The following is a 56727-nucleotide window of genomic DNA, read 5'->3' as shown; positions in this document are numbered from 1 at the left end:
AGACGCTGTTGAGGTTCTGCAGATGGTCCGCGACCAGCAGACCCGTGCACAGGCCGAAGAACATGGCGATGCCACCGAGCCGCGGAGTCGGTTCTCGGTGTACGTCGCGGGCACGGATCTCCGGCATCGCCCCGGTCGCGATGGCGAACTTCCGCACCGGACCGGTCAGCAGATAGGTCACCGCGGCCGTGACACAGAGCGTCAGCAGGTAATCACGCACGGGCTGCCCCACAGGAATCGCTGGCCATCTCAGCCCCACACCCTAGCCGTGCTGTCCATGTGCTTGAGGACATACGGGCGCCCCGGATGGTTGCGGTCCGGATTCTTCAGGGGCCGTACGGGGGAAATCGACCGGCCAGATCACGCACTTCCACGCGTACCCGGGCGCTCTCCTCCGGGTCGTCCCGTAGCGCGATCGTGAACAGCGCGGCGATCCGGGCCATCTCCGCGGGACCCATCCCCTGGGTGGTGACGGCGGCGGTGCCGAGCCGGATCCCGCGCCCGTCCCCGTACGGCAGGGCGCAGGTGTCCAGGACCATCCCGGCCGCCGCGAGCCGGGTCCGCGCGGTGCGGCCGTCGACACCGAGCGGAGCCGGGTCGGCCGTGATCAGGTGGGTGTCGGTGCCGCCCGTGGTGATCGCGAAGCCCTCCGCGTCGAGCGCCTCGGCGAGGATCCGGGCGTGCGTGACCACCCGATGGGCGTACGAGGCGAAGTCCGGTGTCGCCGCCTCGCCGAAGGCGACGGCCTTGGCGGCGATGGTGTGCATCTGGGCGCCGCCCTGGGTGAACGGGAAGACGGCCCGGTCGACGCGGTCCGCGAGCTCGGCGCCGCACAGGATCAGCCCGCCGCGCGGGCCCCGCAGCACCTTGTGCGTGGTGGCGCAGACGACATCGGCGTACGGGACGGGGTTCGGGGCCGCTCCCCCGGCGACGAGGCCGATGGGGTGCGCGGCGTCGGCGATCAGATAGGCGCCGGCCTCGTCGGCGATGGAACGGAAGATCGCGTAGTCGAGGTGGCGCGGGTAGGAGATCGAGCCGCAGACGATCGCCTTGGGGCGGTGGTGCCGGGCGAGGGCGGCGACCTGTTCGTAGTCGACGAGCCCGGTCTCGGCGTCGACGCCGTACGGCACGAAGTCGAACCAGCGGCCGGAGAAGTTCGCGGGCGACCCGTGGGTGAGGTGGCCCCCGTGGGCGAGACCCATGGCCAGAACGGTGTCTCCGGGCCTCAGGAGCGCCGCGTACGCGGCCAGGACCGCCGAGGAGCCCGAATGGGCCTGGACGTTCGCGTGCTCGGCTCCGAAGAGCGCGGTGGCCCGCTCCACGGCGATCCGCTCGGCGGCGTCGGCGTACTCGCAGCCGCCGTGGTGGCGGGCGCCGGGGTAGCCCTCGGCGTACTTGTTGGCGAGCGGGGAGCCGAGGGCGGCCAGGACGGCGGGCGAGGTGAAGTTCTCGGCGGCGATCAGCTGCAGGCTGTCGCTCTGCCGGCGCGCCTCGCCGAGCAGCACGTCGGCGATCTGCGGGTCCTGTCGGCGCAGGACGTCGAGTTCCGATTCGGGTGGAGCGGTGACCGGCATGGTGGCTCCCGGCGCGAGGGGCGGGCCTTCAGCTCCAATGTAGGCGCGCGGGAAGCGGTTTGCCTGATGTTCACCGACACCCTGAGCCGACTGGCGGTACCCCCCGGGCCCACGGCCTCAACGCCGGGCCTGAACCCCGGTCAGTGCCGTCACCACGGGGTCGAGCGCGGTGTCGAGTCCCATTCCCCGACGCGCCCCTCGCACTGCTCGGCCCTGGGGGGCCTCCCAGGCTTCGGGCCGCTGCGCCGGCCTCCGGCCGACGGACGTGGGCAGGCCACATCGGCACGTCAACGGCGCGCCTGAACCCCGGTCAGTGCCGTCACCACCGGGTCGAGCGCGGTGTTGATCTCCTCGCCGATCGAGCGGAAGAACGTGATCGGGGCGCCGTACGGGTCGTTGACCTCGTCGGCCTCCGCGTTCGGGGCCAGGAGCCACCCGCGTAGAGCCGCCGCGGCGCGGACCAGGGCACGCGCGCGCTCGACCATGCCCTCGCCCAGCGGGTCCGGCAGCGTCGCGGGGTCTATGGCCCTCACGAGCCGGGTGAACTCCTTCAGGGTGAAGGTGCGCAGGCCCGCCGAGTGGCCCATCGAGATGACCTGCGCCCGGTGGTCGCGGGTCGCCGTCAGGACCAGGTCCGCGCGGATGACGTGCTCGTCGAGGAGCTCGCGGCCGACGAAGCCGCTGTAGTCCGCGCCGAAGTCGGCGAGGACCAGCTCCGCGTTGGCCTCCATCGGGGCGCCCTCGTGCCCCCAGGTGCCCGCGCTCTCCACGATCAGGCCGCCGCTCCGGGGGTCGCCCAGGCGGTCGCTCAGGGCATGGCGGGTCAGCCGCTCGGTGATGGGCGAGCGGCAGACGTTGCCGGTGCTGACGTGGAGGATGCGGAAGGTACTGCTCTCGTGCCCCGCTATGCCACGCCCCTCAGGGGCGGTCAATTGGCCACCTCGAGGTCGGGTACGACCTTCCGGAGCTCCTCGGCGGAGAGCGCGCCCTGGCGCAGCAGGACCGGCACCTTGCCCGTGACGTCCACGATCGAGGACGGCACGATGCCGGGGGTCGGGCCGCCGTCGAGGTACACGGAGACGGAGTCCCCGAGCATGCCCTGGGCCGCGTCGCAGTCCTCCGGCGAGGGGTGGCCGGTGAGGTTCGCGGAGGAGACCGCCATCGGGCCGACCTCGGTCAGCAGCTCGATCGCGACCGGGTGCAGCGGCATCCGGATCGCCACCGTGCCCCGGGTGTCGCCGAGGTCCCACTGGAGCGAGGGCTGGTGCTTGGCGACCAGCGTGAGCGCGCCCGGCCAGAACGCGTCGACGAGCTCCCAGGCCTGCTCGGAGAAGTCCGTGACGAGCCCGTGCAGGGTGTTCGGGGAGCCGATGAGGACGGGCGTGGGCATGTTGCGGCCCCGGCCCTTGGCGTCGAGCAGGTCCGCGACCGCCTCGGAGCTGAAGGCGTCCGCACCGATGCCGTAGACGGTGTCGGTGGGCAGCACGACCAGCTCGCCGCGGCGCACGGCGGACGCGGCCTCGCGCAGACCGGTCACACGGTCGGTCGCCTCGTTGCAGTCGTATCGCCGAGCCATCAGCGGGCCTCCTCGTACACAGGGTTGGTCAGGGCAGCAGCAGCGGCGCGGATCACGGCATCGCCTTGCGGGCGGTCGCGAAGCGCGGGCGCTTGTTCAGGTCCGGGTGGTCGGCGGCGTCGGACCAGCCGGCCTCCTCGTTGAAGATCCACGGCACCTGGCCGCCCTGGGTGTCCGCGTGCTCGATCACGACGAGGCCGCCGGGGCGCAGCAGCCGGTGCGCGGTGCGCTCGATGCCGCGGATCGTGTCGAGGCCGTCCTCGCCGGAGAAGAGCGCCATCTCCGGGTCGTGGTCGCGGGCCTCGGGTGCGACGTACTCCCACTCGGTGAGCGGGATGTACGGCGGGTTGGAGATGACCAGGTCGACCTGGCCGTCGAGCTCGGGGAGCGCGGTCAGCGCATCGCCCTGGTGGACGGTGACCCGCGAGCCCTCCGCGTTCTTACGGGTCCACACCAGCGCGTCGTCGGAGAGCTCCACCGCGTGCACCCGCGAGCGCGGCACCTCCTGCGCCATGGCGAGCGCGATGGCGCCCGAGCCGGTGCACAGGTCCACGATCAGCGGCTCGACGACGTCCATGGCCCGTACCGCGTCTATGGCCCAGCCGACCACGGACTCCGTCTCGGGCCGGGGCACGAAGACGCCGGGCCCGACCTGGAGCTCCAGATAGCGGAAGAACGCCCGCCCGGTGATGTGCTGGAGCGGCTCGCGCGCCTCGCGGCGCGCGACGGCCTCCCAGTAGCGGGCGTCGAAGTCCGCGTCCTTGACGTTGTGCAGCTCCCCCCGCTTGACGCCGTGCACGAACGCGGCGAGCTCCTCCGCGTCGAAACGCGGCGAGGGAACGCCGGCGTCGGCCAGCCGCTGGGTGGCCTGGGCCACCTCGGCAAGCAGCAGGTTCACGCTGGTCCTCCGTGGTACGGGGTGGGGCTACGGGGAACTTACGCCGCGGCGAGCTTGGCGGCCGAGTCGGCGTCGACGCAGGCCTGGATCATGGTGTCCAGGTCGCCGTCGAGCACCTGGTCCAAGTTGTACGCCTTGAAGCCGACGCGGTGGTCCGAGATCCGGTTTTCCGGGAAGTTGTACGTCCGGATCTTCTCGGACCGGTCGACGGTGCGGACCTGGCTGCGACGGGCGTCGGCGGCCTTGGACTCGGCCTCCTCCTGGGCGGCGGCGAGCAGCCGGGACCGCAGGATGCGCATGGCCTGCTCCTTGTTCTGGAGCTGGCTCTTCTCGTTCTGGCAGGAGGCGACGATGCCGGTCGGCAGGTGCGTGATGCGGACCGCGGAGTCGGTCGTGTTGACGGACTGGCCGCCGGGCCCGGAGGAGCGGTACACGTCGATGCGCAGGTCGTTGGCGTGGATCTCGACGTCGATCTCCTCGGCCTCGGGGGTCACGAGGACACCGGCCGCGGAGGTGTGGATCCGGCCGGCCGACTCGGTGGCGGGCACGCGCTGCACGCGGTGCACCCCGCCCTCGTACTTCAGCCGTGCCCAGACGCCCTGACCGGGCTCGGTCGCGCCCTGGCCGCCCTTGGTCTTGACCGCGACCTGGACGTCCTTGTAGCCGCCGAGCTCGGACTCGGTGGAGTCGATGATCTCGGTCTTCCAGCCGACGCGCTCGGCGTAGCGCAGGTACATGCGGAGCAGGTCGCCGGCGAACAGGGCGGACTCGTCGCCGCCCGCGCCGGCCTTGATCTCCAGGATGACGTCCTTGTCGTCGCTGGGGTCGCGCGGGACGAGCAGCAGCCGCAGCTTGTCGGTCAGCTCCTCGCGCTGCTTCTCCAGCTCCTTGACCTCGGCCGCGAAGTCGGGGTCGTCGTGCATCAGCTCGCGGGCGGTCTCGATGTCGTCACCGTTCTGCTTCCACGAACGGTAGACGGCGACGATCGGGGTCAGCTCGGCGTAACGCTTGTTCAGCTTGCGCGCGTTGGCCTGGTCCGCGTGGACCGAAGGGTCAGCGAGCTTCTTCTCGAGATCGGCTTGCTCACCGATCAGTTCCTCGACCGCCTCGAACATCGGGGGCTCCTGGTTTTCGTACGAACGGACTGCGGGGACGGCAAAGCGCCGGTCCGGTGCTCCGTTGCGGGAGCGACCAAGGACCGGCGCAGTGACGTGCTACTTCTTGGCCGCAGCCTTGCCGAAGCGGGCCTCGAAGCGGGCGACGCGGCCGCCGGTGTCGAGGATCTTCTGCTTGCCCGTGTAGAACGGGTGGCACTCGGAGCAGACCTCGGCACGGATGGTGCCCTCGGTCAGGGTGCTACGGGTGGTGAACGACGCGCCACAGGTGCAGCTGACCTGGGTCTCGACGTACTCGGGGTGGATCTCGCGCTTCAAGGTGTCTCCTAGTTTCGGGAGGGCTCCGGGTCGCCGTGCGGATTGCACCTGCGTGAACCGGGGCCGACGTACCAGTCTGCCAGGACCGGCCGTATCTCCCAAAACCGGGTCCCCGCTGAAACTATTCCGGGCTGCCCGACGGGCTACCTGACAAGGCCCTCGGCCTTGCCGGTGGCGGTGTCCTTCGTCGCCGACGCGGGGATCGGCTTGTCGCTCTTGAGCGCCTGCCAGACCTGCCGGGCCTGGGCTTCCAGCGGGACGACGCGGTTCGGGTCGGCGGGGTCGTACTCGACCGGCATGGTGACCATGTGGACGTCGTCGGCGCCGAGCCCGGCGAGCCCCTGGGCGAAGCCCATCAGCTCGTTGACCGAGTCGAGCTCGGAGTCGGGGGTGATGGCCTTGGTGGCGGTGTCGGCGATGTCGAGGAGCTTCTTCGGGTTCGACAGGACGCCGACGTCCTTGACCTGGTCGATGAAGGCCTTCATGAAGGCCTGCTGGAGCTGGATGCGGCCGAGGTCGCTGCCGTCGCCGACGCTCTTGCGGGTACGGACGAGGCCCAGGGACTGCTCGCCGTTCAGGGTGTGCGTGCCCGGGGCGAGGTCCAGATGGCTCTTGGTGTCCTTGATGGCCTCGGTGGTGGTGATCTCCACGCCGCCGAGCTTGTCGATGAGCTTCTTGAAGCCGGTGAAGTCGACCTCGATGTAGTGGTCCATGCGGATGCCGGACATCGACTCGACGGTCTTCACGGCGCAGGCCGGTCCGCCGACCTCGTAGGCGGTGTTGAACATGGCCCGCTCGGCGGCGGGGACGCGGGTGCCCCGCTCGTCGACGCACGCGGGGCGGTCGATCAGGGTGTCGCGGGGGATGGAGACGACGCTGGCCTTCTTGTGGCCCTCGTAGACGTGGACGACCATCGCGGTGTCGGAGCGGGCGCCGCCCTCGTCCTTGCCGTAGGCGCCGTTGTCGCCGGAGCGGGAGTCGGAGCCGAGGACCAGGATGTCCATCGAGCCGTTGTCGACGTTCTTGGGGCGGTCGGTGCCGAGCTGGGCGTTGATGTCGACGCCCTGGAGGTTGCCGTCGAGCTTGAAGTAGACGTAGCCGAGTCCGGAGCCGCAGACCACGACGAGCGCGGCGGCGGTCCACGCGGCGACGGTCACCACCCGGCGGCCCTTGGCGGGCTGCTTGCGGCGGCGGCCATTGCCCCGTATTCGGCCACTCTTGCTCTGCTCGGTCATTTCCTACCCCAGGTCCTAGTTTCACCTTCTGTGACGGAGATGCACCCGAAAGGGTTGCACCCGAACCTGTGAGGTTTCGCAGAGCGACGGGCCGCAACGCACCGCGCCCACCGTGCGAGGCACGGTGGGCGCGGTGTTCGTGCAGGTCACGGAGAGGTTACGGCCGCGGGGCCGGCCCTCTCCGTGTGACGGAGGTCATGCCTCAGTCGTTGTTGCCGGCTCCAGGGGTCGTCTTCTGGATCTGGAGCAGGAACTCGGCGTTCGACTTCGTCTGCTTGAGCTTGTCGAGCAGCAGCTCGATCGCCTGCTGCTGGTCGAGCGCGTGCAGCACGCGACGCAGCTTCCAGGTGATCGCGAGCTCGTCGCTGCCGAGGAGGATCTCCTCCTTGCGCGTACCCGAGGCGTCGACGTCGACGGCCGGGAAGATGCGCTTGTCGGCGAGCTTCCGGTCGAGCTTGAGCTCCATGTTGCCGGTGCCCTTGAACTCCTCGAAGATCACCTCGTCCATGCGCGAGCCGGTGTCGACCAGCGCGGTGGCCAGGATGGTCAGCGAGCCGCCGTCCTCGATGTTGCGCGCGGCACCGAAGAAGCGCTTCGGCGGGTAGAGCGCGGTCGAGTCGACACCACCGGACAGGATACGGCCGGAGGCCGGGGCGGCGAGGTTGTACGCGCGGCCCAGGCGGGTGATCGAGTCGAGCAGGACGACCACGTCGTGACCCAGCTCCACGAGACGCTTGGCGCGCTCGATGGCCAGCTCGGCGACCGTGGTGTGGTCCTCGGCCGGGCGGTCGAAGGTCGAGGAGATGACCTCGCCCTTGACCGACCGCTGCATGTCGGTGACCTCTTCCGGACGCTCGTCGACCAGGACGACCATCAGGTGGCACTCGGGGTTGTTGTGGGTGATCGCGTTGGCGATCGCCTGCATGATCATGGTCTTGCCGGTCTTCGGCGGGGCCACGATCAGGCCTCGCTGGCCCTTGCCGATCGGCGACACCAGGTCGATGATCCGCGTGGTCAGCACGCCCGGGTCGGTCTCCAGACGGAGCCGGTCCTGCGGGTAGAGCGGGGTCAGCTTGTTGAACTCGGGGCGGCCACGACCGGAGTCGGCGGCCATGCCGTTCGAGGAGTCCAGGCGCACCAGCGCGTTGAACTTCTCGCGGCGCTCGCCCTCCTTCGGCTGACGCACGGCGCCGGTGACGTGGTCACCCTTGCGCAGGCCGTTCTTGCGGACCTGGGCGAGGGAGACGTACACGTCGTTCGGGCCGGGCAGGTAGCCGGAGGTCCGGATGAACGCGTAGTTGTCGAGGATGTCCAGGATGCCCGCGACGGGGATCAGGACGTCGTCGTCGGAGACCTGCGGCTCACCGGTCGCGAACTCGTCACGGCCACGACGGCCACGACGGTCGCGGTAGCGGCCGCGACGGCCACGGCGGCCGCCCTCGTCGTCGAAGTCGTCCTGCGGGCCGCCCTGCTGACCCTGCTGGCCGCCCTGACGCTGCTGGCGCTGGCCGCCCTGGCCACCGCCCTGCTGGTCCTCGCCCTTGCCGCGGTCACGGCGGTCGCGCTGACGGTCGCCGCGCTCACGGCGGTCGCCGCGCTCGCCACGCTCGCCGCGGTCACGGCGGCCGCGGCCCTCCGCGGTGTCGACGGCGGACTCGGCCTTGGCCTCGGCGGACGCGTCCGTACGGGACTCGGTTCGGGAGTCCGTCCGGGTGTCGGCCTTGGTCTCGGTCTTGACGGCCTGCGCCGACTCGGCCCTGGCCTCGCCCTCCGGGCTGCCGGCGGGCGCGGTGGCCCGACGGCGGCGGCGCTCGCCGGCCGGCTGGTCGTCGGAGGCGGGCTGGCCCGGGATGTCGATCTGCTGCTGGGCGACGGCCTGCTCGGCCTTCTCGGCCTTGGGCGCGGCGGTCTCGGCGGCGGCCGTGTCGGCCGTACGGGCCCTGGAGGTGGCGCGGCGCTTCGGCTTGGTCTCGGCCGTGTCGGCGGCGGCCTTGGCGGGGGCGGAGGAACCGCCACCGGCCTGCGCCTCCTTGATGACCTCGATCAGCTGGCTCTTGCGCATCCGCGCGGTGCCCCTGATGCCGAGGCCGGACGCGACCTGCTGCAGCTCGGCCAGGACCATGCCCTCAAGGCCGGTGCCGGAGCGGCGGCGCCGTGCGGTGGTGCCAGAGGTGGCAGCACCTGCGGCGGGCGCGGAAGTGTCGACCGTGTTGTCGGCAGTCACGCCCATCAGATCGGTGGTGTCGCTCACGAAGGGTCCTTCCCTGGAGCGGACGTCGGCCATCTGGCTCGGCGACCGGTTGTGCTGTCCGACAACGGTCCTGGCTTGTGGACCGTGTCGGGGCGGTGGTCCCGCCGGGATACGGCGGAAGAGAAAAAACGTGCTGGGTCCGGCCCGAGGTCCCCTAGCTCGGCCCTCACACGGGAAGAGCGAGGGGTGTCGTGCCGGTTCCGGAGCGTGCTCGAAACTGCTCAGGCAGGCTGCTCAGGCAGTTGGGGAGGCTCCCGGAAGAATCGGTGGTCCCTGATGGGGACACTCAGCACCGCGCCACAAAGGCGCCGGGTGCTGACTTGAGGTTAACACTACCGGCTCCAACAAACATTCCCCCTCTCCCTCACCGGCAATCACGTGTCCCTAGGGCGCGAGCGGCAGAACACTCGCTCCGGACACATCGAGGTCGAGCCGGTTCGCGGCCCATCCCTCGCCCGCCAGTCGGGCGACCTTGTCGGCCGTCCCGTGTTCGGCCAGCGCGAGCACCGTGGGGCCCGCGCCGGAGATGACCGCGGGGACGCCGTCCGCCCGCAGCCGGTTCACAAGGGCGATGCTCTCCGGCATCGCGGGGGCCCGGTACTCCTGGTGCAGCCGGTCCTCGGTGGCCGAGAGCAGCAGCTCGGGGCGGCGGGTGAGCGCCTCGACGAGGAGCGCCGCACGGCCGGCGTTGGCCGCGGCGTCGACGTGCGGGACGGTGCGCGGCAGCAGACCGCGGGCGGTCTCGGTCAGTACGGGCTTCCCGGGGACGAAAACCACCGGAACGATGGAATCGGCGGGGTCCATCCTGATCGCCCGCGCGGCACCGGACTCGGTCCAGGCGAGCGTGAAGCCGCCGAGCAGACAGGCGGCGACGTTGTCGGGGTGCCCCTCGATCTCGGTGGCGAGTTCGAGCAGGGCCGCCTCGTCGAGGCGGCTGTCGCCGCCTATGGTCACGGCGCGGGCGGCGACGATGCCGGCGCAGATGGCGGCGGAGGAGGAGCCGAGGCCGCGGCCGTGCGGGATGCGGTTGGCGCAGACGACCTCGAGGCCGCGCGGCTGCCCGCCGAGCAGGTCGAAGGCGGTACGCAGGGAGCGTACGAGCAGGTGGCTCTCGTCGCGCGGGAGCGTGTCGGCGCCCTCACCGGCGATGTCGATGTGCAGTCCGGAGTCGGCGACCCGGACGACGACGTCGTCGTAGAGCCCCAGCGACAGGCCGAAGGCGTCGAAGCCCGGGCCGAGGTTGGCGCTGGTGGCGGGAACGCGCACCCGTACGGCGGCGGCGCGGAACGCGGGACCGGCCATCGCTCGATGACTCTCCTTGACTTGCGACTACGGGATTTCAAGAGAAGTACACGGAAACCCGGGGGCCGCTTCTGCCTCGGGGGGCGACAACGGCAACGACACCGCGCATATGCAACGGGGCGGGTTCGGTACAGCCTATCGAAGGAAGGTTCTGTGGCGACATAGGGCGCACAGGAGGCGCACGATGCGTGTCGCAAGCCTTCCTGTGCGCCTATGTACGTTCCTGATCGGGTTTCACCCCGAACGGAACCCCCGGGCGAGGGGGTCGGATCAGGCCAGACCGAGGCGCTCGGCGGCCGCGGCGGCGTCGACCGGGACGGTGACCGGCTGGGGCGCGCCGGCGACGGCCCAGTCGGGGTCCTTCAGGCCGTTGCCGGTGACGGTGCAGACGATCCGCTGCCCCGGGTCGACCTTGCCCTGCTCGGCGGCCTTCAGCAGACCGGCGACGGAGGCGGCGGAGGCGGGCTCGACGAAGACGCCCTCCTGCGAGGCCAACAGCCGGTAGGCGCGCAGGATCTCACGGTCCGTCACCTCGTCGATGAAGCCGCCCGACTCGTCCCGCGCGGCGATCGCGTAGTCCCACGAGGCGGGGTTGCCGATGCGGATCGCGGTCGCGATGGTCGACGGGTCCTTGACGACCTCGCCGCGCACGAGCGGCGCGGAGCCGGAGGCCTGGAAGCCCCACATGCGCGGGGTGTGCGTCGCCAGACCGTCGGCGGCGTACTCCCGGTACCCCTTCCAGTACGCCGTGATGTTGCCGGCGTTGCCCACGGGCAGGACGTGGATGTCGGGGGCGTCGCCCAGCATGTCCACGATCTCGAACGCGGCCGTCTTCTGGCCCTCGATACGGACCGGGTTGACGGAATTGACCAGCGCGACCGGGTAGTTGTCGGAGAGCGCGCGGGCGAGGTCCAGGCAGTCGTCGAAGTTGCCGTCGACCTGGAGGATCTTCGCGCCGTGCACGAGGGCCTGGCCCATCTTGCCGAGCGCGATCTTGCCCTGCGGCACGAGGACGGCGGACACCATGCCGGCGCGTACCGCGTAAGCCGCCGCGGACGCCGAGGTGTTGCCGGTGGAGGCGCAGATGACGGCCTGCGCGCCCTCCTCCTTGGCCTTCGAGATGGCCATGGTCATGCCGCGGTCCTTGAAGGAACCGGTGGGGTTGGCGCCCTCGACCTTGAGGTGCACCTCGCAGCCCGTGCGCTCGGAGAGGACCTGAGCGGGAACGAGCGGCGTACCGCCCTCACGGAGCGTGACGACCGGCGTCGTGTCCGTGACCGGAAGGCGGTCCCGGTACTCCTCGATGATGCCGCGCCACTGGTGGGTGCCCTTGCTGGTCATGGGTCCTTACTCCCCTTCAACACGCATGATGCTGGCGACACCGCGCACGGTGTCGAGCTTGCGCAGCGCCTCGACCGTCCCGGAGAGGGCGGCGTCGGCGGCGCGGTGGGTGACGACGACGAGGGAGGCCTCGCCGTCCTTGCCCTGCTGACGGACGGTGTCGATCGACACGCCGTGCTCGGCGAAGACCGTCGCGACCTGGGCGAGGACACCCGGCTTGTCGGCCACGTCGAGGCTGATGTGGTACCGCGTCACCACGTCGCCCATGGGGCTCACGGGCAGCTGGGTGTACGCGGACTCCCCGGGGCCGGTGGCCCCGTCGAGCTTGTTGCGGCACACGGCGACCAGGTCGCCGAGGACGGCCGAGGCGGTCGGAGCGCCGCCGGCGCCGGGGCCGTAGAACATGAGCCGCCCGGCGGCCTCCGCCTCGACGAAGACCGCGTTGTAGGCCTCGCGGACGGAGGCGAGCGGGTGGCTCAGCGGGATCATCGCCGGGTGCACGCGCGCGGTGACGGACTCGCCGTCGGCGGCCCGCTCGCAGATCGCGAGCAGCTTGATGGTGCAGCCCATCTGCTTGGCGGAGGCGAAGTCGGCGGCGGTGACCTCGGTCATGCCCTCGCGGTAGACGTCGTCGAGCCGTACGCGGGTGTGGAAGGCGATTCCGGCGAGGATGGCGGCCTTGGCGGCGGCGTCGAACCCCTCGACGTCGGCGGTGGGATCGGCCTCCGCGTACCCGAGCGCGGTGGCCTCGTCGAGCGCCTCGCTGTACCCGGCGCCCGAGGTGTCCATCTTGTCGAGGATGAAGTTCGTCGTCCCGTTGACGATGCCCATGACCCGGTTGATCTTGTCGCCGGCGAGGGACTCGCGCAGCGGCCGGATCAGCGGGATGGCGCCGGCGACGGCGGCCTCGTAGTAGAGGTCCTCGCCGTGCTCCTCGGCGGAGGCGTAGAGGCTCGCGCCGTCCTGGGCGAGGAGTGCCTTGTTGGCCGAGACGACGGAGGCGCCGTGCTCGAAGGCGGTGGTGATCAGCGTGCGGGCGGGCTCGACACCGCCGATGACCTCGACGACGACGTCGATGTCGCCCCGTTTGACCAGGGCGGTGGCGTCGGTGGTGATCAGCTCGGCGGGGATGCCGGCCCGGACCTTGTCGGGGCGGCGGACCGCGACGCCGGCGAGCTCGACCGGGGCGCCGATGCGCGCGGCGAGGTCGTCGGCGTGCGTCGTCATGATGCGCGCCACCTCTGAGCCGACCACTCCACAGCCCAGCAGCGCCACCTTCAGCGGACGCGTACGCATCATCCGACCTCGTTTCCTTCGTACTGCTTCGTATCTCTACGGTTGGACCAGTCTCACTCACCGGACGAGGGTTTCTGCCCCTCGTCCGGATCCTGAGACACTTTTTGGGCGTTTGGGGGTATTCCCCAAGGAAAACAGCATCACCCGACATCGAGACGCAGGAGATCTTCCTCCGTCTCACGCCGGACGATCACGCGCGCCTCGCCGTCGCGTACGGCGACGACGGGCGGGCGGAGTGCGTGGTTGTAGTTGCTCGCCATGGACCGGCAGTAGGCCCCGGTGGCGGGCACGGCGAGGAGGTCGCCGGGCGCGACGTCGGCGGGCAGGAAGGCGTCCCGTACGACGATGTCGCCGCTCTCGCAGTGCTTGCCGACGACACGGACGAGCATGGGCTCGGCGTCGCTGGTCCGCGAGACGAGGGAGACGCTGTACTCGGCGTCGTACAGCGCGGTGCGGATGTTGTCCGACATGCCGCCGTCGACGGAGACGTACGTCCGCAGCCCCTCCAGCGGCTTCACGGTGCCGACCTCGTACAGCGTGAAGGCGGTGGGCCCGACGATGGCGCGGCCGGGCTCGACGGAGATGCGCGGAGTGGCGAGGCGGGCGGCCTCGCACTCACGGGTGACGATCTCCTTCAGCGCCTTGGCGATGTCGTGCGGCTCGCGGGGATCGTCGGCGGAGGTGTACGCGATGCCCAGGCCGCCGCCCAGGTCGATCTCGGGAAGCTCGACGCCGTGCTCGTCCCGCACCTCGGCGAGGAGCTGGACGACGCGCCGCGCGGAGACCTCGAAGCCGGCCATGTCGAAGATCTGGGACCCGATGTGGGAGTGGATCCCGATGAGCTCGAGACCGTCGAGGGAGAGCGCCCGGCGCACGGCCTCGGCGGCCTGTCCCCCGGCGAGCGCGATGCCGAACTTCTGGTCCTCGTGGGCGGTGGCGATGAACTCGTGGGTGTGCGCCTCGACGCCGACGGTCACCCGGATCTGGACGCGCTGCCGCTTGCCGAGGGACTGGGCGATGTGGGCGACGCGGACGATCTCCTGGAAGGAGTCGAGCACGATGCGCCCGACACCGACGGAGACGGCGCGACGAATCTCTTCCTCGGACTTGTTGTTCCCGTGAAAGGCGATCCGCTCGGCGGGCATCCCGGCGGAGAGCGCGGTGGACAGCTCCCCACCGGAGCACACGTCCAGATTCAGCCCCTCCTCGTGCAGCCACCGCACGACGGCGCGGGAGAGGAAGGCCTTGCCGGCGTAGAAGACGTCGGCGTCCGGCCCGAAGGCGTCGGCCCAGGCGCGGCAGCGGGCGCGGAAGTCGTCCTCGTCGAGGAAGTAGGCGGGGGTCCCGAACTCCTCGGCGAGCCGGGCGACGCCGATCCCCGCGACGGTGGCCTGCCCCTGCTCGTCACGGCGCACGGTCCGCGCCCAGACCTTGGGGTCGAGGACGTTGAGGTCGGCGGGCGGAGCGGTGTAGTGCCCCTCGGGCAGGACGTCGGCGTGGCGGGGCCCGGCGGGGTGGGCGGAACGGCTCATGTCTGCTCTTTCAGATGTGTTCGGGCGCGGAGATGCCGAGCAGGGCGAGGCCACCGGCGAGCACCGTCCCGGCGGCTTCGGCGAGCGCGCGCCGGGAGCGGTGGGCGGCCGAGGGTTTCTCGTCGCCGAGGGGCAGGACGGTGTGCTGGAAGTCGAGCAGCGCGTCGGCGACGACTTCGAGATGCCGGGCGACCCGGTCGGGGGCGCGATGGCGGGCGGCAGCCGCGAGCACGGCGGGGTGATCACCGAGGGCGCGGGTGAGGGCGGGGGCGGGGACGGTGTGGAGGGGTTCGCCGGCTTGGGTGTGGAACCCGAGCTGTGCGGCGCTCCGGGTCAGGGCGCGGGCACGGGAGTGGGCGTACCGGACGCGGAAGAGCGGGTTGTCCTCGTGCTGCCGGAGGAGGGAGGGGCCGACGGAGGCGTGATCGTGGCCGGCGGAGGCGAGGAGCCCCCAGCGGGCGGCGTCGGGCCCGAGGGTGTCGAGCAGTTCGCGGGGGGTGTGGCGTACCGGGAGGGGGGCGATGTCGGTGGGCAGGTGCCCCCGGGCCCCCTGCGCCTCGATCCGTACGTCGAGCTCGGCCCAGTCGGGGTCGGCGGCGTCCTCGCAGGCGGTGCGGACGAGGTACCCCTGGGAGACGAGGATCCGCCGCACGGCGTCGGCGGTGACGGCGGCCCGGACGTCGGCGCGGTACACGGGCTGGGCGACCTGACCGCTGGGCTCCAGGTGCCCGTACCGGAGCCCGCTCCGCAGAACGTCCCGTACGAGCCCCTGCTGGGCGGTGTCGTCGAGACGGAAGTTGAGGAAGCCGGGCCCGGTGATCTCGACGGCGGCGATCCCGGGGCTGCGGTGGAGCCGCTCGCGGAGGATGGCCGCGACGTCGAGCGGCGGGCGGCGGGCGGCGCGGGCGAGGGTGAGGGCGACGTTGCTGGCGTAGTCACCGCTGCCACCGGGCCGGGGCCGTTCGACGGCGACGCGAGAGGGGACCTCCACCTGGAGCGCACCGTCGTCGACCGCACGGCGCACGGCGTGCAGCACGGTGAGGGAGAGGTCCGCGGGGGTCACGGGACAAGCGTATGGGAGAAGGGGGGTCGGAACGCGAACCGGTTTCGCGATGCGGTCACCGGGGGTGTGGGCGGGCATGGTGACGGGGCGCCGAGACCGGCTCCGGAGAGGGGTCGCGGCACGACGAAGGGAAGGGCGAACCGCCGTCGCGGCGCGGCGATGGAAAACGGGGGGACGCACCGCCGTCGCGGCGCGCCGACCGGGCCCCTCTCCTACGGACAGCTGCTGCCGGCGCACCCGAGCCCGCGGCGCCCGGTGTCCTGCCGCTCGCCGGCGACTCGCGTCTCGGTCCGGTTGTCGCCTCGCTCGTCGACGCGGTTACCGGTCCAGTCGTCTGGCGCGTCGGTGTGAGGGTCGGTGCGATGTCCGTCGACGGACTCGGGCTGGACGTTTCTTCCGTCGACACCACGGTCCCCGCCGCGTCTTCCATCGACCCCCGACGGCCCCTCCTGTCCGCCACGCCGCTGTCCGGGCTCCCGCCGGTCACGGTGCATGAGCTTGCGTACGACGCGCACGAGCTCGGCGGGTTCGAAGGGCTTGGCGAGGAAGGCGTCGACGCCGACGGCGACACCGCTGTCCATCTCGTACTGCGTGCAGGCGCTGACGATGGCGACCGGCAGATGACTGGTACGCGGATCGGACCGCAGTCTCTCGGCGGTACGCAACCCGTCCAACCGGGGCATCACGACGTCGAGGGTGACGACATCAGGCTGCACCTGATGCACGACATCCAGACACTCGGCACCATCGGCCGCGGTCACGACCTCGAAGCCCTCAAGCTCGAGATTGACCCTGATCAACTGCCGGATCACCCGGTTGTCATCGACAACGAGCACCCGACCGGACATGCCTGACACACGACGAGAGTAGGTCGCGCAAAGAGGCTGCGTCCGGGTTTTGCCCACTTCCGACCCGTGAGGGGGAACGGGGGGTCGGTGACTCGACGGAAATACCTGTTCACAGGCACGGCTCGGATGCTGGTAGGGTTCTACCCGTCGCCGCCGAACGCGGCGGACGCCCCCGTAGCTCAGGGGATAGAGCAACGGCCTCCGGAGCCGTGTGCGCAGGTTCGAATCCTGCCGGGGGCACTTCGCAGGAAGTGCCTAAAGACCCCGCCACCAGCGCTAATGCTGAGGACGGGGTCTTCTTGCGTGTGCAGCCGTGCGCCGCTCGAAGCGGCCGTATGTCAGGGTCCGTGGACTATTTGTGGACAGGATCTTGGGGCATCGACGCAGGTCAGTCCAGGGGAACGACAGAGGCCCCCGGACAGGTCCAGGGGCCTCGGAGCGTAGCGCGTTTGACTGCTCTCACTCGTACTCGCGGAGCAGGTCCTCGATGCGCCGATTCGCCACTTCCTGACGGCCGTCGAGGCACTTGGCATACCGACTCAGCAGCACCTCCACGCTGTTGCCGGCACGCTCGGCGACCTCTGTGGCGTCGACACCCGCGTTGAGCCACGTGGAGAGCGCCGAGTGCCTGAGGTCGTACGGTCGGCGCGCGAGCGGGGAGGCGACCACTGCCGGCGGAAGTGCGAGCTCTCGGGCTTCCTGCCAGGCCCGGTAGTACGTCGACGAGGAGACCACTCCCCCGGTCTCGCTGAAGAACAGCCGCCCGTCGCCAGCGGTGTCGAAGGTCTCGATGTGCTCGCGGAAGATACTCACGAGCTGGGGAGGGATGGGGACCCGGCGGACGTCCTCGTTCGGGCGGTTCTTCAGCCCGCGGTCGTCGTGGCTCTCTCCTGAGTCGGTCCACTGCTTGCCCACACTCGGGCGGGTCCGGTGCAGGAGAGCGGAGCCCCATCCGGAGGCGGGGAGCGTGAGATCCGGCTCGGCTATGCCCACCACTTCAGCAGGTCTGAAGCCCCCGAAGTACATCCCGGCAAACAGGCCGACCAGACGCCGGCCGCGAGCTCGCCGATAGCCCCCGATGTACGAGACGGCGTGAAGGAGGGACCGGGCCTGCTCCGGGTTGGCCACGACGCGGGGGTCCACCTCGCTGGACACCTTGGGCTTCTGCCACCGGATCGAGGCAAGGGGATTCTCCGGGAACTCCCCCAGGTCCACGGCATAGTGCACGGCGTTGACGAGGGTGCGACGCTTCCGGCGTACGGTCTCAGCAGCCGCCGCGGTGCCGTCCAACTTGAGCTTGAGCGAATCAAGGACCGCACGCCCGATCACCGGGTCGGCCAGGTCGGAAAGCGGCCGAGAGGCCTTGGCGACCCAGTGCAGAACGTTGCCGATCTCTGTCGGAAGTTCGCGCTCGTCAGGCCCGGGGAGGACAAAGGCCCAGTTCCGCAGAGCCTTACGCAGAAGCCCATCCGACGGGCGTCCAGGACGCTCATCGAGAAGTGCCGTGGTGACCGATGTCAGCGATTCGTTGATGCCGTCGCGGGTGTTCGGTGCCGCATGTGGCCACTTCATGGCAAGGTACTGCAGGGCGAAGGCGTACCAGGTCAGGGCCGACTTCTTCTCCTCCATGGAGCTGGGGAGGCCGGATTCGGTGTCGAATTCCTCGCCGTCACGCGCGGCCCGCATCAGCTTGGAGCGATAGTTGTCGGCGAGCGCTTTCGTCCTGAATGACTCGGGGAAGACCCGACCGGCGACGGCCCAGCGCACGTCGTAGGACGGCTTCTTGGTGTTCCGCTTACGAACACTCCAGATCTTGACGTCGAGGGACTTCACGCGGCAGCGACCTCCAGGTTGCGGAGCCATGCGCTGAAGTCGGATCGCCACACTCGAAGCTCGCCATTGGGCAGCTTGAAGGCTGCAGGCCCCTGTCCCAGCTCCCGCCACCGATAGAAGGTCCGGCGCGAAACGCCACCCAGCTCGGCGAGAATCTGCGGCACTGTCATCAGCTCGTCTTTCATGTGAGCGCTCCTTCCAGGGCGAGTTGGTCGCGTAGTGCTTCGCGGGCGGTTTCGCGGTTGAGCTGGATGTCTCGGGCGATGGACGCGGCGAGCGCGGCTTCGCCGGGGGTGTGGCCTTGGCCGGCGTACGTCCAAGAGGTGAGGACGAGGACGGTGTCCGGCTCGATGTCGTCCAGGCCGCGGGCGGTGCGTTCTTGGGCAGCCCGGTAGTCGGCGCGGCTCTGGCGAAGGTCGCCCAGGGTGGTGGAGTACTGGCGGGACTTGGTGGAGAAGTGGCCGCGGAAGCCGAGCATGTGGGCCCAGGCAAGGAGTCGGCGGTCGGGGTAGAGGGGGTCGAGGTCGAAGCAGGCTTCGACGAGGCGCCGGGTGTGGTCAGGGACGCCGAGGAGTAAGAGTGCTTCGCGGTTGCCGATGCGTCGGTCGAGGCTGCCGGTGGTCTCGGCGGCTTTGGTGGCGTACTTGGCGATGTAGGAGGCGACAGCCTGTTCGGTGATGTCGGCGCCGTCCCCGAAGGCTTTGACGGGGCGGATGTCGAGCTGGGTGCCCCAGCGCAGGCGACGTAATGGCTGGTCGTCGACGGCAGGGACGGTGACGGTCGTGTACGAGTGGGCGGCAGCCGCCTGGATGGCATGGGTGAGGAGTTCAGTGGTGGCCCAGGCCGGCGGAGGAGCGGCGGGGCCATCAGGGCCGTCGAGCCGGATGACGGCGTGGAAGTGGACGGCGCCGCGCTTCTGGAATTCGGCGACCTTGCCGTAGGAGAGCCGGAGCACTTCCTTCAGGGCCCGTTGGGAGAGGCCGGCGTAGGCGGCGATCTCGCGGCGGAGTCGCTTGGCGAAGCGGTCCCAGAGTTGTCCGGCGTGGTTGTTGAAGAGCACGGCGCCGGCGTAGTCGTACGACTCGGGGGCGAGCGGAGTTCCCAGCTCGGGCGAGTCCTCGGGGTGGTGGGTGCCGCAGCGGCAGGGCCGTGTGCCGGGGCGGTTGTGGACGGGGCCGAAGGACGGCGCGGTGAGGGTGAGGAAGACCCGCGGGTGATCTCGAACGGCGGCGGGGATGTCGCGGCGGTCGTCCCCGGCGAGGCCGGCGCGAATGAGGTGGTAGGTGTCGCCCGCGTAGGTCCAGGCGCAGGCCGGGCAGCGGGAAGCCCGCCGGTTGCCGCAGGCGACCCGGAGCCGACCACCGGGCTCGGTCTCGGTGGAGTAGCGGTGGAGGGTCTCGCCGCTGGTCTTGTCCTGGGTGAGGGTCCAACCCTGGAGGTGGATGGGGTTGGAGCAGCCGCCGGTGCGGTGGATCTGGTCTTTCCAGCGGTCGAAGCCGGGGGACCCGGCCACCGTGAGCATGTCGCTCAGGGTGGCCGGGTCCAGGCCCGCGAAGGTCGCGGTGTTGTTCAACGTGGTCACTTCCCGGCGCGGACGAGGACGGCCGGGGCGGTGCGGGTGCCGACGCCCTTGCACACAGGGCAGGTGGCCGGGAGGGTGCGGCGGTTCCCGTCCGGGCTGATGCTTCCGGTGGTGATGTGGACGACGGGGAAGCCGTCGCAGTGGGAGCAGACGCGCGGGGTCGGGGCCTGGGGCATCATGGGTTTTCCCTTTCGGGTCCGTTGGGGTCTGGAGTGGGGTTGAGGCGCCCGGGGCGGCGGAAGTTTGGCGACCGAGGCCGCTCCGGGGGCCGCTTAGCGTGTGTTGCGCCTGCCGTGGCCCTTGGCCACATACATCGCGGCGTCAGCGGCCGAGAGAGCGTCAGTGAGCGTCGGGACCGGCAGCTGCTCTGGAGCGCAGTAGCCGACCGATGCCGAGACACGAAGGGCATCCCCGTTATGGGTGACCGGCTGGTCCAGTGCGGACCAGAGGTCGAAGAGGTTGGCGGCGCCGAGATTGGTGATGATGGCGGCGAACTCGTCTCCGCCGAGGCGGGCGGCGATGCCGTGGTGTCCGCACCAGTTGCTCAGCCGTTGGGCGGTGGCGGTGAGGACCGCGTCTCCGGCGGCGTGGCCGTGGGTGTCGTTGATGGTCTTGAAGTCGTCCAGGTCGACCAGGAGCACGAGCGCACCCGGGTGCCTGGCCATGAGGCGTTCGGCGCGGGTGGTCCATCCGGCTCGGGTGTGCAGGCCGGTCAGCGGGTCGCGGCGGGCGGTGGCCAGGCGGCGGGCGAGCAGGCCGCCGTGCAGGGCCCAGCCGAGGGCCGGTAACCCGGCGGCGATCGTGTACGTGTCCATGCCGGTCACCGGCCCTTCTGCATGTCGCGCACGAGCAGCCGCAGCACGACCGCGATCAGAGCCACGGAGACGCCGGTGATGGCGACCGCCAGGAGCATCGAGACCAGGACGGCGCCGACAACCAGGACGACCGCGCCACCGCCGGCGGCGAGGGCGACCGCACTGCCGGGGGTGAGCTGAACCGTCGTACGGGCCGGGGCGACCGGGGCCGGGGTGCGGTCGTGGTTGGCCGTCGGCTCGATGGCGGTGGTCGGGGTGGGCTGGATGGGCGGGGTGACGATGCCGGTCGGGAGCGGGTTGACCGGGACGTGCGGTCGGAGCATGGCGGTTCTCCCTACTGGTTGATCGTGGTGTCGATGAGCGGGGCGAGGACGCTGTCGGCGAGGAGGTAGCCGCCGAGGAGGATCACGGCGACGAGCCACCAGGGCGGGCGGATGAGCTTGATGCCGAGGGCGCCGACGACGATCAGGGCGAGCCAGAGCGGGACGTCCATGACGCGGTTCTCCTTCGCGGTTAGCGGGGCTTGCAGCGGTGGGTGCGTGCGGCGAGCTGGGCGGCGGACTGGTTGGAGTAGTCGGCGGACCATCCGCAGTCATCGGCGGTGCAGGCGGCGGTGTGCTTGGTGCGGCCGTGGCGGTCGCGGTGGGTGCCGATCTGCACGGGGCCGATCCGCATCACGGAGTGGAAGAAGTCGCGTGCGGCCATGGCGGTCAGCCCTCCCGGGTGAAGTCGTCGGCGTGGTCGGTGAGCCACCGACGGATCTCGGCCGACTCGAACTCGTCGGCAGCGGCGATCACCGGCTCGGCAGTGGCCATGGCGTCGACGAGGCGGTTGTTCCGGGTCAGTTCGGCGGCACGCTCCAGGGCGCGGCGGGTCGAGTCACGCATGATCGAGTTCTCCTTTGCTGGTCAGACGGCGAGTTGGGCGGCGATGGCGTCGGCCATCTGGGGCGGGACACCGAGGCGGGCGCGCAGGGTGTCGGTATCGATCGGCGAGCCGGTACGGCTGTGGTGGTCGTCGGCGACCTTCCGGGCGTGAGCAACCAGCGCCGGCGGAACAGCGACGGCCGGGGGTACGGGGCTCGGTTCGGTCGCCGGGTCGGGCTCGACGGCGGGCAGAGCCGGGACGGGAGCGGGCTCGGGTTCCAGCTCGGCGGTGTCGTCTGGCTCGACGACCGTTTCGACCGCCGGAGACTCCACGGGGTCCGCGGCAGCGGTCGTCGGCTCTGCCGTGGGGGCGGGGGTGTGGGCGAGGAGGGTGCCGCCGAGGAAGGCGAGGGCTGGCCATCCGGCGACGAGGATGCGCAGCCAGTCGGGTACGTCGCCGAGGTCGAGGAGTCCGGCGGTGGCCACGTTCGCCCCCAGTGAGGCAGCGAGCGCGACGGTGAACCAGGTCCAGGCCGAGCGGGCAGACACGCCGGCCGCCCGGAGGGTCCGGAGGCGGTGCCAGGCGGCGACGAGCAGGAGGTCGACGGAGACGGGGTAGGCCCACGCCTTCCAGCCGGTCTGTCCGGCGGCTGCGGCCAGGTCGTGGAGGTGGGCGAAGGACAGGGCCCCGGCGATCACAGCCTGTACGAGGACGGCGTCCACGCGGATGGGCGCGCGCTTCAAGGGGGTTCCTCCTTCCTGGGGTTGGGGCCGGGACAGGGGCGGGGCACTGGTTGGCCGGCCGCCCGGTCCCGACGGGTCAGGTGGTGGCGTGGCCGGTGCCGAAGCAGGACAGGCAGAGCGCTGCCTGACGGTGCTCGGTGTCACGGCGCTTGCGAGTGCCGACCTGCACGGTCTCGGTGGTCTCTCCGACGCCCTTGCAGTCCGGGCACTCCTTCGGCGCGACCTTGCGGGCGGGGCTCTTGCGAGCGGCCATGGCGGGCGCTTCCTTCCGGTTTCAGGCATGGGTGAGGTAGGGACGTGGCGCGAGGGCGGTCACGCCGACCGTTGTGCGGCGAGTGGCTAGGCCGGGGCGGGGGCGGTTTCGACCGCCGGGGCCGGGACCTTGACCAGGCTCGGCAGGACGGGCCGGAAGGCATCCAGAGCGGGGATCTCCGGGGCGCGGTGGGCCTGGGAGTTCGCGATGTTCACTGCCCGGCGGAGGGTGAGGTGTGGGGTGCGGATGCGGACCCAGCCGCCGGAGGAGTCCCCGGCGACGGCGGTGCCGGGCCGGTCCGTACGGATCTGGATGGTGGCCAGGACAGCGTCCGGGGAGATGTCACCGAAGGCCATGCTCGCCGAGGTCTCATCGTTGACGCGGTGGGCGGTACGGCCGGTGAGCTGGGCACGAAGCATCGTGATCCCCTTGCCGAGTTCAGAGCCGAAGCGCTGCCCGCAGATCTCCAGATAGATGCCGGCGGCGCGGCCGAGCTGCGCGAGCCGCACCAGGGCGGTGATGATCCGGTCCCGGCGCTTCTCTTCCTCCTTCGTGGCGAACAGGGCGAGTTCGGCGACCTCGTCGACCACGAGGACGATCGGGGTCGGGCGCAGGTGGTCGGGCAGGTCCCAGATGTCGGCGGTGATCTCCGCGTCTGGTACGTCTGCGCTCAGCCGCTGCTCGCGGCGGATGAGCAGGTAGACGTCGGCCATGTGCTCGACGAGCACGTCAAGCAGCTCGGCGGCAGTGTCCGGGTTGTCAGCCAGGGCAGTAAAACGGCGGGCAAGCGGGGCGAGTTCCACACCTTGCTTGCAGTCGATCCCGACCAGGGCGACATCCAATGTGGCGAGGCCGGCGACGAGGTTGCGCTGATAGACGGACTTGCCGGACTGCGTGGCTCCGACGTTCAGCGCGTGCGGGCTCTGGCGGTAGTCGCGGTAATAGACCCCACCGTCCTCACGCATCGCGACCGGAACCCGCATCACCCCCGTAGTGGCGACCGCGGGCATATGGACGCGCTTGAGGACGTCGTAGCCGGTCATCCGCAGCTCGACCACACCGGACCTGATCTCTCGGGCGGTGACGTTCTGCATGACGAATGAGTGCCGCAGTCGGTCCGAGGCGGCGGAGAAGTCGAAGGCATCCTGACCGGGCCGCAGCTTCACTCGCAGCACCAAACCAGTCCGCGTCGGCCGGAGCCGCAGAATCCGAGGGGACCTGGGCTCAGGGGTGGGGCGGTTGGCCATGCGTGCGACCGCGAGGCGGAAGCGAGAGGGCGGGACGGTCAGCCCGCACGCGTCCATAACCGACCCGTACCGGACGAGGACCCGGACTACGGCGAACAGGACGCCGAAGGTCATCCAGTACCAGGCCGGACGCTGCCACCGCAGCAGCAGCGCGATCGTGGCGACCAGCGCCAGCGAGACCCATAAGGCGGTCATGCTCAGGCAGCCTTCGAGTTCGAGGTGCCGGCGGCCAGCGAGGTGACGGCGACTGCGCGGAAGCTGATCCCGTGCCGCTTCTGGCCGTTGAACTCGTTCTCCCACGGCCGAGCCACGACACCGGTCAGCGCGACCGGGGTGCCCATGGTCAGCTCGCCGGAAATGCCGGGCTCAGGGACGGTCAGGCTCAGGATCTCGGCGTTGCCGTCCATCACGAACATGACGTCGACCGTCATCATCGTGGCGCCGGTTTCGCGGTCGGTCGCGACCTCACCGGTCTGGCGGTTCGCGATCTTCGGGGCCGGGGGCTGGGCCACCATCACCATCGCGGTGGAGGTGTCGACAGGGATCTGACGCATGAGCGCACTCCTAGATCGTTTAAACCTGACGCACTTAGTACGTCATCTTGGATAGAGGATGAACCTGTCCTACTTGGCGTGTCAAGTGGTTCCTCGACTTGGATCTGTGCGATGTGCTGGACTAGGCACCAACACACTGAGAGGGTCTATGGCCGACTTCACCGGTCGCGCTGCGTACTTGCAGATCGCCGACGAGTTCAAGCGCTTGATCCAGGACGGGAAGCTCCTGCCGGGCGACAAGTTGCCGTCCGAGTCCAAGCTGATGACTGATCACGGCGTATCGCGCACCGTCGCACGCCAGGCGATCGCTCGGCTGAGAGAGGACGGCTACGCGATCTCCCACCAGGGAAAGGGCAGTTTCGCCGCCCTCCCGGGTGAAGGCCATGGCCAGAAGCGCAGTCCGGAGTTCGAGCAGATCACTGAGTACCTCTCGGAGGTTCGCCAAGAGGTGCGACGCCTCGCCGAGCGGATGGATCAGCTTGAGGACTTGGTGAGGCAGCAGACGCGAGCGCGGTGATCACCGCGTCTGCTCGGCGACTCAGGTCCGCGAGCTCCAAGCCAAGGCCTCTCATCTCGTTGAGCAGGTCTAAGTGTTCTGCTGGGGTCAGTGCCATCGTGGCCCCCTCGTTGCGCATTCCGTCTGACAGCCCCTCGGGTAGTCAGCAACGCTAGGGCTGGTCCGAAGCACTACCCCGGAAAAACTCTCCGGGGTCACGTGAAGAGGCGGGGGGAAGCTCTTCCTATGCGAGGAATGACGACGAACCTGACGGTCGGCGAGCGAGTCGCCTGGTACCGCCGCCGGCGCGGCTTGTCACAGGAGGTGTTGGCTGGCCTCGTCGGGCGCACGGTCGACTGGTTGAGCAAGGCCGAGAACAACCGGCTGGAGTTGGACAGGCTCTCAGTGATCAAATCCCTGGCAGACGCTTTGGACGTGTCTTTAGGTGACCTGCTCGCCGAACCGACCTTGATGGACTGGACGTCCGACAGCGGCACCCGCACGGTGCCGGCGCTGCGATCTGCGCTCATGAACTATCGGCAGCTCACTCCACTTCTCGGCGTGACAACCGAGGGGGAGCCGACTCCGCTAGACGAGCTGAGAGAGAACGTCGCGGAGGTCTGGGATGCCTACCAGGGATCGCGGTACGGATTCGCCACGCGCCGACTTCCGCTTCTGCTTGCGGATGTGCTCATCGCGGCCCAGGCGTACGACGGCCAGGACCGTGACCAGGCCCACGAACTGATGGCTATGACCTACCAGGGTGCTGCCATGGTGCTGACCAAGCTTGGTGAAACGGACCTGGCTTGGATCGCTGCAGACCGCGGATTGGCGGCTGCTCAGCAGTCCGGCAACACCGTGGTCACAGGGTCACTCTTCCGCTCCGTCGCGCACTGCCTCCTGTCCAACGGCCGCTTTGACGCTGCTGTTCAGCTGGTCGGCGATGCCTCGGACTACCTGCGCCCCGGCCTCAGCGGCGCGGGCCCCGACTTCCTGTCGATCTACGGGACGCTATTCCTCGCCGGTTCGATGGCCGCAGCACGCGCGGAGGACCGCACCACCACCAGAGACTTTCTTGCTGAAGCCGACCGTGCGGCACGTCAGCTGGGGCGCGACGCGAACCACGTATGGACCGCATTCGGGCCAACCAACGTGGCGATCCACCGCGTAGCGACGTCAGCCGAGCTGGGAGACATGCAGGTCGCCGTCGACCTAGGCCCGCAGATCGACACGAGTGGGCTGCCGACCGAGCGCCGGACACGGCACAACCTCGAAATGGCCCGAGCCTTGAGCGCACACAACCGCGTGGACGACGCCCTCGCGAAGGTTCTCGAAGCCGAACAGTGGGCACCGGAGCAGGTCCGGAGCCACTACCTTGCGCGAGAGCTTGTACTGACCTGGGTGCGAAGCCAGCGCGGCAGGCCGACTCGTCACATGGCCGATCTCGCCAACCGGCTGCGCGTCATCTGATCTAGGTACGCTCAGCCCCATGGCAGCGAACGAGCACGAAGCAAGGATGGCGCACCCGCGTATGGCCGCGGGTGCGCTCTTCTTTGATGCCGCCGGCCGGGTTCTCATGGTGGAGCCCACCTACAAGGACTACTGGGACATTCCCGGCGGCTACGTCGAGGCAGGCGAGTCGCCTCTGCAAGCGGCTGCTCGTGAGGTCCGCGAAGAACTGGGCATCGAACCTCAGCTCGGGACCCTGCTGGCAGTCGACTGGGCTCCCAGCGCTTCGGAAGGGGACAAGGTCCTCTACCTCTTCGATGGTGGCCAGCTCTCAGCGGAAACGCTGGACCGCATCGCCTTGCAGGCCGACGAGATCAAGAGCTTTGCGTTTCTCACCCCGGACGAGGTCCAGGCGCGCACTATCCCTCGTCTCGCCCGACGGATCTCAGCGGCCATGGAAGCCCACGCAGTCGCGACCCCGGTGTACCTGGAACACGGAACCCGTCCTGACCGAGACGCGGCGTAGGGAGCTACGTCGATGGCGAGGCTGCACTCATTCTGTCGCGGCGGCCGTCGAGTCGAATGGCATGACCCAGACGCACCGGGTTTGTGGCCCCGCAGGATCTGCGCCGGTAGCTGATGACGAAGGGAGACCTCGGCTCGCGGTGTCGATCACTCGTAGAGCGTGGCTGCGTAGAGCGCCTGGGCGAAGAAGTCCCAGCTGCCATCTGCCGGGAACTCCTTGCCGAAGTTCCGATACACGCCTGGAGCATCATGCACCCATGCTGCGAGGGCCTCCAGGAATCGTTCGAGTGTGTGGTTCTCCCACTCGTCGCCGTGGCGACGGAACTCTTGGTGCAGCTCCCTAAGGAACGCGACGAGTTCCTCTCTACTGCGGACCTCGTTGTCTGGTGTGAGTGACATAGCGGCAACCTACTGGGGCGGTGCCGAGCGCTCGACACCGGAGCACTGACGGGGAGCGCGGTGAGAGTTTCTCTACTTCATCAAGGGCACCCGCCGCGCACGGCGCGGCGCGTGCGGCCCGTCGCCCGGGCCGCCGCTCCTGTCTGCGCCCCGCTCCGGCCCGGCCGCCGGCCGCACGCCTGACGGCTCGGGTTGATGGGTGGGGAACCACGATGCGGCCTGGGCGAGTGCGCGAGGTGCACGTCAGGGACATGCCTCCGGCGGGGGCGCTCAGGCTCCGGGATGGCGGGGGCTCCCATTGCGGGTGCGGCTGCGTGGATGGCAGGGGCGGGGATTCCCATCCCGTCTGCCATCGACCCAGGACAAGCCCAGCAGACACGGCACCGGGCGTCCAGGTCGTTCGTCCAGTTGGGCGCTCCACCTGGACGCCCGGCACCGCGCCCGCTCCACGTACGTGTGGGTCGACGGCAGACGGGATGGGAATTACGGGGTGCGGCGAAGTCCAGCGACGGAGCCCACCGGCGTCATGATCATTCACACAAGGCCTTGCTGCCGATCCATACCCCAGGGGCTTCGCTCGCGGAAACCCTGCGGGACGCGCGAGTACGCCAGGACATATCCCCAGGTCAGAGCCGCCACCGCCTCACACAGCTGACAAACGCTCCGGCGTCTCGTAAGATTCGCAGCATGCCCGAGCCCACTCAGCAAGACAGCCTCTTCGACACCTCCGGTACGTCGGAGGCACCCGAGGGGCAGGTCGTGCCGAGTCGGATTCGGACGACCTCCCCCTTCCACCAGCCGCGCGACCTGACCGAGGCGCAGCGCGAGAAGTTTCGAAAGATGTCGCGCGAGTCACGGGAAGCACGACGCTCCGCATTGGCTGGTGAGGGGCCTGCTCCACTACACGCGATCAATACGCCGAACTTCCGCCCGCTGGACCTGATGCCGCAGCGCGAAGCCTCGGGTATGCACGCCCTCTCCCTCTTCAGCGGCGGGGGCGGGCTGGACCTCGGCGTAGAACGGGCCGGCTTTGGCCACACGGCCTCATTCGAGATCATGCCGGAGGCAGGTGACACGCTACGGAAAGCCCGTGACCATTGGGCGGTCTTCAGCGGCAGCGAGGGCGACGTCCGCGGAGTCAATTTCAAGCAGTGGCGCGGCGAGGTGGACCTCCTCCATGGAGGCCCTCCGTGCCAGCCCTTCTCCAACGCAGGACGACAGCAAGGTCACCTGGATGAACGGGACATGTGGCCTCAGTTCGTGCGCGCCGTAAAGGAGATCAAGCCAGCCGCCTTCATCGGCGAGAATGTGCCCGCACTGGCTAGCCCGAAGTTCTCTGAGTACGTTGCAGATAGCATCCTGACTCCCCTTTCTGCCAACTATCACATTCAGAAGGTAATCCTTCAAGCCAGTGACTTCGGCGTCCCCCAAGTTCGACGCCGAGTATTCTTTGTAGGCTTTCGCGCCAAGAAGACCGCAAACGCCTGGAACGCGCCTGAACCCACGCATTTTTGGGGCGACGCTTCCATCGGCAGCGAAGCCCGCTGCATGGGACTCCGCGAGGCGCTGGGCCTGCCCGACATCGGAATCGACGATCTCTCGCCAACGATCCGAAGCAGCTTGACAGGCCCGCGGCACACGACCTCGATCCTCAATAGCGTCGCTGCACAGCGCAAGTTTGAGAGTCTGGAGATCTGGCCCAACGGCGTGGCGGCGGATCGCCCATCCGCCCGAGCCTTCGTCGCCAAGAACGGACACTTTCGACTGTCCGTACCTGACGTGGCGCTGATTCAAGGGTTTCCGGAGGATTGGCCATTCGTAGGCGCCACCTATATGGCTCTCGGTCAGATCGGAAATGCTGTTCCGCCGCCACTCGCCTATGCCGTGGCATCTTCGGTGATGGATGCTCTCTCCAAGTAATCCTTAACCAGACGCCGGAGATTCATCGCTGGCTCATCCGTAATCTTAGGTAGCTCCGCGATGTACGACATCGGAATGTGTGGATTGTTCAGCGTGGCCCCGCGAGACATCACATAGAGACAACGCTCCCGCATTATCTCGACCATTCGATCCAAGGAGTACCGCACTTCTTTGCCTTCAGTTAGGTCTCCTGCCTGCAGGTACTGCGCCGCAGACCACTGGTTCTTCATGACCCACTTGGCTTCGTCCCGGGTGTAGTAATCCTTCTCCCCGAGCAGGTCGACGACAGCATCCCGCCCCACACCTTGCGCGGCGTGCAGCGCGAGCGAGATATCGGGGCGCACATACTGCTCCTTGCCGGAGATCCACGGGACCATGGCCTCGGGCGAGGCGTAGTGGGTGTATAGCAGCCGCTCCCCCCTGGCGTCGTACACACCGAAGAGCCAGTGCATGTTCTTCCATTTACTGAAATGCCCCTGCCCGAGATCCCTGACTGTCGACACGCCCTTGCGCGTAGCCGACTTCAGCTCGAACGAAATAGTCTGCCCCTGTACGGTCAAGTAGGCATCGATATCAGATCGCTTGCGGTCTTCTGGGACCTCAAGGTTGAAGCGATCGATCATCTGGTTCTCGCGCTTGTCGTCCTGGACGCTCATGATCCGCATCATGACATGAGCTCGCGGCCTCGATGATCGATTGAGGCGCATACGTCTTTTATGGCAAGAGTTCTACTTGTCGGATTTGAGGAACCGATCACAAGCGCCCGCCCCTGGCGCCGTTGCTGGTCACGCACTGCCGCTCATGGGCTCCACGTCCGTGCCGCCATCGCGGGAAGATCGGAGGAAGTTGGCGAGCTGTAGCGTCGATGCCCTGCCTGACATCCACATCTGACATCAACGACGGCGTACGCCCACGGTCCCCGGCAGCTTGCCCTGCCCTCGCACCTGCTGCCGCGGCGTGCCGTGACATACCGTTGATCGAACTTACAAAAACAGTGGTCCGGAGGGTCCTCAGACTGGGCGTGGCCGAGGAGCTTCCCAGCCTTCGTCGGCAAACAGAGCTCCTCGTCCGCCGGGGCGGGGAACGATGAGCATCATGACGAGCGATGACGACAGGGAAGCAGCGAAGCGCTTGGCTAGTCGGGCGCACGAAGTAGGGCGGGTGTCTGGGCGGAGGCACTGGCGCAAGATGTTTCGGCGGGTGAGCCGCGGGCGGCTTGGGCGGCGGAGGGGATGGACGAGCGTGCCACGGTTAGAAACGCCATGGCAGGACACCATCTCGGGAGAGCGGGGCGACGACTGGCGTCAGCGGGCAGCCAACCTGGATGGTGACTTCGCATTCAGCGTCGACTACCAGGTCTGCCGGCGCTGTCGGCTTGGGTGGGTAGAGCAGCCTTACACGCTGCCGGAGTATCAGCGATGCGGTCTGGCTTCCGCCGGCCTCGCCGCGCTGCGGATCGAGCTTCCAGGCCTGTCATGGCACACCCTGGGTGGGCACCTACGCGATTCCAAAGGATTCTGGGCGGTCATAGGAGCCGACGTACCCGGTGGGTATCAGCAGCTCAGCCTCTGTGCCCACGTCACCACCGGGTGACGTCCGGACAACACCTTCCGCTAACGTGCGGCCTATTCGTGGACCGACAAGGCTCGGAATGATACTCGTAGGTCGCTGACCTGCGGAGACTCGTGAGACGCACGGGGCCTCCGGAGCCGTGTGCGCAGGTTCGAATCCTGCCGGGGGCACTTCGCAGGAAGTGCCTAAAGACCCCGTGATCAGTGGAAACACTGAGGACGGGGTCTTGTTGTATGTGCGGGCGTGCGACAGGGGCCGTGGACGCTCGTGGAGAGGTTCTCGGGGCCGGCCCCACGACGAAGGCCCCAGGTAGGGACAGGGGACTCGAGGTCGGTGGAGGGTCTGATGACTCGCAGGAGGGCGCTGGGCTCGTCGCTCAGTTCAAGCTCGTAAGGGAACCCGAAGGAGCCGAGGAGCCGCCCCAAGTCGTCGAGGCGGGCGGGCTCGACGTCGCCGTTGAGCAGGACGTCCGAGCCCCCTCCTGCTGGCGGCAGACGCCCGCCGAAACAGGTTCAGGCGACAAGTGGGCCTGGGGCGGACCGGAACTGATCGGACGTGTGCTGCCCGTCTCGAGGGCGCGATTCTCGGCCTTCATCTCTGGGGTACTGACCCGACAGGGCTTCGTACGGCCGTTCAGGAACCCTGGGATCGATGGGTTCGGCATGGTTCTGTGCGTTCGGGAGAGCGGGGGTGGGGCGCTGTTCCGGTGAGTGGCTCGACTGCCCGGGGGCCGACCGGTAGTGGGCTTGGGTGGTGGGGCCTAGCCTGGGGGTATGGCTGTGGTGCGGGTCGGCGGGGTCGATGTCGCTTATACGCGGGCCGGGCAGGGGCCGCTCGTGGTGCTTGTTCATGGGGCCGCCGTCGACGGGCGGATGTGGCAGCCGCAAGTCGAGGCGTTGGCGGACGAGTTCACGGTGGTGGCCTGGGACGAGCCGGGGTCCGGGAGGTCCGGCGCGCTGCCGGCGGGCTTCGGGCTGGAGGACTACGCGCGCGCCCTTGCCGCGGTGATCGAGGACGTGGGGCTCGGGCCTGCCCAGGTCGGGGGGCTCTCGTGGGGCGGGACGGTGGTCCTGGAGCTGTACCGGTGGCGGCCGGACCTGGTGCGGTCGCTGCTGATGGTGGACACGTACGCCGGTTGGAAGGGTTCGCTGCCGCCGGAGGAGGTCACGGCGCGCGTCGAGGGGGCACGGCGGATGCTGGCGGCGCCCGCGGATGCGTTCGACCCGACGCTGCCCGGGCTCTACGCCGCCGGTCCACCGGAGCGCTTCGCGGTGCTGCTGGACGCCATGAACCGGGAGGTTCGGCCGGAGACCCTGGCCAGGCAGCTCTCGCTGATGGCCGAGGCCGACGAGACGGACCTGCTGCCCCGGATCACGGTGCCGACCCTGCTGCTGTGGGGCGAGCTGGACGCCCGCTCCCCGCTGGACGTCGCGCATGCCTTCCGGGACGCCATCCCGCATGCCGAGCTGGTGACGATCCCCGCTGCGGGCCATGTGAGTAACCTTGAGGCGCCGGAGGCTTTCACGGCAGCGGTTCGCGCCTTCTGCCGCGCGCACGCGTAGCCCATCGCGCCCGTTCCCCGCACCCTCACCGCGACGAAAACACAAGTGCTCGTCGATCCGTGCATGGACTGGGTCGGAAAGGGCGTGGAACCGTTCGTTCCTGTCATCGACGGTTACGTAGCGACCGATCAGACAGGGAGAACCAGCCCATGCGGATGGCCAGTTGGGGCGCGCGAGTGGTGCTTGCCGTGGTGGTGGCGGCAGGGGCGGTGGGGGGTCCGACCGCGCACGCCGGGGAGCGGCACGGTGGTGCGACGTACTTCGTCGACTGCGGAGGTGGTTCGGACAGTGCGTCCGGGGCCTCGCCGGGGTCCGCCTGGAAGTCGTTGGAGAAGGCCAGCGAGCGGGAGTACGGGCCCGGTGACCGGGTGCTGTTCCGGCGCGGCAGTACCTGTGTCGGGGTGTTCGCGCCGAGCGGGTCCGGGGCCGAAGGGGCGCCGGTGCGGGTGGACGCGTACGGGAAGGGCGCGAAGCCCCGTATCCAGGGGGGTGGCGCGCGGGCGGCCGTGTTGCTGGAGAACGTCGAGCAGTGGGAGCTGCGGAATCTCGACGTCTCCAACAAGGGCGCCGCGCCGGGGCCGGACGAGCGGCGGGCCGGCATCCTGTTCCGGCTCACGGACTTCGGCACCGGTAGGCACTACGTCGTCGACGACGTGGACGTGCACGACGTCAACGGCTCCGACCACAAGGATCCCGATCCGTCGGGCGGGATCCTCTTCGTCGTACGGGGTACGGCGACGCCGACGCGCTTCGACGGGATCACCGTTTCCGACTCGACCGTCAAGCACGTCGACCGGACCGGCATCTCCACCGCGTCCAGTTGGGGCAAGCGGCCCGAGCACCCGCTCAGCGGTGCGCCCGGCTGGGCGCCCAACACCGACATCACGATCCGGGGCAACGAGGTGGTGGACGTCGGCGGTGACGGCATCGTCCTCCAGCACGGGCACCACGCGCTCGTCGAGGACAACTACGTCGACGGGTTCAACATGCGCTCGGCCGGCTACAACGTCGGCATCTGGGCGTGGAACTTCGACGACGCCGTGTACCAGTACAACGAGGTCACCGGCGGCCACGGCACGCTCGACTCGCAGGCCTTCGACTTCGACGGCGGGAACAACCGCAACGTCTACCAGTACAACTACAGCCACGACAACGAGGGCGGCTTCCTGCTCGTCTGCAACGCCACCGGCATGACATCGGCCGACAACGTCTTCCGGTACAACGTGAGCATCAACGACCGGAACACGTGGAGCCCGCCGTACGGCGTGATCTCCGTCGTCTGCCCCGCTGCCACGACCGACACCCAGGTCTACAACAACACCGTCGTGACCGACCAGGAGGGCACGGCCATGGTGAGCGACAACGGCAAGGGCGGGGTCACCTTCCGGAACAACGTCTTTGTCAGCACCGCCGAGGGCGGCTCGCCCATCCGCGATGCGCTGAACACGTACGACCACAACCTGTACGTGGGTGTCGGTGCCGTGCCCGCGAGGGACGCCCATGCCGTCACCGCCGATCCGGAGTTCCTCGACGCCACACCGGACCGGCCGAGCGATCTGCGGCTGCGGCCCGGCTCCCCCGCGCTCGGCGCCGGTGTGACCATCCAGAACGCCGGTCGGTACGACTACTTCGGCAACCGGTTGGAAGGGTCGACCGACATCGGCGCGTACCAGCGGCCGGGGCTGCGATAGCCGCCCCGGCCCGGGCCTCTCGCTCGGGCTCAGTCGGCCCTTGGGGCTCTCGCTCGCGATCCCAACAGGTTGGAGTGTTGGGATGATTCGGTCGCGGGCGGTGCGGTGGGTCGCCACCATGTGTGTATGGCTGATGACTGGAAGCAACGGCGCCTCGATCGGATTCACGAGGAGCTGGTTCGTGGTGGGGACCCCGTGGCGTGGGTGCGGGAGGCGGACGGGGTGGAGGCCTCGTTGCTGTATCCGCAGCTCGCTCTGCGGGGGCCGCTGTTCGGGGTGGCGGTCGAGCGGGAGCACGGGTGGGAGGTGGTGCGGGAGGTGGGGGCCGGCATGCCGCAGGAGGCCCGGGACAGTCTGAACTCGCTGCTGTGGTTCCGTGCCAAGGACGACACCGACGACCGGGACGTGCGGCGGGATCTCCTGGCGGCCGTGGCGATCCTGGAGAAGGAGCCCGTCAACGAGATCGTGGCGGTCGGGGAGCGGTACCGGATCGTGCGCGCGGACGAGTTCGCGCGGAGCGGGGAGAGCGGGCTCGAACCGCCGCGCGCGACCGACCCGGACGCCGCCGAGCCCGACTGGGACCACCGGAGCGGGCCGCCCTCGCCCGACCTCGGCTTCGTGCTCTCCCCCGAGCGGGAGGACGGGCTCACCCAGGAGGCCCTCAAGCTGGGGCTGCGGGAGTTCTCGTACGCCGGGAAGCGGTTCCCCGAGCCCATGCGGGACGAGTCGCTGCGGGCCGTCGCCACCCACCCCGACATCGCCCTGCTGCCCGTCGGGTTCGGCGTCGCCGAGCGGCGGGGCGCGGGCTGGCGACCGGCGGGAATGCTGCAGCCCACCCCGCACGAGGCGCGGCGCTCGCTCTACATGGGGATGACCGAACTCTGGTCCCTGATCTACGAGTTCGGCGAGCACAAGACCGAGCGCTACCGGCTGGCCGGCGAGGAGTTCCGCGCCGCCGGGCGGGCCAACGAGGTCCGCATCGACGACCGGCTCTTCCGGATCTGCCGCGTCGAGCGGCTCGTACGGTGCGGAGAGGACGGACCCGAGGCGCCCCGCCCCTCCGACATCGACCAGTACGGGCCCATGAAGATGCATCCGACGATGGACCTGGACGGGGTCCTTCATCCGGAGAGCTGAAACTCAGCTGTGCTTGAAGAACTCCACCTCCGCCACAGCTATGTGCCGGCGCGGTCAGGTCAGCGGCTGGGTATCGAGCGCTCCGGTCACCGCGCTTTTGCCACAGAGGACGCGGTGGTACTCGACGTGTTCCGGTTCGATCCGGTGCCGGGGGTGGAAGCGCAGCGCGTACAGAAGCTCGTCGTCCCGAGTGCGCCGGACGTTCCACTCCGGGTCGATGTAGATGACGAGCCGGTCGAACTGCTTGTGGTGATTGGGGCAGAGACACAGCATGTTGCTGAGCTGGTCGGGTCCCTCATGAGGGCTGCCGATGCCCTGGATGTGAGCGGCCTCGCTGTAGTGGCCGACGAGGTCCTCCAGCGGCTCCGAGCACACCTGGCAGGTGTCCCGATGCCACTTCTTCACCTGCCTTATCAGCTCCGGGTTCCGCTGGGGACGCGTCCCCTTGATCGCACTGCGCTTCACCGGGCCGCTGCTACCACCGGGCACTTCGGTGGTGTCGCCCTCGGGCCCGTCGGTCTCCCCACTGGCGCTGAGATAGCCGCCGAGTCCGACACGCGCAAGCACCAGTGCCCGTTCCGCGGCCGAGAAGTACGTCGACGTCAGGAGGTTGACCGCCTCCGCCCGTAGACGTGGCTGACGGAGCAGGCGAGCGGCTGAGCGCGCGAAGCCCGCCTTGGCCCTCGCCGTACGAAGAACGCCGGGACCGGGGTCCTTGATGTCCTCCGAGATGCCCTCCACCTCCCAGATGCCGCTGCTGCGCAGCCGGGAGAAGGGGTAGTGCGGGGTCACACGAGACCCGGTCCCTCCGAAATCCGTGAGCAGCGAGCCGACTTCGCGTTCGAACTCGCCCCAGGGTGCGAGTCGGTCCTCGCCTGCCTCCAGGCGCCTCATGGACCAGAGCAGGGCAAGCGGCTTGTGCCGAGAAGGACCGTCTTGGCCCGTGTGCGTCCTGAGGGCGCCGAGCGCGTGGAGCAGGACCTGTCGCTCCAGCTTCGTCTCCACGGCGGTCTGCGGCTTCCGAGGAACGGGCAACTGGGCGACGGCAGGCATCGACGGAATGTCCACCCGGTCGAGCAGACGCGCGCGATCAGGGGCCGAGACCAGTTGCATGCTCCAGAGCTTGTCGTTCGGCCCGTCGATCTCGGCCAGCAAGGGCATGGCGTCCGCGGTGAACTCGACGACGTCTCCGAGGGCGATCATGTGTTCCCAAACGGCACCGTCGTCGTTGGTACCCCAGATCCTCCTCGCGAGGTCCACGTGGCGGAATTTCTTGAGGATCGTCGCTCGCGCGATGAACTTCTTCTCGCCGTAGAACAGGACCTCGTCGCCGGCCTTGCACTCTCGCACGGCTACGCCCTTGGCATCGTTCTCCTTCTTCGGCGTGACCGCACCCCAGAAGCGGGCTATGCCACTGGGAAAGAGTTCGTGCAGTTCGGCAGCGCTTTCGCCGAGAACGTCGGCGTACTCCGGGTCCGACAGGCGGATCCCCTCGCGGACCGAATGGCGAAAGTGCTTCGGGCCTCCCGTTCGTGCCGTCCCCCGAGGCTGCAGGAGCCACTGCGTTCCGGCTCCGGCCGATCGGTCCTCGTGCCGGCTCACCCCGTCGATCGTCATGAGAATCAGGGTAATCGGGGGCACCGACAGCACCGCCGAGCCTGATCGATTCTCGTCAGGCAAGGACGACGCCTTCAGCTGCGCTTGAAGAACTCCACCTCCGCGACTGCTATGTGCCGGCCCTCCGAGAGGCCCGCCGTCTCGTGGGGGGTGAGTTGGATCGAGACGACGTCGCTGTAGCCCGTCTGGATCGTCTGCGGTCCCGGTTTGTCCGCCAGGGTCACCGTCTTCTTGTGGACCTTTCCGTCCGCCGCCGTCACCACCAGGTCCACCTTCGTCGGGCGGGCCTGGCCGCGGAAGGCCTCCGCCTTTGCCGAGACGCCCGTGTGGATGACCACGTCCACCAGGCGGAACGGGGAGCGGAATTCGAACGTCAGCGATTCGCCCGCCTTCGGCGTGCCCCAGTACGTGTTGCTGAGGCCGTCCGTCGCCAGGGTCGGGCCGTGTTTCGGGATCGAGGCCGTCGCCGTGGTCGACGCCGGGGTGATGTGGGTCGCCTTTCCGAGCTTGTCGCGCACGTCCTCGTACAGCCAACGGCCCGCCGGGATCAGGAAGTAGCCCCCCACGAGGAGGCCCAATACCACCAGGGCGATCACCGAGCGGCGTACCAGCCGGCCCGAGCCCGCGCGCACCTTGCGGCGGAACGGCCACACCGTGCGCCACCACGGCAGCGGGACCACCCGTGCCGTCGGCGTCAGCGGAGCCGCGCAGCGGCGGCAGAAGCGGCGGTCCGGGGCGTTGGGCGTGCCGCACTGCGGGCACGGCGGGCCCACCTGCTCGGCCGGGGCCCCGGCCGCGCGTACCTTCGGGCGCTGCGTGATCGGCTTGGCCGGTTTCACCGCCCCCACCGGTTCCGACGACTCCGTCGGGGCCGTCGGGGGGGCTGTCGGCGCCTGCGGCGTACGGGCGGGGGGCGCGGCCGGGCTCGGCGGGAGAGGAGGGCGTGGGGGTGGTGTCGGGTCGTGGGTGGGCCTTGGCGGCGGTACGGGAGCAGGGCTCGTCGGGCGCGCTCGGTTCTCGCGCCGCTCCTCCGCGGGCTCCTCGGCGGAGGTCTCCGCCGCCGGGAGGTCCACCGGAAGCTGCGTGGGGATCTCCGCCGGGATCTCCACCGGGAGTTCCGACTGGAATCCCCTCAGGAGACCTCTCAGGAAGCCCGGTTGGGGTTGGGTCGGGATCTCCGCAGGGAGTCCCGCCGGAAGTCCCGGCAGGTCCGGTGCCAAGGCCGTCGGGAGCTCCCCGACAGACGCGGCGAGCGGCGGGAACTCGGGTTGTGCTGCCTCTTCGCCCCCTCTGGAGTCCTGCCGCTCGCGGTCGCAGTCCCGGGTATGCGTGCGGCTCCGGTCGGCGGGCCGGTCACGCCTGTCGACGCGGTCGCTGTCGGCGTCCTCCTCGTCCGCCTCGTCCTGCCTGATTTCCTCGTGCTCCCGCTCCTTCTTCTTCTCCTCGTCCCTCGACCAGCCCACGTACGCTCCGCAGTTGCCGCAGAAGTCGTCCGTGTCGCCGTTGGCCGTGCCGCAGTCCGGGCAGGCGCGCATGTCAGCTACCTCCCTCGTCGGACGGGCCGGTGACGATCTCCACGCGGCACGTGAGGTGGACCGGGCAGGAGGCCTGGACCACGTCCAGGACCTGGCGGGCGTCCACCGGGCCCCTGACCCGGACCAGGAGTTCGCCCGTCGGGGCCTCGGGCAGGGGGGTGTTCGGGGTGGTCGACCAGGCCGCTCCGCCGCCGTCGACGATCTCGGCCTCCACGCCCAGGCAGAGGCGCAGGTGTTCCTCCAGGCCCCGGCGGGTGCCGCGCAGGCGGTGGAGTTCCATCGCGCGGGCCACGACCGTGCGGGCCAGCTCCTCCGGCCGGTCCTCGTCCAGGTCCACGCCCAGCCAGCTCGCCAGCCAGTGGAGGAAGTCCGGGGGCGTGAGCGCCGGGTCGAAGTAGGCCGGGAGGTTGTCCAGGGTGGAGAAGACCGGCGCCAGGACCGTGTCGAGGCCGGACGTGAAGCGCTGCGCCAGGTCGTCGTCCGCGTACAGGGCGGGGAGCAGGGCGCCGATCGGGTGCCGGCTCGGCAGGCCGGGGATCGCGGCTCTGGTCACAGCGCACCGCCGCCCAGGTCACCGGGGGTCACGACGACCTGGTGCTGGTACGAGAAGACCAGGGCGTTGCGCGCCACGTCGATCCGCTCCACCGGGGAGCCCCGCCGGCCCGTGACCGGGTCCGCGGGGAAGAGGCGGACCTCCTCCACCAGGGTGTTCTGCGCGGCCCGTTGGAGAACCGCGAAGACCTCGCCGTACTGGACCGGGCGGCCGAACGGCCAGCCCCTGCCGTCGGCTCCGCCGACCAGCGGGTTCAGGTGGCGGAAGAGCGCGTCGAGCGCGGCCTCCCGCACCCGGTCCACGTCCTGGGGCTCCGCCACCAGCCGGGCGACCACCGTGACGCCCTGGTACGCGGGCGGTTCCACCACCAGGCGCGTGCCGACCAGGCGGCGCTCGTCCAGGCGGGTCGTGATCGCCGACATGACCTGGTCGGAGGGGATCAGCTGCTCGAAGCGGAGGCGGTCGTCGCCCTCGTCCGCCACGGCGTCCGGCACGATCAACACGCGTACCGCGCCGCCCTCCCCCGCCACCGCCGGCAGGCAGCGGACCCGCTTCACCGAGGGGGCCGCCTCGCGGGCGATGAACTCGTAGTCCTGGGCGGTGACCGCCCGGTCCCGTATCCGCAGGACGTGCGGGGTGCGGATCTTGGCGTTGTCGACGCTCTCGCCGTCCACCCCGCCGCGTGCCGCCTCCCGGTTCTCGACCCGGTCGACGTACGGGACGGAGCTGCGCAGCACCGAGATCGCCCCGCGCGCCACGTTGCCGGCCGCGCCGCCGCCCGTGCGGTAGCGCGGGACCCGGACGTGGGCGCCCTGGTCGGGGACCGCGCCGTAGGTGCGCAGCGTGCCGTCCGGCTCGCGCAGCGCGGGCGGGAAGCTGAACTCGCCGGTCGTGGCGTCCAGGACCACGTGCCGGTCGGCGGGGGTCGAGTCGCCGAAGTGGTCGACCGGCGTCCAGGTCTGCCAGCCCTCGGCCGAGGACACCTCGACCACCGGCGGCTCGCCGTCCAGGAGCAGGGGCGGGCGCGGGACGCGGAACCGCTGGCCCGCCACCCCCTCGGAGGCGCCCAGCATGGTGTCGTGCACGACCTCGGCGTGCTCGACCGTCATGGTGCCGCCGACGGTGAACACCTCCGCCTCGCGGACGGTCGGCGACTCCGAGTAGAACGGCTGGCCCGCCTCGGGGGCGACCACCCGGCAGCGCAGCCAGCCGGCGCGGGTGCCCGCGAGCACCGACGCCGTGTGGCTCGCCGGTACGAACACGATGATCTCGCCCGGTCGGTTGAGGCCGCCCGTGGTGTCCGAGTCGGTCTCGCACGGCACCCATCGCGCGCCGTCCCAGGCCTCCCACACCAGGGGCGGCTGCCGCGGGTCGACACCGACGCCCTCGACGCGGCTGTCCAGCTGGACGGCGACGATGCAGCGCGGAACCGCGGTCGGCAGGCCGAACAGCACGGCGTCCCCCGGGGCCGGAGCGGCCTGGAAGACAGGGATGTCCCGGCCCTCGGCGAGGGCTGCCGTACGGTCGGTCTGCTCGCCGCCCGCGTGGGCGGTGACCAGGCGGGTCAGAGAGCTGGGCACGATCGGCAGGTCCGCGGTGGTGCCGAAGACCACCTCGTCGTCCGTCCCGCCGTGTTCGGTCGCCACCTCGACGCCCGCCGGCAGCAGCACCGTGTCGGGCTGGGGCGCGGACAGCCAGAAGTCGACCTCCGCGGTGGCCGCCGTCGGCGGGAAGAGCTGGACGCCCAACAGGTCCAGGAAGGCCATGTAGTTCTTCTCGGGCACCCGGTTCAGCCGGTAGAGCAGCTGGTCGACCATGTACGCGAAGGTCTCGATCAGGGTGACTCCGGGGTCCGACACGTTGTGGTCGGTCCACTCGGGCGTGCGCTGCTGCACGTACCGCTTGGCCTCGTCGACCAGCTGCTGGAACCGTCGGTCGTCCAGGTGGGGTGAGGGCAGCGCCATCAGCGCACTCCCGTCTCGTCGGAGCCCTCGGTGGAGGGGATGGAGTAGAACGGGAAGACCAGGTTCCGCAGGTCGTTGGTGGACCGGATCGTGTAGCGGACGTCGATGTAGAAGACGCCCTCGTCCACGGCGTCGAACGCGACGACCACGTCGTCGACCTCGATCCGCGGCTCCCACCGCTCCAGTGCCGTCCGCACCTCGTGGGCGATCCGGCCGGCCGTCTCGTCGTCACCGGGCGCGAAGACGTACTCGTGGATCCCGCAGCCGAACTCGGGGCGCATCGGGCGCTCGCCCGGCGCCGTGCCGAGGACCAGCCGGATGGCCTCCTCGATCTCCCGGTCGCGCTCCACCATCCCGATCCCGCCGGTGGGGCTCACCCGGAGGGGGAATCCCCAACCGCGGCCTATGAACCGCTCGCTCACAGCGGCCCTCCGATGAGGACGTTCGGCGCACCCGCCACGATCTTCGATCCGCACACCGTGTCGTCCGTCGCGCAGGCGGCCGGCAGCCCACCGATCAGTACGCGGCGGGTGGTGGCGGCGCCCGGGACCGGCTTGACCAGGTTGGTGAGGGCGAGGTACGCGTGCGGCCCGCAGGCGTTCACGCTTCCGGCCACCGCGGCCGGCTTGCCGCCGATGAACACGGTGGCGACCCTGGCGGTGAAGGGCCCGGGCGGCGGGGCGGCGAGGACACCGCCGTGGGCCGTGGGGTCTCCTACGCGCGCTGCGGGAGGCATTCACTTACTCCTTGTCGAGGACGAAGTCGAAGCGGTACGGGGGGGGTGGGGAGCCCGGTGGGCGGATCAGTTGAGGTTGATCATCGCCGCCTTGACCGTCGCCGCCGTCCCGCCGGTGACGGTGACCCCGGTCTTGGCGCTGATGTTCATCGAGGTCTTGGCGTCGATGTTCATCAGGGTCCTGGCGTTGATGTTCACGGTCTGGCCGTTCAGGTTGAGGGTGCCCAGACCCGCGTCCAGCGTGATCTCCTTCGGGGTCAGCGTCATCGACGTCAGCGGCGTTCTGCCGGTCGGGTCGTAGACGGTGACGCCGATCTCGTTCAGGCGTTCGTCGAGCTGCACCTCCAGCCGCCCGCTGCCGGTGGCCAGGCGCAGCCCGGAGACGCCGGTCCTGGTGTCGAGGAGTTCGAGGCGGTGGCCCGAGCGGGACACCAGGGAACGGCGCTGGACCTTGCCGGTGGCCTTCTCGATGAGCGGTACGTCGTGCTTCGACGGCTTGTCGACGCCGTTGTAGAGGCCGCCGATCACGTACGGGCTGTCCAGCAGCCCCTGTTCGAAGCCGACGAGGACCTCGTCGTTGACCTCGGGGCTGAAGACCCCGCCGCCTCCTTTGCCACCCCACTGGACGGTACGTACCCAGTCCGTCTCGTACGTGTCGTCGAGCCAGGGAAACTTCAGCTTCACCCAGCCACGCTGCTGACGGCCCACCTCACGCACGTTGGTGACCACGCCGATGGCGAGACCCGGCATCCGCCCGGAGCGTGCGGGCGCTTCGGCGCCCGAGGCGAGGCCGAGGAGGGAGCGGTCGGGCGAGGCGCTGACCACGACCGTCGTACGGTATCCGCGCCCCGGCTCCAGGACGTGGTGGACGGCGGTGGCCGTGTACCTGCCGGAGAAGTCCTTGCCCACGTTGCCGAGGGCGACCGGAGTGCCCGCGCGTAGCTTGGGGTTCCCGTCGACGACCGCCTCGAACTCGCCGAACCCGGCGCTCACCGACGCGGCCACGGCATCGGCCACGGCCTTCGTGTCGGCCTTCGTACGGTACGGGGTGTCGGCGACGGTGATCTCCGCCTTCTTGCCGAACGCGGACGCCTTCGACGGGGAGAGCCCCGGGACGAGGGTCTTGCTGGCGACGGAGGCCGTGGTCCCCACCAGCGGCATCTTCGTGTTCAGGTTCCAGCCCCGCACGTTCACCTTGCTCGCCCCGTCGGCGGCCGTCAGGACGGCGCGGAGGGCGTGCAGGTTGGCGCCGTACTCCAGGACCATCGGGCTCGCGGTCGCCCGGGTGGACGGGGCCGGCGCGGCCGAGGCGGGCTTCGGCTTCACGAACTGGAGCATGCCCTTCTCGTCGACCCGCACCTGGGCGCCGCTCTCTCCCGCCAGGTACTGGAGGAACTCCCAGTCGGAGACGTTGGGCTGGGAGATCTGCTTGTGCGCGCCCCCCGCGGCCTGGACCCTGCCGACGGGCAGCCCGGCCCCGGCGGCGATCTGCTTGACGATGGCCGCCGTCGTCATGTTGCGGAACGCGACGACCTTGCGGCCACGCTGGAGGCGGTGCGCCTTGGAGTGCGCGCGGATCACCGTGTACGAGCCCGTGTCGTCGGTGTCCAGCTCCAGCGCCGTCACCTCGCCCGTGAACAGCCGCACCCTGGTCTGCCCGGCCTGGGCGGTCGCGACGGAGATCTTCAGCTCCGTGCCGATGGTGATCCCGGTGTCGGCGAGCAGTTCGTGGTTCGGGTCGCGGAACGAGACCAGGGCGGTGTCCGGCAGTCCGACGTTCTCGTCGACCTCGCAGCTGACCACCTGCTTGTCCCAGGGGTCAGGCAGCTTGTCCGGTGCCTCGACGATCGGGTCGGCCGCGAACGACCGGCCGCCTCGGGTCGGGCTCATGCTCCCTCCTCGGGGGTCTCGTCCTCGGTGCTGGGCACGACGAGTTCCGTGCCGGGAACGAGCACCATGGGGTCGTCGATGTCGTTGGCCTCGGCGATGGTCCGCCAGGCGGTGGCGTCGCCGTACTCGCGCCAGGCGAGCAACGGCAGGCTGTCGCCCGCGACGACACGGTGCGTACGGCGTGCCTCGCGCGAGCCCGATGTCGGGTTCTGGCCCGCCGGGTCGACGCTCGCCTCCTCGATGGAGAGCGAGCAGGTGGCGCGCAGCGGCTTCCCGTCGACGTCGAAGAGGCTGTAGTTGACGGAGAAGTTGGAGAGGACGCCGTCGAAGGAGGTCGTCTTCGACGTGCCCCATTCGAACCGCACCCAGGGGCTGGCCGGCGTCTTGCGGGCCAGGCTCGCCTTGGTGGGCACGAGGGCGATCATGATCTGCTGCACGGCCTTCTCGACGGAGTTGTCGTGCTTGGCCGTCGCGTCGAGGAAGACCTCCAGGGAGAGCGAGCGCGGCCCGCTGCCGACGAACTCGGGCAGGGCCGACTGGCCGGCCATCCGGGAGGGCGTGCGCCGCCACTCGGTGGTCTTGCTCATCGACAGGGTCGACGGGTTGAACTGGAGCTTGACCCGGGCGAGGGTGCCGCCCGGCTTGGCACCGACCTTGGTGGGCGGTTCCATGATCGTCAGTTGGGCCTGGGTGCGGTTGGCGCGGCCGCGTGCCATCGGGTACGTACCTCCTCTCGGCGTCCGGTGTCGGGGGTCAGGACGGGCGCAGGCCCTCGTGGGCGATCTCCAGCGTCTCGATCGCGGCCTGCGAGTTGGCCGGATCGAACGAGGGGCCCTCCCAGCGGACCGGCACGATGCCCTGCACCTGCCAGCCGACGATGCGGCTGAGGTCCGGCTTGAGCGCGACGATCTCGCCGTCCTTGGGCTCGACCCGCTGGACGATCTCGTCGAGCCAGCGGGCGATCTTGAGCGTGTCGGCGGTCACCGGGCGGGTCAGGGTGATGTTGGACCAGGTGATGCGGCCGGGGAGCTGCCAGGCGAACCCGTTGTTGCCGCCCTCCGCGTACTGCTCCACCTCCACCTGGGCGCCGAGTCCGGAGCAGGTGTGGAAGGCGCCCAGGTCGTTGCCGCCGATCGCGAGCCGGAAGAACACGCTCGTCGCGACGATGCTGTCCGTCATCTTCTTTCTCCTTGCCCGGGGGGCGCGTTCTGTGTCGTTCGGGGTGGCGGGTCCGGATGGCCCGGACGCTTCGGCGGGCCCGGCTGGTCGGGTGGATCCGGCTGGTCCGGTGGATCCGGCTGGTCCGGCTGGTCCGGCGGGAGGCTGCTCGTGCCGGGTGCGGGTTCGGGTCAGCGGCGGTGGTCGTGGGGGCGGCCCGTGCGTTCCCGTCCGCGGCGCAGGTCCGCCCGGAGCAGCCGGGCCACCGGGTCGATCAGTGCCCTCGCGAGCTCGTCGAGCTCCTTGCCACGGGGGACGGTCGGGTGGGTCTGGGTGCCGGTGGAGGTCGACGTGGACGTGGACGTGGAGGTCGACGTGGACTTCGAGGTGGAGGTGGACGTGGGCGAGACGTCGCGGGCGACCGGGATCACCGGCACGCCGCTGAGCCCCGCCTCGGCCATCCGCTGCACGGCCTTGGCCTGGAGCTGCCGGTTCGCGGCCCCCACCACGGGGGTCGCGGGCGGTTCGGTCACGGCGCCGGGCACGGGTCCCCTGGTGTACGTCAACGGCTGGGCCGCCTGGCGCTGCACAGGGGCCGGGGTGTGCTGTGTGGGGCTCGGGTGGAGGCGTACGACAGGGACGGCCGGGGTGGGTTTCACGACCGGAGCCGTGCCGGGCCGTGGGCGGGCGGCGCGCTGGACCGTGGCCTGGCCCGGGTCGGCCGGGCGCGCCTCCGCGAGCGGGTCCCGGCCGGGCGAGGGCGGCTCGGTGGGGGCGCCGGTCCGGCGCGGAGCGCGGCTGCCGCGTCCGCTCCCGGGCGCGTCGGCGCGCCGGCCGGGCGCGGTCGGCGACGCGGGGGCCGGGTCCGCCGGCGTCCCGGGGACGGGGTCCCTGCGCCAGGTGGCCGCGACCACCGGGCGCGGGGGTGCCCCGGCGGCGGCCGAGGCCACGGGCGCCGACGTGGAGAACGCCTCGGCGGCGCCCGTACTCATCGTCAGCGGCCGGTCGGCGAGCAGTCCGCGGGAGCGCTGGACGTGGGGGACGACGGGGACGCCGGGGGTGGACCGGTTCGCCTTGCTGCCCGCGCCGTCGGCCGGGGTACGGGAGTGGGCACCGGTGCGGTCTGCGGGGGTGCCCTTCCGTGCGTCGGTCGTCGTCGGCGGCGCCGTGGACGGCGAAGTGCCTCGCCGGTCCTCGGGCTTCTCGACGGCGCGGGAGACGGGGACCAGCGCGTCCGGCCGGGCCTCCGCCGGACCGGCGGGCGGGACCGCGGGGCCCGACGGCTTCTCGACCGCGCGGGCGACGGGAACGAGCGGCTCGGTTCCGGTCTGCACCGGACCGGCCACGGGACCGGCGGCCGGGGCGGAGGACCCGGTCGAAGCGGCCGGGGCCGCCCCCAGGATCGGGGCGCTGTGCGGGCCGGACGGCCTCTCGACCGCGCGGGACACCGGCACCAGAGGTTCCGGTCGGTCCTCCGCCGGGGCGGAGAGCGGCACCACGGGGGCGGCGGGTGACGGCGTGGCCGCGCCCGGGACGGAGGCCCGCTGCACGGCCGCAGCGGTCTGGGCGGCCTGGGCGGAGGACGTCGGTCCGGTCGACGTGGTCGTCGGTGCTTCGGGGGTCGGGCCGGTCGTCCGCGTGCGGTCGACGGAACGGGACACGGGTACGAGGGGCTGCTCCGGGCGCGCACCGGGCTCCCCCGGGGCCGGGGTGGCCGCCGCGCGGGACACCGGGACGGCCGCAGGCGCGCCGGGCTCGCCCGGGGGCGTGGCCGCCGCCGGGCCGGAGGGGCGTTCGACCGCGCGGGCCACCGGGACCACCGGAGTGGCGTCCTGCGTGCCCGCGCGCGGGCGGGCCGGTGCGGTGGCGTCCGGGGGCGTGCCCTGCCGGTTCGGGAGTGTGCGGCGCTGGATCGCCGACTCACCGCCGAGCAGGGAGGCCGCCGGGGTGGCCGTCGGGGGGAGTTGGCTGAGCGGGGCCCCGAGGCCGGAGCGTCCCGGCCGGGGCGACGGCGCCGGTGCGGGAGCAGGCGTGGGCGCCGGTGCGGGAGCAGAGGGAGGCGCCGACGGGCCCTCGGGCTCGGCGACCTTGCGCATGACGGGCATCGCCGGGGCCCCGCCGGACGCGGCCGGGATGGAGGTCGCGGCAGGCGGCGTGGCGCCGGCGCCCATCGTGCGTGCCGTGGCGGGCAGTTCGCCGTTCGGTGGGCGCAGGGCCGGGCGTGCCGGGGTGCGGGGGGACGGGTCCGCCGCGACGGGCGGGGCCGACTCCTCCCGTACGCCGGGGGCTTGGGGAGCCGGTCGGGTGGTCGCCCGGTCGGCGGCCGTGGCCGATGTGCGCGGCGGAACCGCGGCGAGCACACGCGGTGCCATCGCCGGGCGCCTGGCCACGACCAACGGAGCGCCGACCGGGCGCGGCCGGACAGGGGAACCCGGCCGGGTCCGCCGGGGGGCGGCGGACGTCTCTGGGGTCCGGGGTTCCGGACCTGTGGTGACGGGGTCGTGCGTACCGGAGGCCGCCTGAGGCCCCCTGCCCACGACGGGCAGCACGGCGGGGCCGCCGGTCGCGGCGGCGCTCGTACCGCTGCCGGTCCCGTCGGAGGCGCCGTCAGCGGGAGCGCCCGCGCCCGAGCCGCCCGTGTCCGCGATCCGGCGGGAGACCACCGGAGCCGCGCCCAGGACGGGCGCCGTGGCCGACGGGCCTGGCGTGTCGGCCCGTTCGGGGACGGGCGGCGGGGTGTGCGGGGTCTCGGGCCGCGAGCCCGTCGACGGCACGGCCGCACGCTGGATCGGACGCTCGGGCCCCTGCTCCGGAGCGCGGGTCCCGGCCGCCGTGTCCGCGGTGGCCTGTGTCGTACGCCGGGACACGACCAGCGGGTCCACGATCTCGGGGCGCGGGCCGGCCGTCGGTACCGCCGCACGCTGGATCGGCCGCTCGGGCCCGGAGCCCGCGCCGCCCGATCCCGTACGCGACCCGGACCCCGAGCCCGAGCCCGACCGGGACCCGGGCCCCGACCCCGAGCCGGAATCCGGCCCCAGCGACGGCCCCATCGCCGTCCCCGTCCCCGGCTCCGGCTCCTGCTCCCCGCCCACCGCGCGCAGCAGCAGCGGGCCGCCGCCCGCGTACGGTGCCGGGCGCGAGGCCGTGGCCAGGCGGGCGACGCCGTGGATGAGGCCCGCGGGCGCGGACGGCAGGAGGCCGTGGCCGAGTTCCTCCGTGAGCGTGGGGTTCTGCCAGGAGGCGAGCCCCGAGCGGAACCGGAGCCCGTCGCTCACGCCCAGGGCCGAGCGCGCGATCGTGAGCGGCGCCGGGGCGACCTCGCGCCAGCCGCCGTCCCAGTCCGGAAGACCGGCCGGGGCTTCGGGCGCGGTGGCGCGGGCGGGCTCCCGTTCCGCGCTGTCGCGCGAGGCCGCCTTCGACGCCGCACGCGACGCCGGATCCGCCGCCGACGTGTCACCGCCGCCGTCCCGCCGGAACCTGTCCCAGAAGCCCATGCCCTCACCTCACCCGCCTTCGTTCACCCGTGTGTTGATCCGCGCTATCTCCCGCACCCACTCCTGCCGTTCGGCGTGGGTGAGGTCGAGGATGTCCTCGCGCTGCCAGTGGAAGTGGTAGGCGACGTACGCGATCTCCTCCCGCAGGCGGGGAAGGGCGTACGTCACTATTCCCCCAGGCGCCCGCCGGAGAGGTCCACCTCGAAGGGGTTGTGGCAGTGCGGACAGGTCACCGCCGCGTGCGTGTGTCCCTCGCTGTTGATCCGCCGGTAGAAGTCCTGCAGGAACGCGACGTCGGTGGCGTACATGCGCTCGACGACCCCGGCGTGGATGTCGGTGACGGTGCCCAGGCCGGTGATCACCTGGCTGAGCAGCACCACGCTCAGGTACGCCGGGTTCTCCTTCACCCGCAGGTCGATCTGCGGGCGCAGCTCGTCCCTGGCCGTCGCGAGCCGCATGGTCCCGGTGCGGTGGACCGTGCCCTCGTCGTCGACGTAGCCGCGCGGCAGCTCGAAGGTGAACTCGTCTCGGAGCTGTTCGCGTTGCTTCGCCGCCGGCGGGGCCGCCGGGGCCGGGGCGGCCGCCTGTTCGGCGGCCGCCGCGCGCTCGGCGGACGCGGCGGCTTCGAGGAGTTCCTCGATACCGCCGGAGGTGACCGTCCTGCGCCTCATTCGATCACGATCTCCTCGAAGGTGATGGTCACCGTCTCGGTGGCGGCGCTGGACTCGCCGGCCTTGAGCGAGGGGCCTTCCCACTTGCTCGCCCAGCCCTGCATCAGCTGGATGCGGCGGACGGTCTCGCCCGCGGCGTCCTTGACCTCGATCGTGAGGTTCTGGCGGGCGGAGTCGACCTGGCCGTTCTCCAGCGTCTCCTTCACCCACTTGGTGAACTCGGTGCTCTTGTCCATGCCGCGGGTGATCGTCACCTCGCCGGCCTGGCGCGCGCCCGGCTGCTTCTTGATGAGCAGCTTGCCGTCGGGGGTCACCTGACGGACCTCGACCACGTCCTCCTCGTAGGACAGGCCGCTGATCTCCTGGATCGACTCGACCATGTAGCCGCCCAGCTGGACCCCGAAGATATGGGTGGAAAGAGCGTCGCCCTCTGCCATGACTGTCTTCACCTTTTCCTGTTACCCGTTGACGATTACTCGTTGACGAGGCTGGTGCTGTCGGAGAACTGGGAGAGCCGGAAGATCACGAACTCGGCGGGCTTGACCGGCGCGACACCGATCTCACAGATCACCTGGCCGAGGTCGACCGACTCCGGCGGGTTGTTGTCGCGGTCGCACTTGACGTAGAACGCCTCGGCGGGAGTGCTGCCGAAGAGCGCGCCCCTACGCCATTCCTCGCTGAGGAAGGCGGTGACGTTCCGTCGGATGCTCGACCAGAGCCGCTCGTCGTTCGGCTCGAAGACCACCCACTGGGTGCCCAGGAGGATGGACTCCTCCAGGTAGTTGAAGAGCCGGCGGACGTTGAGGTAGCGCCAGGCCGGGTCCGAGGACAGCGTGCGGGCGCCCCAGATGCGGATGCCGCGGCCGGGGAAGGCGCGGACGCAGTTGACGCCGATCGGGTTGAGCAGGTCCTGCTCGCCCTTGCTGAGACGGATCTCCAGGTCGACGGCGCCGCGGATGACCTCGTTGGCCGGGGCCTTGTGCACCCCGCGCTCGCCGTCGCTGCGCGCCCAGACGCCGGCGACGTGGCCGCTCGGCGGGACGGTGGTGTTGCGTCCCGTGGCCGGGTCGAAGACCGAGATCCAGGGGTAGTACAGGGTGGCGTAGCGGGAGTCGTAGCCCGCCTCGTCCTGGCGCCAGGTACGGACGGCCTGCGCGTTCATGTTCGGCGGGGAGTCCAGGACCGCGACCCGGTCGCCCATCTGCTCGCAGTGCGAGATGACGGCGAGCTGGACGGTACGGAGTCCCTCGGCGTCGATCTCGCCGCGCTGGTGGGCGCTCATCAGGTCCGGTACGGCAACCATGGTGATCTCGTCGATGGCCTCCAGACCGGCGAAGCCGGTGCGGGCGGAGGAGTCGCCGACGTACTCGTTCGGGTCGAGCCGCGCGACGCCGCCGGGGGTCGCGGTGGCCGCAGGGGTCGCGGCGGGGGCGGCCGGCAGTGCGACGGTCTGCGACGCGGGCCGGGTCTGGGCGGCGCCCGGCTGCTCGGCGACGTCGATGAGCTTGGAGCCGCGCACCTGGTTGAGCAGGTAGCCCTTGACGTTCTTGCGGACGGAGGCGTCGTACGTCTCCACCACCTTGTCGCCCTGGCGGACCAGCAGCTTGAAGCGGTCCTCCGGCGGGTTCTCGCCGTCGGCGTCGGCGATCTCGACCGAGACGTCCGCACCGGCGCCGGTGCGCGCCGAGACGAGGAAGCCGCCGATCGCGGTGGGCGCGGGGGCCTGGATCGCGGCGGGCTTGGAGCCGTCGGCCTGGTCGGCCGCGGGGCCGCCGACGCGGACGACGTACGCCGTGCCGCCGCCGTTGGCGAAGTAGCCGTAGACGGAGTGGGCCAGGTAGGTGCCCTCCGTGAAGCCACCGAACGTCTGGACGTACTGGTCCCAGTTGGTCACCAGGGTCGGACGGTGGAAAGGCCCCTGCTCCGCGAACCCGACGAAGGCGGCAACCGCGGTGCCCACACCTTCGATCGGCCGCGCACCGGACTGCACCTCCTCCACGTACACGCCCGGGGTCAGGTACGACGGCATACTCGCTCCTTCAAGTGGCCACTGGGTCACCACCGAGTCTCGCCGCCGTGATGTGCCTGGTCATAGGCCCGGGAGTCCCGGCGAAGGGGCAAGGGTGCTGCCTGAACGGGCAGCGCGGACGGGGCAACCCGGCACCTCGGAATCCCGTCGGCCGGTCCCGCGTCCGGGGCAGCCTTCCCCCGACCGGCTCGACTAACCCCGGGCCGGTGTCCGCTCGTTCCTCAGCCACGGGCCGAACTCGCTCTCCAGGACCAGGCGTCCGAGCTTGCGGTACTCCTGGAGCACGGCGGAGACGAGCTGCGCCATCCCGAGCGGCCCGCCCGCCTCGGCCGCGAGATACGCCGCGGTCACCGCGCAGGCCCGGATCGAACCGCCCGCGAGCTCGAAGCGGTCCGCGCAGAACCCCAGGTCGAGGCTGTCGTCCCGGGGCAGTTCGGGTCCCAGGCAGCGGTCCCACAGGGCGAGGCGCTGGCGCGCGTCGGGCATGGGGAAGTCGGCGATCACGTCGATGCGCCGGGTGAACGCCTCGTCCAGGTTGGCCCGGAGGTTGGTGGTGAGGACGGCGATCCCGTCGAAGGACTCCATCCGCTGGAGCAGGTACGCCGATTCGATGTTGGCGTTGCGGTCGTGCGCGTCCTTCACCTCGGAGCGCTTGCCGAAGATGGCGTCCGCCTCGTCGAAGAGCAGGACGCCGTTGACCTCCGACGCCTCGACGAAGATGCGTTCCAGGTTCTTCTCCGTCTCGCCGATGTACTTGTCGACGACGGTGGAGAGGTCCACCACGTACAGCTCCATGCCGAGTTCGGCGGCGACGACCTCCGCCGACATCGTCTTGCCGGTGCCGGACTCGCCCGCGAACAGGGCGATCACCCCGCGCCCGCGGCCGCCGCCGGGGCGCATCCGCCACTGGCCGAGGACCTGGTCGCGGTGGCGGGCGCGCAGGGCGAGTTCGCCGAGCTGGCGGCGGGTGGGCGGGGGCAGCACGAGGTCGTCCCAGCCGACGGCGGGGTCGATCCGGCGGGCCAGGCGCTCGAGGCCGGCGCCGTTCTGTCCGCGGACCGCGGCCCGCAGGTCGCGGGTGCCGACGGGGCGGCGCTCGGCCGTCGCCGAGCGGACCGCGACCGTGGCCGCCTTGCGCACCTGCTCCGCGTCGAGACGGTACGAGGCGACGGCCGGGCCGAGTTCGTCGTCGCCGGGCACGTCGACGGGTGCGCCGACCGTGGTCGCCGCCGCGTCGAGCGCCTGGCGCCACTGGGCGACCGTGCGGCCGGCGCCGGCGGGGCCGACGGTGAAGGGGACGGGGCTCTGCCGGGACCACAGGGGGTCCCAGTTCTTGCTCCCGTAGGTGATCAGCGGGACGCCGCTCGCGGTGGCGCACAGGTCGCGCAACCACCGTGCCCGCTCGGGGCGTTCGGGTTCGAGTGCCTCGATCGGGCCGACGACGAGGCCGGCGCCGGACAGCCGGGCCTCGGTCGCGAGGAGGTGCGGCACGCGGGCGGTCTCCGCGTCGGTCGCGAGGGCCGCGACGTCGAGCACGAGGGCCCGGCGGCCGGCGGCCGTGAGCGCCTCGACGGCGACCCGGCCGGCGTCGCCGCCCCTGGCCCGCAGGTGGACCGGGCCGCCGCCGGTGAGGGCGGCCTCCGCGACCCGCGCCACCAGCGGCTCGTACGGGCCGGGGCTGCCGGAACCGCCGAGGCCCGGGGCGAGGAGGCCGGCCAGTCGGGCGTCGGGCTCGTCGTCGCCGAGCAGCTGGGCGGTGACCCGGTCGGGGACCCGAAGGGTCCGGGAGAGGAACGGGCGGTCGGGCTCGGTGATGTCCAGGAGCCCGCCCCTGATCAGGGGCGCGGCGGCGGAGAACCGGAACCGGCCCGGGCCCGCGACGGGCAGGCCGCACAGGTCGAGGGCGAGCCCGATGGTGGGGCGCCGCCGGGTGAGGTCGTCGTTGAGGTACCCGTACAGCGCCTCGAAGCGGGCGTCGAGGTCCGGGGCGAGGGCGACGAGCAGCAACTCCTCGTCCAGCGGGAGGAGTTCGAAGCCCTCGGCGAGCCGCCGCAGCCGTGAGCCGTCGGGGCCCGCCGGGGCGTCCGGGAGTCCGGCGGCGGAGCCGGGGTGGAAGGCCGCGGGGGCGCGCAGGATCCGCTCGGCGCCCTCCGGGGTGAGGTACTGGCCCCGGTAGGGGTCGTCGGGGGCGGGGTCGGTCGCGTGGCGGGCGGCCACGGCATCGCGCACCCGCAGCTCGACCCGGCCGAGCCGCTCCCAGAGGTACGCGAGGCCGGCCGGGTCCGTCTGTTCGGCGGGGGCGATGTCCATGGATGTCCGTACGTCGTGCTTGATCACCGCACCGGCCCCCGGTGGCGGCGGGTCGGTGCGGGCTTCTCCCGGGCGGCGGCGAAGCCCTGCGCGCCGGGGTCGCCGGCGCCGTCGTAGCGCAGGCGCCGGCCGGGGGGCGGCCCGGCCGGGGTGTCGTCGCCGGTGGCCGGGCCGACCCGGACCTCCAGGCCCTCGGTGACCGGCGGCGCGGCGTCGACGAGCTCGCCCGCCAGCGGGGCGAGCACCCTCAGGTCGATCGCGGCCTTCAGTTCGCCGCCGAGGGCCGACCACACGTCGCCGGCCGAGCGGCCCTGCTGGGCGCCGCCGGCCACCTCCAGGGGCACGGCGAGGCCCAGTTCGGCGAGGGTGCCGGTGCGCAGCCGGGCAGGCAGCACGTCCGTGCGGGCCATGCAGCGCAGCACCTCGGAGAGCAGCCGGTGCTCGTCCTGCGGCCGGTTGGTCCAGGCCGTGACCAGGTACGTCAGGTCGAACCACCGGGGCGGGGTGCGGTAGGCGACGATCCGCCCGGTGTCGTCGTACTCCTCGAGCCTGCCGGTCCGCCGCCGTTCGATGTCCTCCCTGATGTCGTAGAGGAAGACGCTGATGGTCGGGGCGTTGCGGCGGGCCGCCCATTCGCGGGTGGGCGGGTCGAAGACCAGGTCGACCCCGCTGTCGGTCAGGCCGGACTCGGTGAGCAGCAGCCGCAGCCCCTCGTCGACTTCGTGGATCACCGGCGGGCCACCTCGTCGGGCGGGGCGACGTTGCCGGTGACGACCAGGAAGGGCGTGGTGACCGGGGAGAACCCGGCGCCCTTCGCGGTGATGACGCGCGGGCCGGTCTGGTCCTTGGCGAGGATCAGGAGCTGGGCGATGAAGGTGCCGTCGGCCTTGGGGACGGTGGGGACGGCCGCGGCGGTGATGCCGGGCTTCCAGGTCAGCGTGACCGGGGTGCCGGGCGGGAAGTCCTTGCCGCGGACGGAGGTCACGAAGCCGGGCTTGCCGATGGCGGGGACGGCCACGATCTTCGGCTGGAGGATCCGGATCCGCTGCCGGTCGGTGTTGTCCCTCGGGTCGGCGTCGGTGCCGGAGGTGGTGAGCCGGCCGGTGGCGGTGGTCGTCAGGGCCTTGTTCGGGGACAGGACGATCGTGACGACCGTCGAGGCTCCGGGGGCGAGGTCGCCGAGGGCGCACACGTTGTTCACGCAGCCCGCCGGGGCCTTCCCTGCGGGGATGCCGGGCGGCAGGCCGAGCCGCAGGGACAGTCCGGTGGCGAGCGCTTCCCGGCCGTTGCGGACGGTGTACGTGAGGACCACGCGGCCGCCGACGTACCCCGGTTCGGGCTGGGCGGTGATGGTGAGCGCGGGGCCTGCCTTCGGGGCGGGCGGCGCCGGGGTGGGCTTCGGCGGGGTCGGGGTGGGTGTCGTCGGCGTCGGGGTGGACGGCGTCGGGGTCGGCGTCGGCGGGGCGGCCTCGACGGGGACGAGGGTGCGGGTGGCGTTGTCGGTCGGGCCGCGGTCGATGACGGCGCCCGTGACGGACCAGTCGACGACCCGGTCGCCGGGGGTCACGCCGGTGAGCCGCACGGTGATGGTGACGCTCTCGCCGGGGGTGAGGACGCCGAGTGCGCACTGCGGGGAGCCGGGCTCGCACCGCCCCTTCGACGGGGTCAGCGTGTCGATGCGGACGCCCGGGGGCACGGCGGCCGTGAACGTGGTGCCGGGCGAGGCGGAGGGGCCCTGGTTGGTGACGGTCACGGTCACCGTGCCGGTCTCGCCCTCGGTCACCGGCTCCGCGGTGGGCGGGGCGGTCACCGTCAGGTCGACGGACTGCTGGTACGCGGGCTCCTTCTGGCGGCCCGCGAGGGCACCGGTCAGGGACGTCACGGCACCCGTGGCGACCTCGACCGTGGACAGGGCCTCGGGAGAGTTGGGGGCGAGGTCGCGGCGGGAGCTGAAGACGAGCCGGCTCGCGTCAGGCGACCAGGCCACGTCACGCGGCTGGAAGGGGCCGGTGGCGGAGGTGTCGGGGACGTCCCGGCGGCAGCCGTCCGGGTCGCCGGAGCGGCCGGTCGGCAGGAGGACCTGGCAGCGGCCGTCGGCCAGGTCGGTCAGCAGGACGCTGTTGCGCTCGTTGACTCGGCCGCCGCCGTCCTTGCGGTTGAAGGCGAGGCGCTTGCCGTCGGGCGAGAACGCGGGGCTGTCGTCGATCACCTGGCAGCTGCCCGGGCAGAGTTCGGTGCTCAGGTTCCGCTGGCGGCCGAGGTCGTTCGCGGGCGCGGTCCAGATGTGCTTGTTGCCGCCCACGCCGTCGACGACCGCGTTGCGGGTGAAGGCGAGGGTCGTGCCGTCCGAGGACCAGGTCGGCTGGGCGTCGCCGCCGGTCTGTCCCGCGGGCGGGCGCACCTCGCCGACGAGGGCGCCGCTCGTGGCGTCGGCGACGAGGATGCGGCCGGGCCCCGAGGCCTGGCCGACGCCGCCGGGCGAGGTGCGGGTGAAGGCGAGGAACCTGCCGTCGGGCGAGAAGGCCGGGTCGGTGTCCCAGTCCTTGTCGCCGCGGCCGGCGAGCGGCACGGCCTTCGGGTTCGAGCCGTCGGCGCCGGTCAGCCAGATCTGCTCGATCCGGCCGGTCTCGGGGTCGCCCTGGAAGCGGGAGACGACGATCCGCCGGCCGTCGGGGATGTAGCTCTGCCGCTCGGTCCAGGGGTCGTAGGTCCTGGCCGGGTTGAAGAGCGGGTCGGCCGCCGGGTCGGTGTTCGTCCGGGCGGCCGGGTCCTCACGGAGGATCTTGACGCCGAGGTCGCGGGGGTCGGTGCCGTCGGGCCGGATGTCCTGGAGGTACGCGTGGTTGCGGGCCTCGGCGGTGGTCCGGGTGACGAGGACGGAGCCGCCGTTCTGCGGGCCGAGCCAGGTCGGCGAGTCGACGCCCCGGTCCTCGTAGAGGAGGGACTGTGCCGTCGTCGTGGAGTGGGCGACGGCGCGGTAGACGGTCTCGTACGGGTTGGTGCAGCCGCAGGGCCCGTTGATGCTGAGGAAGAGGATGGTGTCGCCGTCGGGCTGCCAGGCGGCCTGCCGGGTGTTCCAGCCGGCCTGTTCGCCGGAGAGCAGCGGGCCGTCGGCGCCCGGTCCCGAGGTCACCCGCAGCCGGGGGCCGCTCGGGTCGGTGCCGGGTGCGGCGGTGTGGGTGTAGGCGACGAGGTCGCGGTTGACGGTGTCGTCGACGGGGTTCCAGGCGGGGTCGTCCGCCGTGCCCGCCGGGGCGTCGCTGATCCGTTCGTAGGCTCCGCCGTCGAGGGCACGCCGGTAGATCTGCCGGCCGCGCAGCGGGTCGGCGTCGCTGACGTACGCGATCCTGCCGCCCTCGGGCGAGACGGTGGGCGCGGTCTCGTTCCGGCGCGGGGAGTCGGTGAGCCGGCGCTCGCCGGTGCCGTCCGTGGACACGATCCACAGGTCGCGCTGGGTTCCGCCGATGCCGGGTTCGGCGGAGTCGAAGACCACGGACCGCCCGTCCGGGGTGAGTTCGGGGTTGGCCGCGTCGCGGTCGGAGGTCAGCTTGCGGATGCCGCCGGCCGCGTCCCGCAGGTACACCTGGGGCCTCTTGCTGTCGCGGAGGCTGGTGAAGACGACCTGGTCGCCGCGGGCGTAGGCCTCGGTGTCGTAGTGGGCGGGGCCCGCGCCGAGCAGCGGGTCGGCCGTGGCCGGGTCGCCGGTGACGCGGCCGATGGAGCGGTGCTCGGTGCCCGCGTAGACGATGCGGCCGGTGTCGGCCGCGGCCGCCGCC

The 56727-nt window shown here is 71.0% G+C and carries 53 protein-coding genes, 1 tRNA gene and 1 pseudogene (1 of these 55 only partly in view); 8 read left to right on the top strand and 47 right to left on the bottom strand.

All coding sequences use genetic code 11. The features are described from left to right. From AB0E14_RS20080 to AB0E14_RS20010, 15 genes and pseudogenes are all read right to left on the bottom strand, one after another. Positions 1-220 carry the 5' portion of an MraY family glycosyltransferase gene (locus AB0E14_RS20080; protein ID WP_362419415.1) on the bottom strand. 1118 nt of this gene lie to the left of the window's left edge, so 220 of the gene's 1338 nt are visible here — the first part of the coding sequence; it begins with the start codon at positions 218-220; its stop codon lies beyond the left edge, outside the window. A gap of 106 nt (positions 221-326) precedes the next feature. After that, a complete protein-coding gene (glyA, locus tag AB0E14_RS20075) occupies positions 327-1574 on the bottom strand; it encodes a serine hydroxymethyltransferase (protein WP_362419412.1) in 1248 nt (415 codons plus the stop codon). A 287-nt stretch (positions 1575-1861) separates the two neighbouring features. Continuing rightward, positions 1862-2506 (bottom strand): protein-tyrosine-phosphatase, encoded by a 645-nt coding sequence (locus tag AB0E14_RS20070; RefSeq protein WP_362419409.1) that lies wholly within the window; start codon positions 2504-2506, stop codon positions 1862-1864. Continuing rightward, the gene (locus tag AB0E14_RS20065) at positions 2503-3150 is read right to left on the bottom strand and encodes an L-threonylcarbamoyladenylate synthase (protein WP_362419406.1); all 648 of its coding nucleotides are present in this window, start codon (positions 3148-3150) and stop codon (positions 2503-2505) included. The genes AB0E14_RS20070 and AB0E14_RS20065 overlap by 4 nt, the downstream gene beginning before the upstream one ends. Positions 3151-3202: 52 nt before the next feature. Continuing rightward, a complete protein-coding gene (prmC, locus tag AB0E14_RS20060; protein ID WP_362003821.1) occupies positions 3203-4048 on the bottom strand; it encodes a peptide chain release factor N(5)-glutamine methyltransferase in 846 nt (281 codons plus the stop codon). 38 nt (positions 4049-4086) lie between these two features. After that, on the bottom strand, positions 4087-5163 hold the full coding sequence (gene prfA / locus AB0E14_RS20055; protein ID WP_362419402.1) for a peptide chain release factor 1: 1077 nt from the start codon (positions 5161-5163) through the stop codon (positions 4087-4089). Between the two features lie 99 nt (positions 5164-5262). Continuing rightward, complete coding sequence (rpmE, locus tag AB0E14_RS20050; protein ID WP_046909139.1) at positions 5263-5481, bottom strand: 50S ribosomal protein L31; 219 nt, start codon at positions 5479-5481, stop codon at positions 5263-5265. A 143-nt stretch (positions 5482-5624) separates the two neighbouring features. After that, positions 5625-6716 carry an LCP family protein gene (locus tag AB0E14_RS20045; RefSeq protein ID WP_362419398.1) on the bottom strand — a complete coding sequence of 364 codons (1092 nt, stop codon included), beginning with the start codon at positions 6714-6716 and terminating at the stop codon, positions 5625-5627. 202 nt (positions 6717-6918) lie between these two features. Next, a complete protein-coding gene (gene rho / locus AB0E14_RS20040; protein ID WP_362419395.1) occupies positions 6919-8967 on the bottom strand; it encodes a transcription termination factor Rho in 2049 nt (682 codons plus the stop codon). Positions 8968-9351: 384 nt separating this feature from the next. After that, positions 9352-10269 (bottom strand): homoserine kinase, encoded by a 918-nt coding sequence (thrB, locus tag AB0E14_RS20035; protein ID WP_362419392.1) that lies wholly within the window; start codon positions 10267-10269, stop codon positions 9352-9354. 270 nt (positions 10270-10539) lie between these two features. After that, positions 10540-11610: a threonine synthase gene (gene thrC / locus AB0E14_RS20030; RefSeq protein ID WP_361672536.1), complete on the bottom strand. Its 1071-nt coding sequence runs from the start codon at positions 11608-11610 to the stop codon at positions 10540-10542. Between the two features lie 6 nt (positions 11611-11616). Next, the gene (locus AB0E14_RS20025) at positions 11617-12909 is read right to left on the bottom strand and encodes a homoserine dehydrogenase (protein ID WP_362419388.1); all 1293 of its coding nucleotides are present in this window, start codon (positions 12907-12909) and stop codon (positions 11617-11619) included. A 137-nt stretch (positions 12910-13046) separates the two neighbouring features. Beyond that, positions 13047-14438: a diaminopimelate decarboxylase gene (lysA, locus tag AB0E14_RS20020; RefSeq protein ID WP_362419385.1), complete on the bottom strand. Its 1392-nt coding sequence runs from the start codon at positions 14436-14438 to the stop codon at positions 13047-13049. 10 nt (positions 14439-14448) lie between these two features. Further along, positions 14449-15501: an ArgS-related anticodon-binding protein NrtL gene (nrtL, locus tag AB0E14_RS20015; RefSeq protein ID WP_362419382.1), complete on the bottom strand. Its 1053-nt coding sequence runs from the start codon at positions 15499-15501 to the stop codon at positions 14449-14451. 491 nt (positions 15502-15992) lie between these two features. Further along, positions 15993-16349, bottom strand: a pseudogene (locus tag AB0E14_RS20010) (response regulator); the annotation flags it as partial. Between the two features lie 168 nt (positions 16350-16517). On the opposite strand from AB0E14_RS20010, the gene AB0E14_RS20005 reads away from it, so the two are divergent. Beyond that, positions 16518-16589, top strand: a tRNA-Arg gene (locus AB0E14_RS20005). 219 nt (positions 16590-16808) lie between these two features. Here the strand turns inward: AB0E14_RS20005 and AB0E14_RS20000 are convergent. From AB0E14_RS20000 to AB0E14_RS19940, 13 genes are all read right to left on the bottom strand, one after another. After that, positions 16809-18182 carry a site-specific integrase gene (locus AB0E14_RS20000; protein WP_362419379.1) on the bottom strand — a complete coding sequence of 458 codons (1374 nt, stop codon included), beginning with the start codon at positions 18180-18182 and terminating at the stop codon, positions 16809-16811. After that, on the bottom strand, positions 18179-18367 hold the full coding sequence (locus tag AB0E14_RS19995; RefSeq protein ID WP_362419376.1) for a helix-turn-helix domain-containing protein: 189 nt from the start codon (positions 18365-18367) through the stop codon (positions 18179-18181). The genes AB0E14_RS20000 and AB0E14_RS19995 overlap by 4 nt, the downstream gene beginning before the upstream one ends. Beyond that, the gene (repSA, locus tag AB0E14_RS19990) at positions 18364-19755 is read right to left on the bottom strand and encodes a replication initiator protein RepSA (RefSeq protein ID WP_362419506.1); all 1392 of its coding nucleotides are present in this window, start codon (positions 19753-19755) and stop codon (positions 18364-18366) included. Before repSA ends, AB0E14_RS19995 begins: the two co-directional genes overlap by 4 nt. 5 nt (positions 19756-19760) lie before the next feature. After that, positions 19761-19943: a hypothetical protein gene (locus AB0E14_RS19985; RefSeq protein WP_362419373.1), complete on the bottom strand. Its 183-nt coding sequence runs from the start codon at positions 19941-19943 to the stop codon at positions 19761-19763. Positions 19944-20036: 93 nt separating this feature from the next. Further along, a complete protein-coding gene (locus AB0E14_RS19980; protein WP_362419370.1) occupies positions 20037-20579 on the bottom strand; it encodes a GGDEF domain-containing protein in 543 nt (180 codons plus the stop codon). A 5-nt stretch (positions 20580-20584) separates the two neighbouring features. Beyond that, positions 20585-20902: a SpdD-like protein gene (locus AB0E14_RS19975; protein ID WP_362419367.1), complete on the bottom strand. Its 318-nt coding sequence runs from the start codon at positions 20900-20902 to the stop codon at positions 20585-20587. Between the two features lie 11 nt (positions 20903-20913). Beyond that, positions 20914-21072 carry a hypothetical protein gene (locus AB0E14_RS19970; protein WP_362419364.1) on the bottom strand — a complete coding sequence of 53 codons (159 nt, stop codon included), beginning with the start codon at positions 21070-21072 and terminating at the stop codon, positions 20914-20916. 20 nt (positions 21073-21092) lie between these two features. Next, complete coding sequence (locus AB0E14_RS19965; RefSeq protein ID WP_362419361.1) at positions 21093-21284, bottom strand: mobile element transfer protein; 192 nt, start codon at positions 21282-21284, stop codon at positions 21093-21095. Positions 21285-21289: 5 nt separating this feature from the next. Further along, entirely contained in the window at positions 21290-21466 is a 177-nt protein-coding gene (locus tag AB0E14_RS19960; protein WP_362419358.1) for a hypothetical protein, read from the bottom strand. 21 nt (positions 21467-21487) lie between these two features. Beyond that, on the bottom strand, positions 21488-22189 hold the full coding sequence (locus AB0E14_RS19955; protein WP_362419355.1) for a DUF2637 domain-containing protein: 702 nt from the start codon (positions 22187-22189) through the stop codon (positions 21488-21490). A gap of 76 nt (positions 22190-22265) precedes the next feature. After that, entirely contained in the window at positions 22266-22442 is a 177-nt protein-coding gene (locus AB0E14_RS19950; protein ID WP_362419352.1) for a hypothetical protein, read from the bottom strand. 86 nt (positions 22443-22528) lie between these two features. Continuing rightward, on the bottom strand, positions 22529-23884 hold the full coding sequence (locus AB0E14_RS19945; RefSeq protein WP_362419349.1) for an FtsK/SpoIIIE domain-containing protein: 1356 nt from the start codon (positions 23882-23884) through the stop codon (positions 22529-22531). Positions 23885-23886: 2 nt separating this feature from the next. Continuing rightward, positions 23887-24243 carry a hypothetical protein gene (locus tag AB0E14_RS19940; protein WP_362419346.1) on the bottom strand — a complete coding sequence of 119 codons (357 nt, stop codon included), beginning with the start codon at positions 24241-24243 and terminating at the stop codon, positions 23887-23889. Between the two features lie 148 nt (positions 24244-24391). On the opposite strand from AB0E14_RS19940, the gene AB0E14_RS19935 reads away from it, so the two are divergent. The 3 genes from AB0E14_RS19935 (at position 24392) to AB0E14_RS19925 (ending at position 26714) form a co-directional block, all read left to right on the top strand. Then, positions 24392-24760 carry a winged helix-turn-helix domain-containing protein gene (locus AB0E14_RS19935; protein WP_362419343.1) on the top strand — a complete coding sequence of 123 codons (369 nt, stop codon included), beginning with the start codon at positions 24392-24394 and terminating at the stop codon, positions 24758-24760. Between the two features lie 234 nt (positions 24761-24994). After that, the gene (locus AB0E14_RS19930) at positions 24995-26209 is read left to right on the top strand and encodes a helix-turn-helix domain-containing protein (RefSeq protein ID WP_362419340.1); all 1215 of its coding nucleotides are present in this window, start codon (positions 24995-24997) and stop codon (positions 26207-26209) included. A gap of 19 nt (positions 26210-26228) precedes the next feature. After that, positions 26229-26714 (top strand): NUDIX hydrolase, encoded by a 486-nt coding sequence (locus AB0E14_RS19925; RefSeq protein ID WP_362419337.1) that lies wholly within the window; start codon positions 26229-26231, stop codon positions 26712-26714. Positions 26715-26860: 146 nt separating this feature from the next. Here AB0E14_RS19925 and AB0E14_RS19920 read toward each other — a convergent pair whose 3' ends face one another. Continuing rightward, on the bottom strand, positions 26861-27112 hold the full coding sequence (locus AB0E14_RS19920; RefSeq protein WP_362419334.1) for a hypothetical protein: 252 nt from the start codon (positions 27110-27112) through the stop codon (positions 26861-26863). Positions 27113-27799: 687 nt separating this feature from the next. Between AB0E14_RS19920 and dcm the strand changes: the two genes are divergently transcribed. Further along, positions 27800-29032 carry a DNA (cytosine-5-)-methyltransferase gene (dcm, locus tag AB0E14_RS19915; protein ID WP_362419331.1) on the top strand — a complete coding sequence of 411 codons (1233 nt, stop codon included), beginning with the start codon at positions 27800-27802 and terminating at the stop codon, positions 29030-29032. Here dcm and AB0E14_RS19910 read toward each other — a convergent pair. Beyond that, on the bottom strand, positions 28990-29688 hold the full coding sequence (locus AB0E14_RS19910) for a hypothetical protein (protein ID WP_362419328.1): 699 nt from the start codon (positions 29686-29688) through the stop codon (positions 28990-28992). The two genes, dcm and AB0E14_RS19910, sit on opposite strands and share 43 nt — an antisense overlap. Positions 29689-31377: 1689 nt before the next feature. Here AB0E14_RS19910 and AB0E14_RS19905 point away from each other — a divergent pair. The 3 genes from AB0E14_RS19905 (at position 31378) to AB0E14_RS19895 (ending at position 34994) form a co-directional block, all read left to right on the top strand. Continuing rightward, the gene (locus tag AB0E14_RS19905; RefSeq protein ID WP_362419325.1) at positions 31378-32166 is read left to right on the top strand and encodes an alpha/beta fold hydrolase; all 789 of its coding nucleotides are present in this window, start codon (positions 31378-31380) and stop codon (positions 32164-32166) included. A gap of 149 nt (positions 32167-32315) precedes the next feature. After that, complete coding sequence (locus AB0E14_RS19900; protein ID WP_362419322.1) at positions 32316-33857, top strand: right-handed parallel beta-helix repeat-containing protein; 1542 nt, start codon at positions 32316-32318, stop codon at positions 33855-33857. Positions 33858-33983: 126 nt separating this feature from the next. Then, positions 33984-34994: a DUF5954 family protein gene (locus AB0E14_RS19895; protein ID WP_362419319.1), complete on the top strand. Its 1011-nt coding sequence runs from the start codon at positions 33984-33986 to the stop codon at positions 34992-34994. A 54-nt stretch (positions 34995-35048) separates the two neighbouring features. Here the strand turns inward: AB0E14_RS19895 and AB0E14_RS19890 are convergent, their stop codons facing one another. From AB0E14_RS19890 to AB0E14_RS19810, 17 genes are all read right to left on the bottom strand, one after another. Further along, on the bottom strand, positions 35049-36611 hold the full coding sequence (locus AB0E14_RS19890; protein ID WP_362419316.1) for an HNH endonuclease: 1563 nt from the start codon (positions 36609-36611) through the stop codon (positions 35049-35051). A gap of 74 nt (positions 36612-36685) precedes the next feature. Next, positions 36686-38146: a zinc-ribbon domain-containing protein gene (locus tag AB0E14_RS19885; protein WP_362419313.1), complete on the bottom strand. Its 1461-nt coding sequence runs from the start codon at positions 38144-38146 to the stop codon at positions 36686-36688. A 1-nt stretch (position 38147) separates the two neighbouring features. Then, positions 38148-38699 (bottom strand): phage tail protein, encoded by a 552-nt coding sequence (locus AB0E14_RS19880; RefSeq protein ID WP_362419310.1) that lies wholly within the window; start codon positions 38697-38699, stop codon positions 38148-38150. Next, complete coding sequence (locus AB0E14_RS19875; RefSeq protein WP_362419307.1) at positions 38696-40663, bottom strand: putative baseplate assembly protein; 1968 nt, start codon at positions 40661-40663, stop codon at positions 38696-38698. Before AB0E14_RS19875 ends, AB0E14_RS19880 begins: the two co-directional genes overlap by 4 nt. After that, entirely contained in the window at positions 40663-41016 is a 354-nt protein-coding gene (locus tag AB0E14_RS19870) for a GPW/gp25 family protein (RefSeq protein WP_362419503.1), read from the bottom strand. The genes AB0E14_RS19875 and AB0E14_RS19870 overlap by 1 nt, the downstream gene beginning before the upstream one ends. Positions 41017-41081: 65 nt before the next feature. Continuing rightward, the gene (locus tag AB0E14_RS19865) at positions 41082-41399 is read right to left on the bottom strand and encodes a PAAR domain-containing protein (RefSeq protein ID WP_362419304.1); all 318 of its coding nucleotides are present in this window, start codon (positions 41397-41399) and stop codon (positions 41082-41084) included. A 66-nt stretch (positions 41400-41465) separates the two neighbouring features. Next, entirely contained in the window at positions 41466-43289 is a 1824-nt protein-coding gene (locus AB0E14_RS19860; protein ID WP_362419301.1) for a VgrG-related protein, read from the bottom strand. Continuing rightward, complete coding sequence (locus tag AB0E14_RS19855; protein ID WP_362419298.1) at positions 43286-44005, bottom strand: LysM peptidoglycan-binding domain-containing protein; 720 nt, start codon at positions 44003-44005, stop codon at positions 43286-43288. Before AB0E14_RS19855 ends, AB0E14_RS19860 begins: the two co-directional genes overlap by 4 nt. A gap of 37 nt (positions 44006-44042) precedes the next feature. Further along, positions 44043-44468 (bottom strand): phage tail protein, encoded by a 426-nt coding sequence (locus tag AB0E14_RS19850; RefSeq protein ID WP_362419295.1) that lies wholly within the window; start codon positions 44466-44468, stop codon positions 44043-44045. A gap of 170 nt (positions 44469-44638) precedes the next feature. Next, positions 44639-47941 carry a hypothetical protein gene (locus AB0E14_RS19845; protein WP_362419292.1) on the bottom strand — a complete coding sequence of 1101 codons (3303 nt, stop codon included), beginning with the start codon at positions 47939-47941 and terminating at the stop codon, positions 44639-44641. 9 nt (positions 47942-47950) lie between these two features. After that, the gene (locus AB0E14_RS19840) at positions 47951-48109 is read right to left on the bottom strand and encodes a DUF6760 family protein (RefSeq protein ID WP_176729256.1); all 159 of its coding nucleotides are present in this window, start codon (positions 48107-48109) and stop codon (positions 47951-47953) included. Then, positions 48109-48612, bottom strand: a complete 504-nt coding sequence (locus AB0E14_RS19835; protein ID WP_362419289.1) for a hypothetical protein — start codon at positions 48610-48612, stop codon at positions 48109-48111. The genes AB0E14_RS19840 and AB0E14_RS19835 overlap by 1 nt, the downstream gene beginning before the upstream one ends. Then, positions 48609-49049: a phage tail protein gene (locus AB0E14_RS19830; protein WP_362003859.1), complete on the bottom strand. Its 441-nt coding sequence runs from the start codon at positions 49047-49049 to the stop codon at positions 48609-48611. The genes AB0E14_RS19835 and AB0E14_RS19830 overlap by 4 nt, the downstream gene beginning before the upstream one ends. Before the next feature lie 35 nt (positions 49050-49084). Beyond that, entirely contained in the window at positions 49085-50641 is a 1557-nt protein-coding gene (locus tag AB0E14_RS19825; RefSeq protein WP_362419285.1) for a phage tail sheath family protein, read from the bottom strand. A 192-nt stretch (positions 50642-50833) separates the two neighbouring features. Further along, positions 50834-52951 carry an ATP-binding protein gene (locus AB0E14_RS19820; protein WP_362419500.1) on the bottom strand — a complete coding sequence of 706 codons (2118 nt, stop codon included), beginning with the start codon at positions 52949-52951 and terminating at the stop codon, positions 50834-50836. A 23-nt stretch (positions 52952-52974) separates the two neighbouring features. Then, positions 52975-53682, bottom strand: a complete 708-nt coding sequence (locus tag AB0E14_RS19815) for a DUF4255 domain-containing protein (protein ID WP_362419282.1) — start codon at positions 53680-53682, stop codon at positions 52975-52977. Beyond that, the coding region (locus AB0E14_RS19810) for a hypothetical protein (protein WP_362419279.1) at positions 53679-56727 on the bottom strand (3049 nt) is incomplete at its 5' end. The genes AB0E14_RS19810 and AB0E14_RS19815, both read right to left, overlap by 4 nt.

The organism is Streptomyces sp. NPDC047981 (genome assembly GCF_040653315.1).
Lineage (GTDB): Bacteria > Actinomycetota > Actinomycetes > Streptomycetales > Streptomycetaceae > Streptomyces.
The sequence above is the reverse complement of the archived record's forward strand: the minus strand, read 5'-3'. Positions and strand labels throughout refer to the sequence as shown.

Bases quoted from the DNA above. Each gene is read 5' to 3' on its own strand.
- AB0E14_RS19910 (WP_362419328.1), bottom strand. From the start codon at position 29,688: ATGAGCGTCCAGGACGACAAGCGCGAGAACCAGATGATCGATCGCTTC.
- AB0E14_RS19870 (WP_362419503.1), bottom strand. From the start codon at position 41,016: ATGGTGGAGCGCGACCGGGAGATCGAGGAGGCCATCCGGCTGGTCCTC.
- AB0E14_RS19820 (WP_362419500.1), bottom strand. From the start codon at position 52,951: ATGGACATCGCCCCCGCCGAACAGACGGACCCGGCCGGCCTCGCGTAC.
- AB0E14_RS20025 (WP_362419388.1), bottom strand. From the start codon at position 12,909: ATGATGCGTACGCGTCCGCTGAAGGTGGCGCTGCTGGGCTGTGGAGTG.
- AB0E14_RS19885 (WP_362419313.1), bottom strand. From the start codon at position 38,146: ATGCGCGCCTGCCCGGACTGCGGCACGGCCAACGGCGACACGGACGAC.
- AB0E14_RS19940 (WP_362419346.1), bottom strand. From the start codon at position 24,243: ATGCGTCAGATCCCTGTCGACACCTCCACCGCGATGGTGATGGTGGCC.
- AB0E14_RS19905 (WP_362419325.1), top strand. From the start codon at position 31,378: ATGGCTGTGGTGCGGGTCGGCGGGGTCGATGTCGCTTATACGCGGGCC.
- AB0E14_RS19945 (WP_362419349.1), bottom strand. From the start codon at position 23,884: ATGACCGCCTTATGGGTCTCGCTGGCGCTGGTCGCCACGATCGCGCTG.
- AB0E14_RS19925 (WP_362419337.1), top strand. From the start codon at position 26,229: ATGGCAGCGAACGAGCACGAAGCAAGGATGGCGCACCCGCGTATGGCC.
- AB0E14_RS19860 (WP_362419301.1), bottom strand. From the start codon at position 43,289: ATGAGCCCGACCCGAGGCGGCCGGTCGTTCGCGGCCGACCCGATCGTC.
- AB0E14_RS19835 (WP_362419289.1), bottom strand. From the start codon at position 48,612: ATGAGGCGCAGGACGGTCACCTCCGGCGGTATCGAGGAACTCCTCGAA.
- AB0E14_RS19970 (WP_362419364.1), bottom strand. From the start codon at position 21,072: ATGGACGTCCCGCTCTGGCTCGCCCTGATCGTCGTCGGCGCCCTCGGC.
- AB0E14_RS19890 (WP_362419316.1), bottom strand. From the start codon at position 36,611: ATGACGATCGACGGGGTGAGCCGGCACGAGGACCGATCGGCCGGAGCC.
- AB0E14_RS19865 (WP_362419304.1), bottom strand. From the start codon at position 41,399: ATGCCTCCCGCAGCGCGCGTAGGAGACCCCACGGCCCACGGCGGTGTC.
- thrC (WP_361672536.1), bottom strand. From the start codon at position 11,610: ATGACCAGCAAGGGCACCCACCAGTGGCGCGGCATCATCGAGGAGTAC.
- lysA (WP_362419385.1), bottom strand. From the start codon at position 14,438: ATGAGCCGTTCCGCCCACCCCGCCGGGCCCCGCCACGCCGACGTCCTG.
- AB0E14_RS19920 (WP_362419334.1), bottom strand. From the start codon at position 27,112: ATGTCACTCACACCAGACAACGAGGTCCGCAGTAGAGAGGAACTCGTC.
- AB0E14_RS19975 (WP_362419367.1), bottom strand. From the start codon at position 20,902: ATGCTCCGACCGCACGTCCCGGTCAACCCGCTCCCGACCGGCATCGTC.
- AB0E14_RS20065 (WP_362419406.1), bottom strand. From the start codon at position 3,150: ATGGCTCGGCGATACGACTGCAACGAGGCGACCGACCGTGTGACCGGT.
- AB0E14_RS19850 (WP_362419295.1), bottom strand. From the start codon at position 44,468: ATGACGGACAGCATCGTCGCGACGAGCGTGTTCTTCCGGCTCGCGATC.
- dcm (WP_362419331.1), top strand. From the start codon at position 27,800: ATGCCCGAGCCCACTCAGCAAGACAGCCTCTTCGACACCTCCGGTACG.
- AB0E14_RS19855 (WP_362419298.1), bottom strand. From the start codon at position 44,005: ATGGCACGCGGCCGCGCCAACCGCACCCAGGCCCAACTGACGATCATG.
- AB0E14_RS19950 (WP_362419352.1), bottom strand. From the start codon at position 22,442: ATGGCCGCTCGCAAGAGCCCCGCCCGCAAGGTCGCGCCGAAGGAGTGC.
- AB0E14_RS19825 (WP_362419285.1), bottom strand. From the start codon at position 50,641: ATGCCGTCGTACCTGACCCCGGGCGTGTACGTGGAGGAGGTGCAGTCC.
- AB0E14_RS19980 (WP_362419370.1), bottom strand. From the start codon at position 20,579: ATGGACACGTACACGATCGCCGCCGGGTTACCGGCCCTCGGCTGGGCC.
- AB0E14_RS19875 (WP_362419307.1), bottom strand. From the start codon at position 40,663: ATGGCGCTGCCCTCACCCCACCTGGACGACCGACGGTTCCAGCAGCTG.
- AB0E14_RS19965 (WP_362419361.1), bottom strand. From the start codon at position 21,284: ATGGCCGCACGCGACTTCTTCCACTCCGTGATGCGGATCGGCCCCGTG.
- glyA (WP_362419412.1), bottom strand. From the start codon at position 1,574: ATGCCGGTCACCGCTCCACCCGAATCGGAACTCGACGTCCTGCGCCGA.
- thrB (WP_362419392.1), bottom strand. From the start codon at position 10,269: ATGGCCGGTCCCGCGTTCCGCGCCGCCGCCGTACGGGTGCGCGTTCCC.
- prfA (WP_362419402.1), bottom strand. From the start codon at position 5,163: ATGTTCGAGGCGGTCGAGGAACTGATCGGTGAGCAAGCCGATCTCGAG.
- AB0E14_RS19930 (WP_362419340.1), top strand. From the start codon at position 24,995: ATGACGACGAACCTGACGGTCGGCGAGCGAGTCGCCTGGTACCGCCGC.
- AB0E14_RS20045 (WP_362419398.1), bottom strand. From the start codon at position 6,716: ATGACCGAGCAGAGCAAGAGTGGCCGAATACGGGGCAATGGCCGCCGC.
- AB0E14_RS19830 (WP_362003859.1), bottom strand. From the start codon at position 49,049: ATGGCAGAGGGCGACGCTCTTTCCACCCATATCTTCGGGGTCCAGCTG.
- AB0E14_RS19960 (WP_362419358.1), bottom strand. From the start codon at position 21,466: ATGCGTGACTCGACCCGCCGCGCCCTGGAGCGTGCCGCCGAACTGACC.
- AB0E14_RS19900 (WP_362419322.1), top strand. From the start codon at position 32,316: ATGCGGATGGCCAGTTGGGGCGCGCGAGTGGTGCTTGCCGTGGTGGTG.
- AB0E14_RS19995 (WP_362419376.1), bottom strand. From the start codon at position 18,367: ATGAAAGACGAGCTGATGACAGTGCCGCAGATTCTCGCCGAGCTGGGT.
- AB0E14_RS19845 (WP_362419292.1), bottom strand. From the start codon at position 47,941: ATGGGCTTCTGGGACAGGTTCCGGCGGGACGGCGGCGGTGACACGTCG.
- AB0E14_RS19935 (WP_362419343.1), top strand. From the start codon at position 24,392: ATGGCCGACTTCACCGGTCGCGCTGCGTACTTGCAGATCGCCGACGAG.
- AB0E14_RS19985 (WP_362419373.1), bottom strand. From the start codon at position 19,943: ATGATGCCCCAGGCCCCGACCCCGCGCGTCTGCTCCCACTGCGACGGC.
- AB0E14_RS19895 (WP_362419319.1), top strand. From the start codon at position 33,984: ATGGCTGATGACTGGAAGCAACGGCGCCTCGATCGGATTCACGAGGAG.